Annotated in this window: 42 protein-coding genes and 1 pseudogene; 21 read left to right on the top strand and 22 right to left on the bottom strand. The window is 33.7% G+C overall.

The window, feature by feature from the left end; translation table 11 throughout:
- A partial coding sequence (locus tag FLA105534_RS21360) for a PorP/SprF family type IX secretion system membrane protein (RefSeq protein ID WP_173968104.1) occupies nucleotides 1–867 on the top strand: 867 nt, incomplete at its 5' end.
- 2 nt (nucleotides 868–869) lie between these two features.
- Nucleotides 870–2,795 (top strand): OmpA family protein, encoded by a 1,926-nt coding sequence (locus tag FLA105534_RS21355; RefSeq protein WP_173968103.1) that lies wholly within the window; start codon nucleotides 870–872, stop codon nucleotides 2,793–2,795.
- A 324-nt stretch (nucleotides 2,796–3,119) separates the two neighbouring features.
- Here FLA105534_RS21355 and FLA105534_RS21350 read toward each other — a convergent pair.
- Nucleotides 3,120–3,371: pseudogene (locus tag FLA105534_RS21350) on the bottom strand (ArsR/SmtB family transcription factor); the annotation flags it as partial.
- 388 nt (nucleotides 3,372–3,759) lie between these two features.
- Between FLA105534_RS21350 and FLA105534_RS21345 the strand changes: the two are divergent.
- Both FLA105534_RS21345 and FLA105534_RS21340 read left to right on the top strand, forming a co-directional pair.
- Entirely contained in the window at nucleotides 3,760–5,502 is a 1,743-nt protein-coding gene (locus FLA105534_RS21345) for an amidohydrolase (RefSeq protein WP_173968102.1), read from the top strand.
- A gap of 1,010 nt (nucleotides 5,503–6,512) precedes the next feature.
- A complete protein-coding gene (locus FLA105534_RS21340; RefSeq protein WP_394368057.1) occupies nucleotides 6,513–7,562 on the top strand; it encodes a linear amide C-N hydrolase in 1,050 nt (349 codons plus the stop codon).
- Between the two features lie 146 nt (nucleotides 7,563–7,708).
- Here the strand turns inward: FLA105534_RS21340 and FLA105534_RS23870 are convergent, their stop codons facing one another.
- On the bottom strand, nucleotides 7,709–7,975 hold the full coding sequence (locus FLA105534_RS23870; protein ID WP_246253290.1) for an ATP-binding protein: 267 nt from the start codon (nucleotides 7,973–7,975) through the stop codon (nucleotides 7,709–7,711).
- Between the two features lie 39 nt (nucleotides 7,976–8,014).
- Nucleotides 8,015–9,241 carry a PAS domain-containing sensor histidine kinase gene (locus tag FLA105534_RS21335; protein ID WP_246253289.1) on the bottom strand — a complete coding sequence of 409 codons (1,227 nt, stop codon included), beginning with the start codon at nucleotides 9,239–9,241 and terminating at the stop codon, nucleotides 8,015–8,017.
- Between the two features lie 289 nt (nucleotides 9,242–9,530).
- Between FLA105534_RS21335 and FLA105534_RS21330 the strand changes: the two genes are divergently transcribed.
- From FLA105534_RS21330 to FLA105534_RS21310, 6 genes are all read left to right on the top strand, one after another.
- Nucleotides 9,531–9,836, top strand: coding sequence for a TIGR03643 family protein (locus FLA105534_RS21330; protein WP_173968100.1), 306 nt, complete (start codon nucleotides 9,531–9,533; stop codon nucleotides 9,834–9,836).
- 18 nt (nucleotides 9,837–9,854) lie between these two features.
- On the top strand, nucleotides 9,855–10,271 hold the full coding sequence (locus tag FLA105534_RS21325) for a DUF2452 domain-containing protein (protein WP_173968099.1): 417 nt from the start codon (nucleotides 9,855–9,857) through the stop codon (nucleotides 10,269–10,271).
- A 15-nt stretch (nucleotides 10,272–10,286) separates the two neighbouring features.
- The gene (locus tag FLA105534_RS21320; RefSeq protein ID WP_217427721.1) at nucleotides 10,287–10,931 is read left to right on the top strand and encodes a flavin reductase family protein; all 645 of its coding nucleotides are present in this window, start codon (nucleotides 10,287–10,289) and stop codon (nucleotides 10,929–10,931) included.
- Nucleotides 10,932–11,104: 173 nt separating this feature from the next.
- Nucleotides 11,105–12,022 (top strand): cryptochrome/photolyase family protein, encoded by a 918-nt coding sequence (locus tag FLA105534_RS24000; protein ID WP_317168233.1) that lies wholly within the window; start codon nucleotides 11,105–11,107, stop codon nucleotides 12,020–12,022.
- A 192-nt stretch (nucleotides 12,023–12,214) separates the two neighbouring features.
- Complete coding sequence (locus tag FLA105534_RS23995) at nucleotides 12,215–12,574, top strand: cryptochrome/photolyase family protein (RefSeq protein ID WP_317168232.1); 360 nt, start codon at nucleotides 12,215–12,217, stop codon at nucleotides 12,572–12,574.
- A 373-nt stretch (nucleotides 12,575–12,947) separates the two neighbouring features.
- The gene (locus tag FLA105534_RS21310) at nucleotides 12,948–13,193 is read left to right on the top strand and encodes a hypothetical protein (RefSeq protein ID WP_173968098.1); all 246 of its coding nucleotides are present in this window, start codon (nucleotides 12,948–12,950) and stop codon (nucleotides 13,191–13,193) included.
- Between the two features lie 865 nt (nucleotides 13,194–14,058).
- Here the strand turns inward: FLA105534_RS21310 and FLA105534_RS21305 are convergent.
- The 15 genes from FLA105534_RS21305 to FLA105534_RS21235 form a co-directional block, all read right to left on the bottom strand.
- Nucleotides 14,059–14,862: a PRTRC system ThiF family protein gene (locus FLA105534_RS21305; RefSeq protein WP_173968097.1), complete on the bottom strand. Its 804-nt coding sequence runs from the start codon at nucleotides 14,860–14,862 to the stop codon at nucleotides 14,059–14,061.
- A gap of 103 nt (nucleotides 14,863–14,965) precedes the next feature.
- Nucleotides 14,966–15,574 carry a PRTRC system protein B gene (locus FLA105534_RS21300; RefSeq protein ID WP_317168231.1) on the bottom strand — a complete coding sequence of 203 codons (609 nt, stop codon included), beginning with the start codon at nucleotides 15,572–15,574 and terminating at the stop codon, nucleotides 14,966–14,968.
- Nucleotides 15,571–16,482 carry a hypothetical protein gene (locus tag FLA105534_RS21295; RefSeq protein WP_173968096.1) on the bottom strand — a complete coding sequence of 304 codons (912 nt, stop codon included), beginning with the start codon at nucleotides 16,480–16,482 and terminating at the stop codon, nucleotides 15,571–15,573. Before FLA105534_RS21295 ends, FLA105534_RS21300 begins: the two co-directional genes overlap by 4 nt.
- A gap of 237 nt (nucleotides 16,483–16,719) precedes the next feature.
- A complete protein-coding gene (locus FLA105534_RS21290) occupies nucleotides 16,720–16,938 on the bottom strand; it encodes a PRTRC system protein C (RefSeq protein WP_173968095.1) in 219 nt (72 codons plus the stop codon).
- A complete protein-coding gene (locus tag FLA105534_RS21285) occupies nucleotides 16,932–17,471 on the bottom strand; it encodes a prtrc system protein e (protein ID WP_173968094.1) in 540 nt (179 codons plus the stop codon). The genes FLA105534_RS21290 and FLA105534_RS21285 overlap by 7 nt, the downstream gene beginning before the upstream one ends.
- 4 nt (nucleotides 17,472–17,475) lie before the next feature.
- Complete coding sequence (locus FLA105534_RS21280) at nucleotides 17,476–17,682, bottom strand: hypothetical protein (RefSeq protein ID WP_173968093.1); 207 nt, start codon at nucleotides 17,680–17,682, stop codon at nucleotides 17,476–17,478.
- 47 nt (nucleotides 17,683–17,729) lie between these two features.
- The gene (locus tag FLA105534_RS21275) at nucleotides 17,730–18,791 is read right to left on the bottom strand and encodes a DUF932 domain-containing protein (protein ID WP_173968092.1); all 1,062 of its coding nucleotides are present in this window, start codon (nucleotides 18,789–18,791) and stop codon (nucleotides 17,730–17,732) included.
- A gap of 31 nt (nucleotides 18,792–18,822) precedes the next feature.
- Nucleotides 18,823–19,209 carry a single-stranded DNA-binding protein gene (locus FLA105534_RS21270; protein WP_173968091.1) on the bottom strand — a complete coding sequence of 129 codons (387 nt, stop codon included), beginning with the start codon at nucleotides 19,207–19,209 and terminating at the stop codon, nucleotides 18,823–18,825.
- Between the two features lie 490 nt (nucleotides 19,210–19,699).
- Entirely contained in the window at nucleotides 19,700–21,400 is a 1,701-nt protein-coding gene (locus FLA105534_RS21265; protein WP_173968090.1) for a UvrD-helicase domain-containing protein, read from the bottom strand.
- Entirely contained in the window at nucleotides 21,391–23,460 is a 2,070-nt protein-coding gene (locus FLA105534_RS21260) for an ATP-dependent nuclease (protein ID WP_173968089.1), read from the bottom strand. The genes FLA105534_RS21265 and FLA105534_RS21260 overlap by 10 nt, the downstream gene beginning before the upstream one ends.
- A gap of 197 nt (nucleotides 23,461–23,657) precedes the next feature.
- Nucleotides 23,658–25,682: an ATP-binding protein gene (locus FLA105534_RS21255; RefSeq protein ID WP_173968088.1), complete on the bottom strand. Its 2,025-nt coding sequence runs from the start codon at nucleotides 25,680–25,682 to the stop codon at nucleotides 23,658–23,660.
- A gap of 224 nt (nucleotides 25,683–25,906) precedes the next feature.
- Nucleotides 25,907–26,875 (bottom strand): PDDEXK nuclease domain-containing protein, encoded by a 969-nt coding sequence (locus FLA105534_RS21250; protein ID WP_246253288.1) that lies wholly within the window; start codon nucleotides 26,873–26,875, stop codon nucleotides 25,907–25,909.
- A gap of 22 nt (nucleotides 26,876–26,897) precedes the next feature.
- Nucleotides 26,898–28,880, bottom strand: a complete 1,983-nt coding sequence (gene mobC, locus FLA105534_RS21245) for a conjugal transfer protein MobC (RefSeq protein ID WP_173968108.1) — start codon at nucleotides 28,878–28,880, stop codon at nucleotides 26,898–26,900.
- Between the two features lie 17 nt (nucleotides 28,881–28,897).
- Entirely contained in the window at nucleotides 28,898–30,202 is a 1,305-nt protein-coding gene (locus FLA105534_RS21240) for a relaxase/mobilization nuclease domain-containing protein (protein WP_173968087.1), read from the bottom strand.
- On the bottom strand, nucleotides 30,187–30,582 hold the full coding sequence (locus tag FLA105534_RS21235; protein WP_217427720.1) for a plasmid mobilization protein: 396 nt from the start codon (nucleotides 30,580–30,582) through the stop codon (nucleotides 30,187–30,189). Before FLA105534_RS21235 ends, FLA105534_RS21240 begins: the two co-directional genes overlap by 16 nt.
- A gap of 614 nt (nucleotides 30,583–31,196) precedes the next feature.
- Here FLA105534_RS21235 and FLA105534_RS21230 point away from each other — a divergent pair.
- The 5 genes from FLA105534_RS21230 (at nucleotide 31,197) to FLA105534_RS21210 (ending at nucleotide 35,849) form a co-directional block, all read left to right on the top strand.
- A complete protein-coding gene (locus FLA105534_RS21230; protein WP_173968086.1) occupies nucleotides 31,197–32,195 on the top strand; it encodes an IS110 family RNA-guided transposase in 999 nt (332 codons plus the stop codon).
- A gap of 662 nt (nucleotides 32,196–32,857) precedes the next feature.
- A complete protein-coding gene (locus tag FLA105534_RS21225) occupies nucleotides 32,858–33,148 on the top strand; it encodes a hypothetical protein (RefSeq protein WP_317168230.1) in 291 nt (96 codons plus the stop codon).
- A gap of 355 nt (nucleotides 33,149–33,503) precedes the next feature.
- Nucleotides 33,504–35,021 carry a MauE/DoxX family redox-associated membrane protein gene (locus FLA105534_RS21220; RefSeq protein ID WP_173968085.1) on the top strand — a complete coding sequence of 506 codons (1,518 nt, stop codon included), beginning with the start codon at nucleotides 33,504–33,506 and terminating at the stop codon, nucleotides 35,019–35,021.
- A gap of 101 nt (nucleotides 35,022–35,122) precedes the next feature.
- The gene (locus FLA105534_RS21215) at nucleotides 35,123–35,398 is read left to right on the top strand and encodes a DUF6520 family protein (protein ID WP_173968084.1); all 276 of its coding nucleotides are present in this window, start codon (nucleotides 35,123–35,125) and stop codon (nucleotides 35,396–35,398) included.
- A 178-nt stretch (nucleotides 35,399–35,576) separates the two neighbouring features.
- Nucleotides 35,577–35,849, top strand: a complete 273-nt coding sequence (locus FLA105534_RS21210; RefSeq protein ID WP_173968083.1) for a hypothetical protein — start codon at nucleotides 35,577–35,579, stop codon at nucleotides 35,847–35,849.
- 84 nt (nucleotides 35,850–35,933) lie between these two features.
- Here the strand turns inward: FLA105534_RS21210 and FLA105534_RS21205 are convergent, their stop codons facing one another.
- The 3 genes from FLA105534_RS21205 to FLA105534_RS21195 are packed head-to-tail and all read right to left on the bottom strand — an operon-like array spanning nucleotide 35,934 to nucleotide 43,037.
- A complete protein-coding gene (locus tag FLA105534_RS21205; protein ID WP_173968082.1) occupies nucleotides 35,934–38,600 on the bottom strand; it encodes an alpha/beta hydrolase family protein in 2,667 nt (888 codons plus the stop codon).
- 11 nt (nucleotides 38,601–38,611) lie between these two features.
- Nucleotides 38,612–40,006 (bottom strand): RagB/SusD family nutrient uptake outer membrane protein, encoded by a 1,395-nt coding sequence (locus tag FLA105534_RS21200; RefSeq protein ID WP_173968081.1) that lies wholly within the window; start codon nucleotides 40,004–40,006, stop codon nucleotides 38,612–38,614.
- A 10-nt stretch (nucleotides 40,007–40,016) separates the two neighbouring features.
- Nucleotides 40,017–43,037, bottom strand: a complete 3,021-nt coding sequence (locus FLA105534_RS21195) for a SusC/RagA family TonB-linked outer membrane protein (protein ID WP_173968080.1) — start codon at nucleotides 43,035–43,037, stop codon at nucleotides 40,017–40,019.
- A 505-nt stretch (nucleotides 43,038–43,542) separates the two neighbouring features.
- On the opposite strand from FLA105534_RS21195, the gene FLA105534_RS21190 reads away from it, so the two are divergent.
- Together FLA105534_RS21190 and FLA105534_RS21185 are read left to right on the top strand one after the other, a co-directional pair.
- Complete coding sequence (locus FLA105534_RS21190; protein WP_246253287.1) at nucleotides 43,543–43,857, top strand: helix-turn-helix domain-containing protein; 315 nt, start codon at nucleotides 43,543–43,545, stop codon at nucleotides 43,855–43,857.
- 162 nt (nucleotides 43,858–44,019) lie between these two features.
- A complete protein-coding gene (locus FLA105534_RS21185) occupies nucleotides 44,020–44,280 on the top strand; it encodes a hypothetical protein (RefSeq protein WP_173968079.1) in 261 nt (86 codons plus the stop codon).
- 331 nt (nucleotides 44,281–44,611) lie between these two features.
- Here FLA105534_RS21185 and FLA105534_RS21180 read toward each other — a convergent pair whose 3' ends face one another.
- Entirely contained in the window at nucleotides 44,612–46,294 is a 1,683-nt protein-coding gene (locus FLA105534_RS21180; RefSeq protein ID WP_173968078.1) for an AraC family transcriptional regulator, read from the bottom strand.
- A gap of 350 nt (nucleotides 46,295–46,644) precedes the next feature.
- Here FLA105534_RS21180 and FLA105534_RS21175 point away from each other — a divergent pair, with 350 nt between their 5' ends.
- From FLA105534_RS21175 to FLA105534_RS21160, 4 genes are all read left to right on the top strand, one after another.
- Nucleotides 46,645–47,382, top strand: a complete 738-nt coding sequence (locus FLA105534_RS21175; RefSeq protein ID WP_173968077.1) for a hypothetical protein — start codon at nucleotides 46,645–46,647, stop codon at nucleotides 47,380–47,382.
- Nucleotides 47,383–47,711: 329 nt separating this feature from the next.
- A complete protein-coding gene (locus FLA105534_RS21170) occupies nucleotides 47,712–48,572 on the top strand; it encodes a helix-turn-helix domain-containing protein (protein WP_173968076.1) in 861 nt (286 codons plus the stop codon).
- Nucleotides 48,573–48,682: 110 nt separating this feature from the next.
- Nucleotides 48,683–49,363: a hypothetical protein gene (locus tag FLA105534_RS21165; RefSeq protein WP_173968075.1), complete on the top strand. Its 681-nt coding sequence runs from the start codon at nucleotides 48,683–48,685 to the stop codon at nucleotides 49,361–49,363.
- 29 nt (nucleotides 49,364–49,392) lie between these two features.
- Complete coding sequence (locus FLA105534_RS21160; RefSeq protein ID WP_173968074.1) at nucleotides 49,393–49,941, top strand: hypothetical protein; 549 nt, start codon at nucleotides 49,393–49,395, stop codon at nucleotides 49,939–49,941.
- Nucleotides 49,942–50,517 lie beyond the last annotated feature (576 nt).

Genomic DNA, 50,517 nt, shown 5'->3' with positions numbered 1-50,517 from the left:
GGTTTTGCCCAGCAAGATGCACAGTTTACACAATACATGTATAATACCATAAATATAAATCCTGCTTATGCCGGTTCTCGCGGAGTTATGAGTATTTTCGGATTGTATCGCACCCAGTGGGTTGGATTGGATGGAGCACCCGAAACCAGCAGTTTTTCGTTAAATACACCAATAAACAATAATGTAGGTTTAGGAGTATCGTTAGTCAATGATAAAATCGGACCAACAAATGAAAACAATATATCAGCTGATTTCTCTTACTCAATACAAACATCAGCAACCGCGAAACTTTCTTTTGGTATTAAAGGTTCTGCCAATATATTTAAGCTGGATCCTACAAAGTTAAACCCGGAACATCAGGGAGATATCCAGTTTCAGGATTTTAAGAATAAATTTGCTCCAAATATCGGAGCCGGAGTTTACTGGCATACTGATAAAGCTTATGTGGGATTATCCGTTCCTAATTTTATTCAGACCAATCGTTATGATGACAATGAGACTGCTATTTACAAAGATCGTATCAACTATTATTTAATAGCAGGTTATGTGTTTAATCTGGATCGTTATGAAAACATAAAATTCAAGCCGGCTTTAATGACTAAAATGGTAGAAGGTTCACCATTACAAGTAGATGCATCGGCTAATTTTATGTTCAACGGTAAATTTGTGATCGGAGTAGCTTACAGATGGAGCGCCTCTTTTAGTGCTTTGGCAGGATTTCAGATAACCGATAGTATGTATTTAGGATATTCTTATGATCGCGAAACAACCCGATTAGTAAACTACAACTCAGGGTCGCATGAGATATTTCTGCGTTTTGAATTCTTAAAAAATTACAGCCGAATAACTTCACCAAGATTCTTCTAATTATGAAAATAAAAAAAATAGTATATACTGTCTTTATGTCTTCCGTTTTCTTTAATGGAATGGCACAAAAGTCAGGTTTAAAAAAAGCTGAGAAAGATTATAATCAATATGCTTACATAGATGCAATCGCTGTTTATGAAAAAGTTGCCAAGAAAGGATACAAAGATGAGAAAATGTTTCAATTATTGGGTAATGCCTACTATTTTAATGCAGAGTTAACCAAAGCTTTAAAGTGGTATGATGCTTTATTTGAATTAAATACAGAGCAGGAAACTGAATATTATTACAGGTATGCACATACTCTGAAATCTGTTGGCGATTATAAAAAATCAGATCAGATTCTGGAACTATTCAATCAGAAAATTATAACAGACAATAGAGGATTGTTATTTGAAAAGAATAAAAATTATTTGGAGCAGATAAAAAAGAATTCAGGTCGATTTGAAATATTCGATGCCGGAATTAATTCAAAGTACTCAGATTATGGAAGTTCTTTTTTAGATAATAAATTGGTATTTGCGTCTGCCAGAGATACGGGAGGAGTTGCCAAAGTAAAATTCAAATGGACCAATAAATCGTTTACAAATCTTTATTCGGCAGAATTAAATGCGGATGGTAGTATTGGAATTCCAAAGCGATTTGAAAGAAAGATCAATTCAAAATTTAATGAGTCAACTCCTGTTTTTACAAAAGACGGATTAACGATGTATTTTACCAGAAACAATTTCCTGAACGGTACAAAAGGAATAGACGACAAGAAAGTCACTTTGTTGAAATTGTATAAAGCAAGTTATATAGAGGGTAAATGGACGAATATCGTTGAATTACCTTTTAATAGCGATCAATACAGTGTGGCACATCCGACATTAAGTGTAGATGAAAAAAAGTTATACTTTGCTTCAGACATGCCGGGTACTTTTGGACAATCAGATTTGTATAGTGTGACTATTAATACTGATGGCAGTTTTGGTAAACCTGAAAATCTCGGAGCTGCAATTAATACAGAAGGAAGAGAAACTTTTCCTTTTATATCAGGAGATAATGAATTGTATTTTGCCAGCGACGGACGACCGGGACTAGGAGGACTTGATGTATTTGTTTCGACTATTAAAAAGGATTTGACGTTTAGCGAAGTTCAGAATGTTGGAGCTCCTATTAATACAAAACTGGATGATTTTGGTTTTATATTAGACACTAAAAACAGAACCGGTTTTTTCTCATCAAATAGAGATGGTGGACATGGTTACGATGACGTCTACCGTTTTTCGGAAACCAGAAAATTGGTTTGTGAGCAAGTTTTATCCGGAATTATTGTAGATGTTGAAACAAATGCAGCACTTGATAATGCTAAAGTAAATTTATTGGATTATCAATTTCAGATAATAGGTGAAATGGTAACAGGTGCAGATGGAGAGTATAACTTCAAAGTATATTGCGATAAAAAATACTATGTTAGAGCTATAAAGCGAGATTATGAAACTAAGGAAATATCTGTAATTATCGATAAAACTTATTTGACATTGTCCATGACAAAAGCAATATGTAAAGTCACTGTCGGAGATGATTTAGCGAAATGTTTTGGTATAAAAATGATTTATTTTGATCTGGATAAATCAGACATTCGTCCGGAAGCAGCTTTAGTCTTAGAAAAAATACTGAGTGTATTAAACCAATATCCGAATATGAAATTAGATATTCGTTCTCATACAGATAGTCGGGCAACATTTAAATACAATGAAGCTTTATCCGACAGAAGAGTAAATGCAGTTATTACTTGGTTAATTAAAAATGGAATAGCTGTTAATCGATTAAAAGGTAAAGGTTACGGTGAAACACAATTAGTGAATCAATGTGATGATGACATAAGATGTACTGAAGAGGAACATCAAGCTAATAGGAGAAGCGAGTTTATTATTACTTCAATGTAAAGGATATAAATAATGGAACTTTATTTTCTGCTTGGAGAGCCTGGTTTGATTTTTGCAATAAGTTATGTTTGAACGTGCTAATCAAATATCAAAAAAAATATGGATAAATTAATAATTTTGATTTATAAAATAAGTTTGTAAATTTTATCAGAGAGTTCTTAAAGTAAAGGATACTAATTTACTCAGTGATTTTAGATTATGCATGTTTTAAACCCAAGTAATTATATAAAATTTATGTTTTAATGACAACAGCATCACTTTATCGTGCTTCTTTTACTTTAAGCAACAAAAATATATCTGAACTATTCAATAAGGTAAAAGCACATTTATGCAGTAGCATAAAGAATTTCCTTCGCTGCTTCCTTTAATTAACCCCGTATTTTTTAATTCTTTTAGATGCTGTAATACCGTCGGCTATGAAAGTGGCAGTTCATTAACTATATCTCAATAAATACAGGGTTCTACTTTTAATAAATATTCCATAATAGCTATTCGGGCAGTATGCCCTAATGCTTTAGCCAAAACTGCAAGTTCGTTTTGACTGTTAGTAAAATGATCTGTTTTTGTTGCTCCCATCGTTATATGTTTATATTGAAATATATTTAATGTAAAAAATATTTTCTGCTAGTATCTGGAGCACTGTTTAGAGTTGATAAAATAAAGACTTGATTAGAATTTGTAAGTCCAATAAATAATTATAATCTAATTTATCGTAATATTTATACATCTATCATTTTAATTTGTACTTTAGTATAGGTTCAAGTGATTGATATAAAATGTTTTATTATCAAATACTAATAATGCAAGGTAATATCTTGCGCATAATTAATTATATGTTTTAATGTGAAATATCCATTTTTAATAATAATACTTTGATATACTTCTTACCTGCAAATATGGGAGTTATCAGATAATGATGTTGAATATAAATACATTGTTGGCACTTTAAATAAAAACACTTAACATGATAAAAACAATCACATTTGGTTTAGCAATTTTCTTAATGAGTTTTATGGGGTGTAATCAAACTTCAAAACAAAATGATTCGTTGAATTCGGCTGATGCTATATACTATGGTGGAGATATTCTAACAATGGAAGGAGATACTGCCAATTATGCAGAAGCCGTAGGGATCAAACAAGGAAAAATTATTTTCGTGGGTTCAAAATCCGATGCCAAGAAATTTCAGAGTGATTCGACCAAAATGAGAGACCTAAAAGGGAAAACTATGATGCCAGGATTTATAGATCCCCATTTACATCCTATTCTGGGTTCGGTAATTTTAAATACCAGTTTTGCATCTCCATTTGATTGGAATTTTCCTTGGGGAAAAGTAAAAGCCATTCGTGGACATAAATCTTTTATTAATAAAGTGGTTCAATACGATAAAGCTTTAAAAGATCATTTGGAACAATTAATTGTATGGGGTTATATGGAACCTTTTCATGGCCGTATTTCTCGCACGGAATTAGATTCAATTTCAGCTACTCGACCTATTGTAATTTGGCAGTATTCGGCTCACGAAATGTTTTTCAATACGGCAGCTCTTAAGAAATTTAAAATTACAGAAGCTGAAACCAAAGGCAATAGCCAAATTGATTATAAGTTAGGGAGATTTGTCGAGGCAGGTTTCTTCACCGTGGCATTACCCAAATTAGCTCCTTACTTAATGGGAGAAAAAGTAATGAAAGAAGCCATGAAGAAATTTAGTGCAGTGGTTCATCTTGGAGGAGTCACTACTGTTGGAGATATGGCACTAGGCGCATCAGGAAATATGGAAACCGATTTGAAAATGATGGGAACAATTTTAAATGATCCTGCTACACCTTTTAGAATCCAGTATACACTAGACCTTAATGCATTAGGTGTTATTAATGGAGACGGAGAAGAATCATTAGCAATTGTAAAAGAATTAGAGAAGAGAAAATCACCTCACATGCTCATTGGACACAGCATAAAATTATTTTCTGATGGTGCCTTTTTTGGTCAGGCCTTTCAAGTCGAACCACCAGGATATAATGATGGTCATCACGGAGAATGGATCATGCAGCCAGAACGTTTACATAAAACAATGCGTTTTTGGTGGGATGCCGGTTATACCATTCATATTCATTGTAATGGTAGCGGTGGGTTAACGGCAATTTTAGACGAATTGGAAATCCTGCAGAAAGAAAATCCCAGGAAAGACCACCGTCTGACTATTGAACATTTTGGGGAATCATCAGCAGATCAAGTAAAACGAATTGTTTATTTAGGAGCTGTGGTGTCGGCTAATCCGTATTATTTATTTTCTATGGGCGATAAATTCTCGGGCGATAAAATTCTCGGTAAAAAAAGAGGCTCAGAGTTGGTGAGATTAGGTTCGCTGCTTAAAAATAAAGTGCCTTTTGCATTGCATACCGATTTCACAATGGCACCTATTGAGCCATTACTTTTAGCGTGGGTTGCATCCAATAGAATAACTGCCGATGGTAATTTGCTTGCACCGGAAGAAAGAGTTCCAGTATATAATGCTTTGCAAGGGATTACCTTAAATGCTGCATTTGTTCTGCGTATGGAGAATGTTACAGGAAGTATTAAGGTAGGTAAAAACGCAGATTTTGTTATTTTACAAGAAAATCCAATGAAAGTTAATTCAATAAAATTGAAAGATATAAAAGTTTTAGAAACTGTTTATGAAGGACGAAATTATCCAATAGAAAGGTAAAGTCACAAACATAAATTTTAATATTATAAAACTCTATCTAACCAAAAAAGCCTGTAAAACAGTAATTTTACAGGCTTTTAAATTTTGTTTACTGCAGATAATTATACCTAATTGTGAAGTTATGAATATTCTTAATACATTTTTAAAGTTGTAATAAAAATCAATATAGTACCAAAAGTTACAATGTCTATTTAACGTAATTAGGAGAAACACAATTTTGCCAGTATTCCACGATATTCTTTATCATATCTTTCATTTTGTTAAAATCAGATGGCTTAATAAAAAAGCCCTGAACTGATTTTGAATAGGCTTCAACAACATACTGCTGTTCGGCAACGGTAGAAAAAAAACAAATAAGGTATGGATTTCATTTTTAAATCTTCATTTTCATGAACTTTTGCCCGCAGCTCTATTCCGTTCAACCTTGGCATATTTATGTCAGAGAATATAATAAAAGGCTCAATGGTGGTAGCTGTCAGGTATTCAAGCGCCTGCTCTCCATCGCTAAAAAAAAATGAGTTCATTTGGAGATTGAAGTTCTTTGAACATCTGTGCCAAAAACTCCTGATGGTCCTGATCATCTTCTATAATTATTATCGGCCCACTTTTATTCATAGTCTTATTTTACTTTATTTCGTGCAAGGTAGCAAATAAAAGTATGCTTTTTAGTACTGTTAGAAAAGGAAACGATTGTGCGTAAATTTGCCAATGATAAATTATCGTTTTTTAGTATGGGGCTTAACACAAAAATAATATGTCTTATTTTAATAGTAGCCGGACGAGGTAAGTATTTGAAAAACAAACTATTTTGATTTTAAGCCTAATAAATGATAATTATCGTAATTTAAATTTAATATGAGTATTTGTAGAGCTATCATTTTAATTTGTATTTTTAATAAAAATATAAATACTTGTATTTTAGTTGTTTAATTCTAAAAATATGAAGATGATAAAACAACTTAATAGTCTTAAGGAATCCAAATTTAATTCAAAATAAAGCATCAATGAAAATGAAAAACAAAATTATTATATATTTAGGTTTACTAAATATGTCGATGGTAAGTCAAGATACAGTTGCCTGTACAAGGGTTGTCTATAATGGACTAAATGGAATGATTATTACGGCACGCTCTATGGATTGGAAGACCGATATCCCTGCTAATCTATGGATATTTCCTCGCGGAATAGAAAGGAATGGTGAAGCGGGTAACAATTCTGTAAAATGGAAATCCAAATATGGAAGTGTGATAACCAGCTCATGGGATATAGCCTCCTCTGACGGAATGAATGAAAAAGGTTTGGTCAGTAATCTTTTATGGCTGGCTGAGTCAGATTTTCCTAAATTTGAAAAAAACGGAACAAAGAAAGGTCTTGCTGTTTCTCTTTGGGCACAATATACACTTGACAATTTTGCTACAGTAGCCCAGGCAGTAGCTTCATTTGAAAAGAATGATTTTTCAGTTGTTTCTTCTCATATTCCCGGTACGAATATTTTTGCTACAGTCCATCTGTCCATTTCTGATTCGACAGGCGACAATGCGATCTTAGAATATATTAATGGAAAGTTAGTGATTCATCATGATAAAAAATTTGTTGTAATGACAAACTCACCTATTTTTGAAGAGCAATTAGCAATTAACAGCTACTGGAAAGGAATTCCAGGAACAATTATGCTTCCTGGCACAAACAGGGCTGCTGACAGATTCACAAGAGCATCCTATTATATCGATGCTATACCAAAAACGGATAACACAAGAGTTGCAACAGCCAGTGTATTTGGAGTTATTCGAAACTGTTCTGTTCCACTTGGAATTTCCTCACCAACCGAACCTAATATTTCTTCTACAAGATGGAGAACTGTTGCGGATCAAAAAAACCTTATTTATTACTTTGATAATGTATTAAATCCTAATGTGATATGGGTAGAATTTAGTAAGATTGACTTTAGTGAAAAAGCTAAAATAAGAAAGCTGAGTTTGGAAAATAATGAAAACTACTCAGGAGAATCTTTAATTAACTTTAAAGCAGCTCAGTCTTTTAATTTTGCAGGTCTGGATTAAAATAAAATTTTAATAAGAGTAAACTAAAGGCAAAGCTCCAAAGTATTTTCTATTTTGGAGCTTTATTTATTAATCTCTTGAAGCTTGTGTTGTTCCTATTTCAAGATTGTATAAATGATACAATTAATTTCAAAAATATTTAAGTTTTAAATGGCTGCTTTTAACTGTTTTAAAGGGATTGACACAATAAATTCGGCTCCATTGTCCAGCTCTGATATTACCTTAATATTGCCATTGTGTCTTTTTACTATTTTTTTGCAAAGAGCAAGCCCAAGTCCGTTTCTTTCGAACTGATCTTTGGAATGTAGTCTTTCAAAGGCTGTAAAAATCTTTTCATAATTAGCTGAATCCAAACCAATACCATTATCTTTGATACTTATTTCCAGCAAGTCCTGACCATTGCGGTTCGACATTATTGAGGATATTATCACTCTTGGAGGTAAATCTGCTTTTTAAAACTTTAATTCATTACTAATTAGATTATAAAAAAGCTGCTGTATTAGTATAGGAGCTCCTTCAATTTTTGGAAGCTTACTTATGACTAATATTGCGCCTTTTTCTTTTATGATCAATTCTAAATCTATTTTAATATTTTCTATTACCTCATCTAGATTTATTAGTTCTACAACCTGCGTTTTTTTATCCAGAGTAGAATAAGCAAGAATCCCTTCTATGGTAGTTTGCATTCTTTCTGCTGATTGGTCTATTTTATTAAGATATTTTTTTGAATTTTCATTAAAATCAGTTTGTGGTTCATTTCTTAGCAGACTATTAAAAATTTTGATTTTTCGAACAGGTTCATTTAAGTCATGGCTAACCACGTTGGCAAAATGCAGGAGATCATCATTGTATCTTTGCAATTCCTGCGTACTTTCAGCAACTTGTTTTTTCAATTCTTCTTCAAATCTTTTATGTTCCTGAATATCCTGAATGATTCCAATAATGGCGGCTGGAGTACCATTTTCATCTTTTATGATTCTGCCGTTAATTTTAACCCATTTATGAGATTTGTCATCATTAACAATTCTTGCTTCGTAACACATTTTTCCAGTAATTTCAGCTTCTTTATATGCTTTTTCGCGCACAGCTAAATCTTCAGGATGTAATTTTTCTATTAATTGTTTCTCACAGTTATACGAGTCAATAGACCAGATAGAATTGAAATTCCCACAGGTTTTTATTTCTTTTGTTTCAAGGTCTATTTCATAGGTTCCCATACCGGATGACTCAATAGCGATCCTCAACCTTTCTTCTGCAATTTGCACCTGCAGCTTAGCTAATTGAAGATCAGTAACATCAACCCCTGTATCCATTATGCCATATACTTTCGCTTCTTTGTCAAAAAGGGGAATGAAACTATAGTTAAAATAATGGCTTTTCATTGAACCATTTATAACCAAATCTACTTTTTTATCCTTCGCATGAAAAGAGATTCCTGTTTTAAGAACTGCAAATGCCTCTTCAGATATATTCTGATTTTGAATTTCCGGTAAAATATCCAGATATTTTTTTCCAGTTACCTGATCCCCTTTACCCCAGGTTTTAATCATGGAAGGATTTGCTAATTCTACTGTAAGTTCTTCTCCTACATAAACGGCGATAGGTATAGGGGCATTATCCACTATGTCTTTCAAAAGCATTACATTATCGTACATCGGTGGTATCATTAGATTTTTCACGAAGCTACTTTGTTTATCAACTATTTAGTTATATAAAAATTTAAAACTATTTCATAATTTCAATATCCTAAGTAATTCTCTGTCAAAGCAGAAGCTTGTTTGAGTTTTTATAAACATAGTGTGTAATTAATGTCAATTTTTTGTTTACAATTGGCTAAAAAAGCATCTTCTATTTTGTAAATACTAATTTGAATTCAAAATTCACTGTATTTCAATTTTAATATTCATTTAAATATAAAAATACGTATTTTTGTTTAACTATATTTAAAAAACATTAAACAGAATAAATATGATAAAATCAATTATTGTAAATATCGACAATAGTAAATTAGATTTAGTCCAGATTGACCGAATTATAGAAATGGCATGGGAAGACAGAACCACTTTTGATGCCATAAAGTTTCAATTTAATTTATCAGAAGCTGACGTAAAGGCTTTAATGAAAAAAGAACTGAAATTTAGCAGTTATAAATTATGGCGCAAACGTGTTGAGAATTGCAAAACGAAACATTCAGCAAAACGTCCCGCCGAAATTGATCGTTTTAAATGCAGCAGACAAAGAGCCATTTCAAATAATAAAACCTCTAAACGATAAGAAAAATAGATGCATCTAATGAAAAAAGATAAACCAGACAATATAGTATTTTCTGACGAGTATGGTTATAATGCACACCTCTTGCCGTATGCTACAAGTGTTGGTGCGCCAGTAATAAAAGCGGATGATTTGGCAGGCTGGAAAACCATGGGTATCCATAAGGTAAACAAAGAATTCGAAAGTAAATTCAATGAATTAAAAGTTCAATATCAAAATTTAATCGAAGAATTTCAGTGGAATAAACTGGTGTACAATGCCAGATTTTCTTTTGAACCCATTGTTGGGGAAATTTATCATTTATATAAAGATGCAGATGGTTTTAATTTTCTCTCGCTAATTGCACCGGAAGAATGGACTAATGAATATGTGGGTACTTTTAGACTTAACAGTGATAAAAAATGGATCCTGATAACGCATAGAACGAGTGTTTTTTAATACAATTTGAAACAGATGAAAAATAAGTTAAATTTTAAAACCAGTGATCTTGAAAAAATGGAAAAACAGATTGTTGTACATCTCATAAACAGCCTTGGTGGTTTTAAAAGTGTGGCCTTGGTTGGAACTTCAGATATGCAGGGAAACACCAACTTGTCTATTTTTAGTTCATTTTTTCATATTGGTGCCAATCCACCACTCTTAGGAATGATTTTTCGTCCGAGTCCGCCCGAGCGTGATTCTATGAGAAATATTCTCGATACCGGTTTTTATACGATAAATCATATCAACGAAAGCATTTACAGACAAGCGCATCAGACATCGGCGAGATACGATAGAGACGTTTCAGAATTTGAAGCTACAGGATTGAGTAAAGAATATAAAAATGATTTTTTCGCTCCTTTTGTGCAGGAAAGTAACATACAATTAGGCATTGAATTTAAAGAGAAAATAGACCTTGCAATTAATAATACGAGTTTGATTATTGGCGAAATCGTTGAAATTTTTATTGCTGAGGACTGCCTAAGCAATGATGGTTTTGTAAATTTAGAAAAAGCCAATACTATAACCTGCTCAGGTCTTGACAGCTATCATAAAACGATACAGATGGACCGGTTGAGATATGCAAAACCCAATAAGGAAATCAACTCACTGCTGTAAAATTAAACATAAAAAAAAGTAAATATCACATCGTTTAAACGGGATCTGAGTTTTACAGATGACGAACAAAATCGGTATAGTCTGCCAAAGAATATCTGCATGGCGAAAAAAGAAGGAAAAAGTTTGAAATGAAGTAAAATACTGCAGTAATAAATGCAGAAGTAGTAAATAAAATGAATAAAACTTTAAGACTTATTCTTGGCGATCAGCTCAATAGTAATCATTCCTGGTTTAATACTGTTGATGATTCTGTATTCTATGTCATGATGGAAATTCGTTCTGAAACGGATTATGCAACGCATCATATTCAAAAAGTAGTTGGAATCTTTGCTGCTATGCGTGCTTTTTGCTCAGAATTAAAATCGAATAATCATCAGGTTATTTATATTAAATTGAATGATAAAGACAATTTGCAATCCTTCGATAAAAATTGTGAAAGTCTAATTTCTAATTATAATTTCACTGATTTTGAATATCAATTACCTGACGAATATAGGGTTGATTTGGTTTTGAAAAAAATTGCCAAATCAATTTCGGGCAAGTCATTTGATTCGGAACATTTTTACACTTCCCGTAATGAATTGGGAGCCTTTTTTGAGGGAAAGAAAACATATATGATGGAAAGTTTTTACAGAGCCATGCGAACCAAACATAATATTCTTATGGAAGGAGGCAAGCCGCTTACAGGTCAATGGAATTATGACAGTGATAACCGAAAAAAAATACCCAAAAACCACAAGCCAATTACACCATTTGTTTTTAATACTGATCTTTCGGATATTTTTGAAGAAATTAATAAAACTAGTATAAAGACAATAGGAACAATTGATTCAAAAGACTTTTTCTGGCCCATAAACAGAAAGGAATCCTTGCAATTGTTAGATTTTTTTCTCGCAGAGTGCCTTCATTTATTTGGAAGTTACCAGGATGCCATGATGCCAAACGAATGGTCTTTATATCACTCTAGAATTTCATTTTCTATGAATGTAAAAATGATTTCGCCTAAAGAAGTTGTTCAGAGAGCTATTGAAGAATGGAAAAAGCGTCCTGATGAAATTCAGTATAACCAAATAGAGGGTTTCGTGCGTTAGATCATTGGTTGGCGTGAGTACATGCGGGGTATTTACTGGCTCAAAATGCCTGAATTTGCTTCTCTGAATTTTTTCAATCATCATCAAAAATTACCCAAATGGTTCTGGACAGGAAAAACAAAGATGAATTGTCTTAAAGATGCCATTAATCAATCCTTAGACTATGCCTAAGCACATCATATTCAACGCCTCATGATTACCGGAAATTTTGCCCTTTTGGTAGGAATTGATCCAGACGCAGTTGATGCCTGGTATCTTGGTATTTATATAGATGCTTTTGATTGGGTTGAAATTACCAATACGCGAGGGATGAGTCAGTTTGCAGATGGCGGCATTGTTGGTACAAAACCGTATACAAGTTCAGCCGCCTATATTGATAAAATGAGTCATTACTGCGGTACCTGCTTTTATAATAAAGCAAAAAAAACGGTGGACAAAGCATGCCCTTTCAATAGTTTGTATTGGAACTTTTATGATAGACATGAAGATAAGCTTGGTAATAATCCAAGGATTGGAATGATGTATAAAGTATGGCATAAAATGAAGCCATAAGATAAATCAGGATTATTGAAACAGGCAGATTATTACTTGAAAAATATTGATGAGTTGTAAATGAAAGAATTATTTTGGATTCAATAAATATTTTAAATCAACTAGTTAAAATTAAACGGCAAAATTTATTTTAAAACAGGTTCAATTACTTTAAATAATAAAATATTTGGTTTGCCAATTTTAGTACAAAATTATTTTGCCAGATGATTTAATGTCTTTTTAATTTTTATAATTAATTATGTAAATTATAAGTAAATTCATTTTTTGATATTGTTTTTCACGGGAAGATTTTCCTTGGGATAAGTTCTCTAAATGAAATTATTTTATTTTCCTTAAATTAAAAGCTATTTTATGTATAAGCCGTTTAATATTTTTGAAAAAAATCTTAATGTACTGGCACAAAACCCTAAAAAAAAGCTACTTCTTAGAAGATTTGGCTGAGTTAGTTATTCCTTTATCTGGTGTACTGGAAGGGAGTATATTGATACAGCGAACCAATCAGGCATTAGTTTTAGAAGCATTAATAGTATTGGATAGTCAAGGCTTTATAATTTTAGATGCAGCTACAGATAAATGTTTTATAACTATTAAAAGGCTTATAAATATAAATAGCAGCTAATTTCTTAATTGATTCGTATACTTTTGATTTACTATCTTAAAATTTATATAAATAGCTTTAATTTTTAGTTACTTTTTATAGTTGCCTAATAATTTGTCCCTCAGTATATAATTTTAATTTATATTAAAATAATCTTCAGTTACGAAAATCAGTAAAATATAATTTAAGCTATTTAATATATTTGAAATAATGAAAGATAAATGTAAAAATATCGTTGATGAAGAAAAACTTAATTTAAATTTGAAGTTTGCTCAAATTGACAATAAATACAAACGAATTAAATGTAATTTGTATGTAAGTTTTTTTTATAATTATGATATTAGCTATAATTGGTTTTTCTTTTTTAGTGTAAAATCATTTTGGTTTTGAAATTCTAAAAATTATTGATTTAATTTAAAACGATGTTTTCTTACCCTAATGCAAAGCACATTAAAAATCGTCTGCACCATCAAGACCATTCTTGTACAACTGTCTAGTGGCAACATCTTAAATTCTGCAAGCTTCGTTAGATTTCTAAGTACTATTTTGGGAGATAAATTAATAGCATAGAAAGCTCCAAATATTGAGTCTAATTCTTCTGAGGGTTGCACATTATATGAATCTCCAATTCACGTAAGAATAATTTTATCCTAGTTTAAATTCCTTGCCTGTAGTATCGTGATAATTGACAGTTTGCGAAGATTCTCAATTGTGTATCCGCTTTTGGTTTGCATAACAATTATCGAAAGTGTCCAAAATAGTAAAACACAAACATCGTTAATTATATTGCGATTGGGTAATGAGCAATATAATTAACGATGTTGTTCCATTTTAAAGCGCTCCGCAATTGCCAGACCAAAGGAAGCCAATTGCGGGGCGGCGGGCATCAGCCCACCATTATGGGTTCTGATTTAAAACTTCCTAAATTCAGAAAAAATCCCCTTTGGGAGATCATCCCTTCACGAAAGAGCTTCCATAAAAGCGATGCCCCCATACTAGCAAGTGTACTGTTAATAAACAAATCCTGTTTTTCAAGTGCCTCGGCAAGGGAACAGCTCGGCTCATTTTTATCGCTCTGTACTTCGAGTAATTCCTTAAATTCATCTGTTACCATTGGAAGACTCGGCACAGTCCTATATAGTTTGGAATCAGGCTGTTGGATTTCGCTGATGGTAGAAAGTATCGCCTGTCCAGTATTTTGGGCATTGCCGAGGTCTATCCAATAGAGTGATTTGGTACGCTCAAAATCGCTGTTTCCATTACAATTCAGCAGAAAATCTGCAATATCAAAACGTGCTGATATGGTATCCACACAACTGATGTACAGATTTGCCCTGCCACGATTGGGAAGTGATTTCAGATTCGCTACTGCGAACTGCTCGGTTACTGCTTTCCAGTTCGTGCCGAAAAAACGGTTGGTGCGGTTGATGAGTGCCACGGCTTTGGGCAGTCCAACCTCAGCATCTGCAAAAAGCTGTCGCCCCTGATTGGCCTGAGTAACCACATCATCATCAAATAAATGAACCTGCAATCCTGCATGACCCAAAGCGATAAGGCTGTGGTTCATTCTTGCGAGTTCGGTCAGCATCCTGCTTCCTGTTCCTCCTGCGCCAATGAGATTTACCGTTATGGGATTAGTCGGGTTTATCAGGTAATTGTGTGTGTAATGCATTGTTTTTTGAGTGTTCATGATAGTGTATTTTTAATGGTTAAATCATTTTTGAGTAAGGATTTTATTTGAAACGGTTTGGCACTACCCACAAGTTTCTGCCAAAGCTGAATAATGTTCCCTTTTACAGGACTTTTACTTCCAATGAGATGACTGAAATAGCTGTTAAAAAATACTGTTCCCACAGCGCAATAAACTCTTCCAAGTGGCAGTTGGATTTTATGTTTATAGATACCGTACCCATACAGACCCTGCCATCGGTGTATACATTAAAAAAGGGTGCATGATATAACTTAGTCTGTTCGTTTATCTGCGTTTCGTTATCTATTGCATAAATATAAAGGGTACTTTTAGAGGCTTTCCAAAGCAAAGGCGGTACGAATGCATCGCCGTTTGTAATCCCTAAACTTTCCACAAAAAATAAAATGACTTTTTGAGCAGGGGTGTACCAAATAGCAGAACCATCGTGCTCGGGATTGAGGTGCAGTACATTTTTAGGTAACAGTCCTGATGGCTTTAGAAATTTACGTGTGAGTTCGTCTGAGGTATCAAGGGCACTGGCAAGCTGTGTACTTTCTTTAAGGCTTAAGGGATGGGCATTTATGGGACAGCCATTTTTATCCATGTTATAGGCTTCCACATAAATGGATTTTTCAGCGGTATCTTTCTGATAGACTACAAAGGCTTTTACGGGATTGTATAGGCTTCCGAATTTTTGGGTTATATCTTTCATGGCATATTGTTTAAAAGGGTGCATACATCATTTAAAAGCGGAAACAATCTGTGTTCAAAATCTAGCGCTTTTTGCGTTAATTCGTTTTGGGCATCATAAATTTGCAGGAGTGTCGGTTCTTCTATTTCGGAGCATTCATTAAATTCATCATTGATTACCCGTGCAATATTTTCATAAAGTGCTCCATCGGTATCTGCGATAAAAGAAATGTACTGTTCTGCCCTTATAATTCCTTCCTCGCTTTCAAATTCCCGATTTGATGTACTTTGAAAAATAGTGCCCGCAGGATATTCGATCATTAGTGCCAATGCCTGCTTAGCAACACTCAGACAGTCTTTTTCAAAATCAGTATTGGATTTATAACTGTCGATACGTTTTTGAAAGACGTTTAAATGATACGGATTGTACATTTTACGGTGCATCACATCTCCATAATAAGAAGCCGTGTTTAATTCTGAAATCATACTATTTCCGCCTTGGCACTCTTCATCCTCCAATTCATCAATGAGCCATTCTTCCATACATTCATAATGGAAATACAGACAACTGCTGTCTTCCCTGTAATAGGGAATCCCTGCAATATGGTAGAGATAGGCAAAAACAGAGAGCAGTAATTCTGCGGTTTGTTTTTGTTTCCTGTTTTGCAACAGCCTGTACAGGGGCAGTACAGGAATATAGTACAGGGTATTGCATGTATTATAACTATGTTTGGTTGCTAATTTTACACTTCCATCATCATCCTGCATAATGGACAATTCAATATCGCAACCCAAACTATTTAGCTGTTTCTGAGCATCTGAATGTGCCAAGAGTATGTTATAGGGATAGGATTTGCCTGTGGTGTCCAAAACTTCAAAACCATACAGTCTTGTCAGCAGGGCAAGCGAACTGAAAAAATTTTTTTCCATCTGATTTTGGTTTGGTATTTTTTTACCCATTTCGAATAAAGGCAGAAAGGAATGCCTTAAAAAACCATCGGCAAAAGGTCGAGCGGAGCCGAACTGTTTGGACTGTTTTTTACTTCCTGCGCATCTGCAAGCCGGTCTGCGTTTTCTGCCCATGTCCCTAAATGTCTGTATAGTCTGCATAACCTTTTTATTTTTTGGCAGTCTGATACTGCCTGTTATCGTTTTCGTTTTCATGGTTTATCCTTTTGTTCCGATCTTTGATACAAATTTGTACTGCACAGCATCATCATTTATAACGGGTCCCTCTATGGATGCAGTGGTCAGGATGGGATAGGTCTGTGCATAAAAGTTCAATACCGCTTCGGGACTGAATGACGGGGATGGATCAGCGAGTTTAATATCTGTTTCTTTATCCCTGAAAATAAATATGCGCTCTAAGGTGGTTGCTGTTAACATGGTTCATCTGTATTAGGGTCATTGAAAAGGTCTATTGGAAATTTATCGGAAAGCTCTGCTTTGCGGGCGTGAATAATATCCTTGTATTCAGGATAGAGTTCAGCATTTGGTACTTTCATCCATGCTTCTTTAAATTTCCCTGCCGTTTCGAGTTCTTCTGCTTTTTTCATGGCTGATTCATACTGCTTCTGCAATTCGGATTTTTCCTTATCCTTTTTGAGAATGTTGTCTTTTTCCATCTGCGAACTCACTTTTGCCTGCTCTTTTTCTTTAAGGAACTGCTCCATATTGGCAAAAAGCTGTGCGGTATTTTGTACAGGGGCTTCAATCGCCTGAAAAAATCCTTTGTCGAGTTCCTCAGCCGTACCTTTGAGCAAAATTGGCGGTACTTTTTTTCGGGCATCATCGCCAACGGTATCGTTAAAAAATAATACCGATACAATGAATTTGTCGGTATCTTCCCTGGCTATGTTTATTTTCCAATTCCCTGCGACCTGCAAGGAAAGGACTGCTTTAAAAAAATTGGTTTCCATGGCTTTACTGTTTGTTTTCTTTTACTTCTAAATCACTAATTTTCATTAGCTTTTCATAGATATCCTGCCAATAGGCTTGTCGTTTCTTGTCAAACTTTTCAAAGATTTTGTCCGTATGGGAAAAATTTCTAAAATAGTCTGCCTGCTTTATCGCTTCGGCTAAATTGGTAACCTCTACATTTTCTCCGTTTTTATCTTCTATCTGTATCATGCAGTCAGGGTTTAAAAGGACAGGCATAACCTGCCTGTCCTAATTGGTTAATTAAGAATTAAAGCATCTGAACCTTTACTTGCAAAATCCACACAAAGGTTAAAAGCGGATTGTGTGCGAATCTGCGCTGTGCCTCCCATCAAAAGGGAAGTTAATTTTGCTTCCTCATCTTTGTAATTTCTCATATTCTGGAAATAACCCGTTACGGCATTGTACGCCCCAAAGACAGTTCCTTTTGTGGTGTCCATCAATTGTGTGGGGTTGCTCATAGCGTACTCGAAAGCACTATCGACCATATTGGTAAAACAAGTTGAAAGTTCATCCTCTTTACCATCTTGTATGGTTTTCAGTACCTCTTTGCTCGGAACAAGGGCAGACTGTATCAGCTTTTTAACTTCATTGTCCCTGATTCTGATTTTTGTCCAATGGTTAAAAATGGATTCCATCTGCGCTGAGAGCCTATCGGATATACCCATTACTTTGTGCGCCTGTTCCAAACGCTGTTTAGCATTAGAAGTATGACGAATACGAATGGTGTTGGTCTTGTTGTTCATAGCGGCATTAAGGGTATTGTTGCATACGATACGGATAGGCGTGAATGCTGCAGTTATGCTTCCGCTTCCATCATGGGAAGTGGTCAGGAAAAGATATTTTTCAATCAAATCATCGTTACCAACTCTGATATAATCAGGCAGTTTAGCTGTTATAAAAATGCGTTCTCCTTTTCCAAGTGCTCCTGCGGTTTCATATAAAATTCCGTCACCGCCTACGATGCTGTCAAAAAAAGAAAAGGCATCCCTGTTTTGTACAATCTGGTAATCTTTGCCTACCACACCGAGTACGGCATCATTATCGGTGCGCACCGTAGTGAAATAATTCGGGACTTCTATTTTATTGTGAATGCTTTCATTATCCAAAATAATTTCGGCTGAAGTGGGTGTAAATAGCTTTCGTTTTTCTACTTCATAATCCAAACCTGCGTGTAAAATAGCTTCGGCGCTTGTTGGATAATCGGTAATGATCTGTCCTAAATTGTGCCATGCTGTTTGTTTAGTGCTGAAAAAACTATGTTTTCCTGACTGCTCGTTGTAATTTATATGGTGTGCCATGATGTTAAATTTTAAGTGATTGTTATGTTTGTTAAAAAGGTACGTCCTGTGCTTTTTTTGCTTTCTTTTCCTTTACTGCTGAACTGGCTTTAGCTGTTTCTTCTTTTTTAGGAAAAACCAAAATTTTAATATTATTGGTGTGAAAGGTCAAAGTGCCCATTGCTACACCTTCGTTGTTATTGTACACGTTCAAACCAATGCGCCCAAAGAGCTGTACGAGAGTTCCTTTTTTAAGCCACTGTGCTGTATTGGCATTCAACCAATACGAACAATTGATATAGGTTGTTACTTCTTTTACTTCGGTACTGCCTTTAGGCTTGTAGTTGTCATTGATGGCAATACTGAAATTGACCACTTGTTTTTCACTGTTCACTTTTTGAACTGATGCATCTGCTGTTACTCGTCCTGTGATTTCCATAATTTTAATATTTAAAGATTACTACTGTTTAATTTTTCTCTAATTCTGCCCTAACAAAAATTGTTTTCAAAAGAAAAACGGAAAAAAAGAAAGCAAGATGCCAGTGGATTAAGGATGCGCAAGTGCTATAAGTCCCGAAGGGTGGCAAGGGAAGCGCCGCCATTATGCGCACGCAGCATGCTTGAGCCACTATCTTAGCTGCCCTTTTAGTCCGTTTCGAGTAGAAAGCTTTAAAAAAAATCTTAATGGACTTTAATTGGAATTTAGTTAGACTATATTTATTAGGAGAGTTCTAAAATTAGCATAGCCTTAAGAAGATTTTGCGACGTTTTTTGAACAAAAAAAAAAATCTGATACTTTTTGTATCAGATTTTTTTAGGCTTTGGAACTAGCATGTAACGCATTTGAAATCACAGGCAGATAAATGAGTCATGAATATTTTAATTTTGAATATCCGGCAACTAGATGCTGAGAGCATTTGTTATAATAACTAAAGGATTTCTATTTGAAATTTCGATTGCAACGCTATTTTATTGGCATCACTCAGTTCAGGGACTGATATAAAGAGCTTATTTTTTGCCCTGCTTACTCCCACATAATTTATCCTGTGTTCTTCATTGTTTTCTATATCGGGATTTAATATAAATAGTAGGTCTTTCTCTTCAGAAAGGATCAATAAAACGTTGTCAAATTCATCACCCTTTGCTTTGTGTATTGTTTTATCATGGCTTAAGTCTTCTGGTATTTTGACACATAGAGACATCTGTTCATACGAATGAGCATCATAAAATGTCTTGGCACCACCACTTCTTAAATCTGAAATTTCGGGCTTTATGTCGCGCTTGAGAATAGTAAAGAAATTAAATAGGCTCCCATTTTTATAATTATCATACTCTGAAAGAAGGAAAACGATATGATCTAAACAAACCCGTCTACCAATAGATGGATCAGTTCTAGTTTTAAACTCTTTTTCCATCTCCTTAATTGCGTCTTTGAATTTTCCTTCCTTTGCATATTCAATTGCTTTGATACATATTGCGACAATTTTACTTCGGTATTTATTGCTACTACTGGCTTTATCTACATCAGCTAATTCCTCGAACAGCTTTGAATTATGAATGCCGGAAACTTCTTTTTTCATTACATTTGCCGTAATATTATCCCTTGACAATGAATATATAGGTTCATTAGTACACAATAGTTTAACCTTTTGTGAAGCGGAAATAATTTCACCAACAATTATCATTGGTTTCATATTGGATTCGTTCCTATATTTTTCCTGCTTTATATCAGCTCGAATTAGATTAAGAGCATCAATAATCTCATTAGTACTTCTTCTGTTTTCTTTCATCACATAGTTAACCATGTCTGGTAGTTGAAAGAGTTGAAATTGAGTTGGATCTGCTCCCTGAAATTTATATATTGACTGCGCTTTGTCACCGATAATTCCTATTATGCTTTCATGCATTCCGATTTCTCTAAAAATTGCTACTTGTATAGGGCTACTATCTTGAAATTCATCAATAAAGATATAAGGGAATTTTGCTCGTAGAACTTCAAGAACGAAAGGGAATTTCTTTATTATCTGATAACTAAAAAATAACACATCATCATGGTGTATCATACCTTTTTCCCATGTCATTTTCTTGTACTCAAAATAAGAAGCGGTTTTAATTGAATATGATCCTACCTTATGGGGATAATCTGTCATAGCTACTAAATTCCCACTCGTATCAAATTTCCATTTGATTGCTTTAAAAGCTTTTACTATTAAATTGTCTTCCCTAATACGCTGTTGTCCAGTTTTAGTTTTCCACTCATTAAGAAATCCGTAATTAGATAAAATAACATCGTCATGTCCATCCATTTCCGAGATGTTTAGACCATATTCCGAAGCGATAAGCGGTGCATAAGGTTTTAGAATTTGTTTATATAAAAAACTGTGAATTGTTGAAATTTCAGCACGTTCTGCGGATGTTCCTAATCTGGTAAGTATTGTTTCTACAGCTATATTAGTATAGGTAATACAGGCTATTTTTCTGGTTTTTTCCAGTCGAGCAGATCTGTGTAAAATATTTTTTATATGCTCACTGAGCCAATGGGTTTTACCAGCTCCAGGGCCTGCAGAAACACGAAAGTGCTGTTCAATATTTTCTAGTTTACTTTCCGAAGTTATTTCTATTACTGACATATCCAATTGATTGCTTCTTTAATATAGCCGGGTACAACAAAATCTTTGTATGCTGGATCTTTTTTTATTTCTATATTTTCTAGTAAAGCATACGCTAAATCTAATGCATTTTCACCTTTACCCACAGAATTTAAATAACGTGATGCAATAATTGCCTTCTTTTTATTTTCATCATCCCAAAGGGCTGTGTCAGCAGCCGTAATACTTTCAATTATTCTTTTATTTTCATCGCTAGATCTTAAAATCGCAATTAAATCACCAGAAGGTTTTCCATCAGAGTATAATTTCATTAGTTCTAATATTTCTTTGTGGTTACTAATTGATTCTGTTAATAATAAATCGGATGCCGGATTAGTGATTAATAAATCATACTCTAGAGTTTTTCCTTTAGATTCATCCTGAGTAAAAAATGTAATGTTTGCATGTGATCCTGCAGGATATTTTAAAGAAGCGGTATTGAATGTATAGTCATATACAGTTACATCCTGGTTGTATTCATATGGATAGCATTTTTTAAATTTTCCTTTGATTTTAACTTTGCTTTCAGGGTCTCTATCAGTGATACAGGCAACTTTTTTATGGATTGTATGTGGTTTCGTACTGTCGAAAAGATGCAGAAAATGATCAAAAAAACGTCCACCAACATTAATTATGGCAGTATGATTATCTTCTAGTGATTTATTTTCATATTGGGCAAATACAGACATCAGTAACTGTTCGGCAAGACCTTCAACCAATATTACATTTTTAGCGAAAAGCATATCTGATTTTGTTGCATCTAAGAAGCGTTGTACATATTTTTTACTTTTCTCGTCAGGAAAAACTTTTCCCGGATACCCAATTGTCGTAATACCATTTTCATTATGTAGGCAAATAATTTCATCTAATGAAACTGCCGATGTAATATTTGTAGAGTGCGAGGTAACAAATATCTGCCTTACTTTGTTTTCTTTTTTGTTTTGTTTAAGGAATTTTAAAAATTTATACTGCATTGCTGGATGAAGATGAGCCTCAGGTTCTTCTATTGCTAAAGTTGCGAAAACTTTAGAGTTACTTCCCATATAAGCGCCGTTTGAATTGACCTGCATTTTTGCAAGTAAAAGAGACATATAGATCAAATTATTGTAACCTAATCCATTATGTGTAGCTGGAATTTTGATTCCGCTTTCGTATTCCACAATTAGTTTGAGGACTGAAAACATTTCAACATCGCTCATACTGCCTTCAAAATTTGGTTTTGCTTTGTTGAATGATGCTCCCGTTTCGTTTGCGTAAGATAATATCTGCTTTTTCCCTTGATCCATTCGCGCCTGTAACATACCTATCAACTCTTCAGCTTTATCAGAAAAAGCAAGTTTACGAAGCTTAATTTCTGCCAGTTTAGCAGTTTTTGATTTGGTTGCTTCGGGCTCATTTTTTATTTCATAATCCATAAAAAAATCAAAAACATCTCTAAGGAGTGTATTCCTGCCCGTTAGCATATCTCTTTCAACATCTCTGATAGCATCTAAAAACTGGAAATCAAACTTTTGCAAGGATTCGCTATCAGCTGCCGCTTGATTTGAAATTTCGCCACCCCAAATTTTGTGGGTATAGAGTCTTATAAAATCATGTTTAATGATTTTCCATGCCTTTTCTCTGGCTTTGATAGCATCTGTTTCGACTATTGCGTTTATTGCCACAAGGTAGCCTGGAATTTCTTTTTCAGGCAAGAAAAACTCATATGTTAGTAATGCCTCATATGATCTTTCTAATTTGGTGAGCCAATTGCCAATCGTTACAAGGTCATCAGGTTCGACGTGAGTTCCTTTGTTTATTTTAACCGAGATGCTAATTTTTGGAGGATTTAATTTTAGTTCATCGATTGTAATGGATTTATTAAAATCATCTGTTTCAAGACGTTTAATTCCTTTGTAATCAATTACTAATGAAAGTGCTTTTAATAAGTTCGTCTTTCCTGCATTATTATGACCTATGATAACATTTACACCTTCATTAAACTGAATTTCACTTTCTTTGAAATTTCTGAAGTTTTTAATATCTATTTTGGATATATACATTTTACTGATTATTGATTAGTCCCTTTTTTATAGTTTAAATGGACTAACAAATATAATCGATTTGAAATGCAGTTTTGTACGGAAAACCGTAATGTATTAGCATCATTAATTGTAATTTACTCTTCCAAGTTTATATTTAAAAATAGAAGGTATAAAAATATCTTTCATAGCTTATATTTTAGGTTTTTTAGATGATATTAATTTTTTGATATATCTATAATTTCTTTTGTTATAGCATCGGAATGGCTCAAGTCAAAACTTATCCCTTTTAATTTCAACTCCTCATTTATTGCAGTTTTATCAAATTGTAATTTTTCCAAAAGATATTTATGTTTGATTTCAAAGGTTCTGAAGAGATCATCCCATGTCAAAGCAAATATTTCATATTTTCCAGATTGATGTACTAGAAATTTTTTCCCTTTGTCTTTAAAAGCTTCATATTGCTTGTCAATATAAGAATCTACTTTATTACTGATTACATAGAATTTCCATTTACGCGTCTGACTATTGAATTGATCCTGTTTCATTATAAAATCGAGGTAATCATCAATCTGCCTAAACTGTTCTTTGCCAATAGTAACTGATGGCCTCTTTAATTCGACCATTATATTTTCTTCCATGTGATATTCTGAATCGCGCGAATCAGGGATGTTGTTTTTGCGGCACATAAAAATATCGGGCCTTCTTTTCCAATCATAATCAGTTAGTTGTTTCGGTTCTTTTTCTTCATCAATAATGTATAAATATTGACTTAAAAGATGCTGAAAATGCTCATCGGCCGAGGCAAGATGGTATTGTTCACCGAAAAGCCAATAACTTTCTTCAATAGCTATTTGGATATGATTTCTTTCGGTCGTGAATTTTTTTAGATCGAAAACTAGTTTACCTAGAAGCTCGACAGTTTTGAATCTGTTTTCTATCAATTTGATGGTATGGAGTATTTTTGAAAAACTACTCTTTTTTAATACAGTTACCAACTCACTTCGTTCTTGGGCTGAAAGATTTACAATACCTTCAATTATTGTCAATATGTTTTCACGTTCATCTGTATCGAGTAAAAGGTTAAGGAAACCCAAAAAAGTTTTTTCCTGCTCAGATTTTAACCCTTTAAAAACTTTCGGCTGTACACAGTATAATTCTTTAACTACAGTAATCAGATCACGTTTTCTTTCCAGATCATATTTATTATTTGAAAATTTTGGAAATACACCTTTTGTTTCCAGCCTTGATACCAACTCTTCTGCTGCATTTCCCCTAATGAAATCTTTTTGCTTTCTGAATAACAATTCATTTAAATCAGCCATCAATACTTTAAACGTTTTATTGTTCTCAAGCGGGCTAAACAAATTATTATTTTCATTATCATCAACGTTTGAATCGAAAGAATCAAAAAAGACGGACTCAATGAAAACGCTATGATGGAAGGCAATTGCATTATTATTGTAAGTCGTTAATTTTTTAAGGATTTCACGTTTTTCTGAATTCAAGAAGTAATAGAAATACTTGTCACCAATACTATCAGACCATCGAAGATAGGTAACAAGAAACTTATGTTCTTTTTTGTTCTCGTCTATAATGATTAATTCTTTCTTATCACTATCCGGTATAAATTGTTCATATAGTATAGGTTCTCCATTGATTTCTAAAGTATATCCTGAGTCTTTATTTAAAAATAGAAACCAGCCAAATTCTTTAGAAAGGAAATTTTTAAATTCTTCGCTGGAGAATGAGTATACAGTTACATTGAACAAATCTTCTAAAAGTACGTTAGTTCCGGTTTGTGAAGCCTTAGAAACTTTTTTATTGGTATCATCATACTCATCTTTTCTGGCTTTATTGATGATAATATCGTATTCAAACAGTTTTCCTTCATGCTTATAAATGGTATGCCAAGTTGCTTTAGTAGCAAATGTAGAAAAGGAAAAACGTCCTTTACCCTTTTTACCTCTGTTGTAAGAAGAGCGTTGATATGAATTTCTTTTAAGAGAATCCAGGAAACTTCCAAAGGTAGAACTTAAGTTTTGTAAATCGATTCCTTCTCCATTATCTGAAACAATAATCTTTTCAATAGAATCAATCTCATTAGGTTCGAAAATTATATTAACTTTTGTAGCCTTTGCATCGAAACCGTTCCAAATTAATTCTGATATAGCCTGCTTGTAGTCCTTTGGAATACCTGCCGAATCAATACTGCTATTACTTATGTTTGCTTTATTTTTCATTTTCTGTAATCAAAATTAAAATGCACTATGGATACGAAGATAGTAATTAATTTATCTTTATATATTGTAAATTGATTAACTGCACCTATGTATAGGTGTATGCCATATATTAAAATATTCCGTTTTTTAATTACATGATCTAAAATCTTCTGACACTCGTTTAAGAATATTGGAATTTGAAAAGAGAGAATTAACAGTCTGAAAGATTGACATTGATAGATATTCTACTTTAGTAATTCTTTTAATTTTTTCTGTAAAAATTGTTTGTCCGGAAGTTGAATTCTATATTCAGCAACCATAGTTGAGGACAAACTTCTATTAAGGGCATACTCAACAACCTTACTGTCTTTATCTGTACATAATAGTATTCCAATACTTGGGTTTTCATGCGATTTCTTAACATCCTGGTCAAGTGCCTCCAGATAAAAATTTAACTGACCCAAATGTTCGGGTTTGAATTTATCACCCTTAAGCTCAAAAGCAACTAAACATTGCAATCCTCTGTGATAAAATAAAAGATCAATATAAAAATCGCTATTGCCAACCTGCAATTTATATTCCTGATCAATGAAGATAAAATCTTTCCCTAATTCCAAAATAAAATTTTTCATTTGTTTAATGAGTCCTTGTTGTAATTCATTCTCGCTATAAGATTCTGGAAGGTTTAAAAAATCAAAAATATAACTGTCTTTGAAAGTATTGTTAACTTCAGGATGTATTTCTCGCACCACTAGTGCGAGTTTTGAATTTCCAATCATTGTTCTTTCGAAAAGACTGGATGAAATTTGGCGTTCAAGCTCTCTTTTGCTATAGTTTTCCCTTTTAGAAAAGCTGAGATAAAACTCCCGTTCTTCAACTGTTTTGCACCTTGAAAAGATTACTAGATTATTAGACCAGTTAATTTCTCGCACCAGTGGTGCGAGTTTTGGTGTAGCTCTATAAATTTCATAAAACTGTCTCATGCGCCAAAGATTAGCATCTGAAAATCCTTTTAAATCAGGTTCGCTTTTCTGTAAAAAATCAGCCAGTTCTTTTACGACTGATTTTCCCCATTCTGCTGTTTCGATACGATTGTGAATATACTGCCCAATATTCCAGTACAGATTAATCATTTCAGTATTAACAGCTGTAATAGCTTTATATCTGGATTGTTTTATTAATTGGATAATATCCGTAAATTGTTCGTGTATCATTACTTCTGATTTTAATTTATTATTACTTCTTAATTACTAAATGGCTTAGTTCAATATCATTTAACAATCTTTCCTTTTCAGCATAAATGATATCCTTGATATCCTTTTTTATTTGCAAGTAATTGCGTTGTACCATTGCATTATCAACTTTGCGAATTACAGGTATATCAACATAATTATCCTGTTCTTTTTTCAGTGCTTCATGGTCATTTATTATTTCAGAATGAAATGTTTTGAGTTCGATTTTACAATCAGGATCATCCGCTACCATACCCACGAATTCACCGGAACTAAGTCCGGAAATTTTGGATGGTGGCACTGCCGATTCCAATTGTTTGGAACGACTTATAGACGTATCTCCGCTATTAATCGAAAGGCTTTCCCTGTCCTGCATAATTTTTCCAAAACGCTCTGATAATTGCTTGGCTGTATCTCCGGTAACCTGTCCGCTGACTATGTTCCCAACAATATTCATAATCACATCCGCCTGTTCCCGTCCATAATCTTTACGCAGCTGGCTAAAATCCTGAATTCCCAAACAGGTTGCTACTTTATTACTTCTTGCAGTTGCAATTAGACTGTCCATATTGTTGAGATAAATCGTTGGAAATTCATCGAATATCAAACTGCTTTTCTGTTTGTTTTTTTGGTTTACCTGCTTTACCAATCGGTTTACATAAAGTGATAATACAGCTCCATAAATCTGAATTTTCTGTGGATTATTACCCATACATACGATCTTAGGATCTTCCGGATTATTGATGTCCAATGTGAAATCGCTGCCCGATAAAACATAATACAATTGCGGTGAGGAAAGCCTTGCCATGGCAATTTTTGCCGAAGCAATCTGCCCCTCCAATTGGTCCATTACATTATTTAGGTAGGCATTGACAAAAGGATTAATAAGTACCTCTATTTCTTTTTCCGTCCGGAGCAGTGTAAAAAGATCATCGTAATCAACCTGCATGAGCTCAATTACATGGGGAAGCGTACAGAATTCACCGTCTTTATATTTCCGCAGATACCATATTATTGCTGAGAGAAAATTAATCGGAGATTCCACAAAAAAATCACCCTGTCTTTTGATCCATTCCCTGTTGAGTCCGAGCAGAATAGTACGTGCTGATTCAGAGGCATCGGTAATATCACTCATACCTGAAGGTTCTAATGGATTACAGCGGTTGGTTCGGGTCAGATCATCAAAATTAATAACATAAAACTGAGGTAATTTCGGATAGAGGTGTTTGTAATTAAGCCATGTATTGTATACAATTCTGGTCAGGTCATCAAACTTGAAATCATAGACAAACATCGTGAATTTTTTACGTATGTGCTGGGTAATAACGTGACGTATGACAAAATAAGATTTTCCGGATCCGGGAGTACCTGAAACCAGTAATCCCCTAAAGGGATTAATAATATTTATCCAACTGTCCCTTATCTTATCTTTTAAATGATATTTGGCAGGGAGATTAATAGAATATTCATTCTCTAGTAATCTTTCTTCCTGAGGAAAAGTTTCATTTTCTTTATTAAAAATGTCTTTACTGTTGAGCCTGTTTTTTATAATACGCGATAATAACGTACCGCCGGAAAGCATCAGAAGAAATCCGCCAGACGTTAGAGTCATGTAGGTAATTGCTGCCAGCATCAGTTCTATTTTAAGGTATAGTGAAAGGCCGCTAATAAAATAAATTAGAATACCAGTAATGATGTAGGCGAAAGCTGTTTTGTAATTCAGTTTTTCATCTTTTCGCCCTTTGGAACCAATTAAGGAAATAATCAAAAATCCCAGCGCATAAAGTTTAGATTTATGAAAATTACTGAACAATCCTGTCTGGTAAATATTTCCCATAATTTTATCACTAAACCCGCTGACCAGATTCCACTGCTTAAAGGCAGCGTAGCAGTAATAATAAAAATGGATTACTAATATAATAATACTGATGAGTCTTGTCATATCCAAGATCTTTCTAAGTGCCTGTTCGTTTTCTCCTGTCTGCATAGCCATAATTTCAAATTTTATCGATTATTAGACTGTCCTCTTCTTTTTTTCTTTTTGTTTCTGAGCTCGTATGGAAGGTAAGCAACGGTCTGCTCAGATTGCGTAAGTGCATCCCAAAGCTGTCCCAGTATAGTATCGAATCCAACGTATTTGTTATCTCTAAAATCATCACCAAAAAGGCCTGCTATTATTTCCGCCTTCGGTGTTTCAAATGTGATTACTTGTGATTTTTTACTAACCAAATTGGTCTTTTTTTGCTCGGCTGGATTAATCGATACACAGCGTTCCTCTATCGCTTTCGCACTGTATTGTTTGCCCAAAGTACTTCCGTTAAAAATACATTTTGTGGTATGGTCGACATAGGTAATCCCGTAAAGCAGTCCTTCTGCATTTTTTCTAAAAACGATATTGATTCCCTCTTTTTCCAGTATTTTGACCAGTTCTGAAAGTGATATTTTCGTTCTTAAAAAAGCCATATCGATAGCATTTTTGACCCTTCTGATATCTGAAATTTGATTGGTAGTATTGGATTTAAATTTTTCTTCTAAAAACTTTAGAGTTGGTTTGTAATAAAAGTCACTAGCCTTTATAGGTACTCCGATAGGCTTACTATTTTCATCAAGTATGCGATACACTAATCCTTTAGCTTTAAATATTCTTGAATTTTCATTGCCCCGGTCAGCCAAAACATTATATTGTCTGAGTATGGCATTGAGCTCCGCAAGGCTGGCAAATTTATAAGACGAAAGAACCTGAGACAGTACATTTGAAATTGCTTTTTTGGACTGGATTTTTCCGTATCTGACTTTGCTTTTTGAAATAGGCTGAAGTTCGATATTCTGATTTTTTGTACGTCCCTCAGCTGCGACGAGTCCAAAGGATTTTTCGATTTCTTTTCGTGCCGTTTCAGATTGATTGCGGCCTATATTATGCATATCGATTCTACTTCCGTCCGCTCTTACTTTTATGGAGGTGATGTGAATGTGCGGATGTCCGGAATCGTGATGCTGATATACCAAATAGGGCTGCTGTCCAAAACCAATTTTTTCCATATATGAATCAGCGATCTCCATTAGTTTATCTTTAGAATAGTTTTCAGAAGGATCAAAGTTGAGCGATATGTGTGCGCTGTTTCGCTTTACATTGTCATTCAAAGCCACTTGTTTTAGAAACCGGTTTAGTTTCATAGTATCACTCATTTTATCCACATCCAGAGGATAATTTCCTTCGCCGATACATTCTGCTACTCCTTGTTTTACTTTGTTTTCGTTGTAGTTAAAAATACTGTGTATCGAATGTCCAGTTTTTATGATCGCAACCATCTTACTGAAATTTGCTGGATGTATTGCTTGATTTCTTCAACCTTCTCCAAGAGGTTTTTTTTATCCAGTTCAGCGCTAATAATCCATACTTTAAATTCCGAAATCTGATTCAATGTATGCAGCTTTTTTACTGCCTGATTAAAGTTGTTCCCAATAGCATTTAGTTCCCCTCGAAGCCGTATAATTTCCAGCATAAATTCGTCAAGGGATTCGTTACGAAATTTAGTTGTAATAGGTTTGTCAAATAAGTGTCTGCGAATGTAGTCACTTAGCTTTCGGGAAGTACTGGCTTTCCATTTACGCTCAATTTTTACATATTCTTCGGGTGTAAATCGTAACCCGACTATGCGTGTTCTGTTTGAATTTTCTCTTTCCATCATCTCTCTTTTTACTCATTAATTCAAATTATTTTTATTGGTATTCGTGAATTTGCTACGCTGCATTTCATTGTTATCAAATTCTTTTTTGATGCTTTCAGTATCACTGCTCACGAGTTCCGAGTGTAGAGCAGCCAGATCGGTTGTTTAACAACCGGACATCTGGCCGTTAGCTTTGACGCTAACTTAAACCTTCCCCAGAGTCTTTTATTTTCTCTAGATTCTTGAAGTTTTGTCAGGGGGTGAACAAAACATCTGGCTTGTACTTATTGAGGTACGTGAATCGGTATTTGTCCCCTTATTTTTAAAATATAAGATTTGAAAGAGGTGAACTAGTCATCTTGCTTGTGTTATAAAGGCACATGAATCGGTATGCGTCCTCTTTCATTTCTTTTTGGTATTGTCATTTTGATTAAATAAATACTTGAATTTTGTATTAGGCTTATAAGAGGTGAACTTTTCATCTGGCTTGTACTTTAGGTACCCAATCGGTATTAGTCCTCTTTGTTAGTCTTTATAATCGTTGCAGTAACCAGTTAGAATAGTAGACTTTAAGGTCTTTTAACGGCATTAGTTCATAGCAACAAATTAATTTATTAACCATTAAAATCAATGTTATGCAATTCAAACATTTTGTCGGGATTGATATTTCAAAACTGACTTTGGATGTTTACATCCATCACAAATCATTACATCATAAATTTACTAATGATCAGCAGGGCTTTGATTCATTGTTAAAATGGATCTACCATCGTACTTTGGAAACAACTCCTTTAGAGATTGTCTTCTGTTTTGAGCATTCAGGATTTTATTCCTTGTTATTAGCTATTTATATGCAAAAACATGAGTGCAACTTTTCAATGATATCTCCTTTACAGATAAAGCGTTCATTGGGCATTGTACGAGGTAAAAACGATAAGATTGACTCTCGTCGTATTGCTGAATATGCCTATGAAAAAAGAGATAAATACTTACCTACTAAAGTACCTTCGGAAGCGATATTAAAACTACATCCGCTAATGACTTTAAGGGACAGGCTGGCCAGAGATCGTGGAGTTTTTGTCGGCACGATGAAAGAACAGTCCAAGTTTTTACCTATTGATCAGATTCCTGTTTTAATGGAAAGCTATACTCATATTATAAAATCATTAGATACTGAAATTAAAGCCATTGAAAAGGCAATTAAAGCTATTGTAAATGATGATTCAGAACTTAAAAGAACATTTGAATTGATAACCGGTATTAAAGGCATTGGACTTCTGGTTGGTGTTTATTTAATTATATACACTCATAACTTTTCAAGATTTGAAACTTGGCGCAAATGCGCTTGTTTTGCAGGAATTGTTCCTTTTCAAAACAGCTCAGGAACCAGCCTGCAGAGCCGAAGTCATGTTCATCCCATCGCAAATAAACAGATTAAAAAAATGCTCCATATTGCGGCTTTAAGCGCAGCTCATACCGATAAAGAGATAAGCATCTTTTATAAGCGTAAAGTTCAAGATGGAAAGAGCAAAATGTGTGTGCTTAATATCATCCGTAATAAACTCTTAGCACGTGCTTTTGCTGTGGCTAAAAGAGGTACCGAGTATGTTGATGTTATGAAGTATGTAGCTTGATAAACATCTGATTTTCTATTGTCTGTAGCTGAATTTTTTCTCGGCCAGGATTTGTTATGCTCTTTCATTATTTTATCATTTAAAAATCATTTTTAAAATAAACATCAAAAAAAACTTGTATATGTCTTAGAATACCGATTGCAGGAACGTTGCAATCTTCCTGATACTTTAAATGTCTCTAAGATATTCCAGTATTTCCGAAATATTCAAAATTCCATTTTTTAATTTATTCCATTTTTTTAAATGATATGATATACTAACAGTACTATTCCGGAAAGTAAATACTCCATTTATACAGTCATTAAAAATTTAATGTTTTTTATAAAATCTATTTCACTTTTATTTTTCGAACTCAAGGAAAGTGCACACTGCATATAACCAGAAGTTACTATAATGGGGCAGCGGTAATGCCAATTCATCCTCTCGATTTTAGATTTAAAAACGTGCTCTTTCAAAGCAATAAATCCATTTTAAAACAACAAAATCCTGACTGTTTTAAGGAAGGTTTTTCGTTGGTTTTTTAACCTTATGCGTTTATTTCTGAGACAAAATTAAGTAAGAGAAATGGATTTTACCTATGATGGACATATTATGTCCATGAGATTTTAAGAGTAGCTTAATACCTTTGTATCAGTAAATTATTAATTATAAACGTGAAGATTATGACAACAAATGATGTGGTTCAGGTAATTGATACTGTGCTTAGTATCCCTGGAATGAATGATGTGGTGAAAATTGATTTAAGAATTTCGCGAAAAAATGTATTGTTACTAAACCATGTTATTGAACGTGGATTATCAGCCAAAGATGATGTCAAACCATCGATTCTTATGACCAGTATTCCGGAAGAAAATCTTCAGGAATTAAAACTCTTTGGGGATGAATGTTTGCAAAAAGCCGGACTTATAGAACTCAGTGAAAAATTAAAGACATTGACCCAAACCGGGAAGTAAAATATACTATGAATTTAGAATAAAAAAAAAGCCAATAAATGTTAAACGTTTATTGGCTTTTTGGTATCTATTACTTTTTAAGTAAGAAAAATATTTCTTTTTTTATTGTCTGCAATGAAAATGGCAGGAAAAGGGAAACCTTTAGCAGGATTTTGATAACACTTTATAAAACAGGCTGTAGTAGTTTTGTTTGCTCCAAGTCAACTAATTTAAAATGACAGTTTTTTTGAGTTTAATGGAATTGAATTATGGTAGTACAATTTACTATTTGAAAAACATAAAATTTGAAAACCATTCTAAGAAAAAATCATAGAAATGACATTTCATAATTGTATCAACTTAAAGATCAAAAGACATGAAACTAGATGTAAAAATTAAGAATGTAATTCTGGACATAATAGGTCTACTGTATATACTTCTATTTGTCTACGCGGCTGTAAGCAAACTATTAGATTTTGAGAACTTTGAAGTACAGCTTGGAAAATCACCTTTATTAAGTGCTTTTGCTTCTTGGGTATCATGGTTAGTCCCAGCAGTTGAGCTGATAATAGTCTTACTTCTTATTATTCCAAAATTTAAAAGTGCTGGTCTTTTAGCAGCATTTAGTTTGATGACAATGTTCACAGCTTATATTTTTATTGTATTGCATTACAGTTCATTTGTTCCATGTTCCTGTGGAGGTATATTAGAAAAAATGAGTTGGAACGCCCATCTCGTTTTTAATGTCTTATTTATGCTATTGGCGGCTTTAGCAATAGTCATAAAAAACAGTTTTGCCAGCACTAATAAATCTCTAAAAAAGCATTTTTTAAGTATAAAACAAATTAGCATTTCCATAGTAGGCAGTATAGCTGTCGTGGTGCTTTTATTTCTGTCTTCTGAGGACATTATGCACAATGAAAATCCATTTATCAGGCGTTATCCACAGCATCCCATAGTATTTTCTAATGCAATAGATTTAAAATTAAATTCCTATTATTTTGTGGGTTACAGGAATAACCGAATTTACCTTGGAAATTATACCAACCCACTGCATATAATAACAATGGATACTAATTTAGGCAATCAACAAGTAGTGAAAATATCTTTTGATCCCAAGAACATACCTTTTAAAATGGCTACCGTTGTTATAAGAGATTCTAATTTTTACCTGATAGATGGAAGCGTACCAACTATTTTTAGAGGAAGTACTTCGGACTGGAAAATAACAAAAGAACTTAAAGGTATTCCATATTTTACGCTAGCGGTACCTATTGATAGTACTACTATAGCTTTTAGATCTAATAATGCTAAAAAATTAGCAAATGTGTTAGGTGTTTTTACTTCAAATCCTACTGCTAAAACAACATACAACAGGGATCTTTTGCAACAACAGATTGATGGTATTTTTGATACTGACGGAACATTATTGTATAGCGAAGAACTAAATAGAATGGTCTACCAGTATTACTATCGCAACGAGTTTATAGTAGCAAATAAAAATGGTATACTCGATTATAGAGGGCACACAATAGATACTATAAAACATGCGAAAATTAAAGTTTCGTATCTCAAAAATGGAACTCAGGCTGAAATGTCATCTCCTCCATTTGTAGTGAATGCTCATGCTGCTATTTGTCAAAAGTTATTGTTTGTTCACTCTAAAGTAAAAGGCAAATATGAAAATGATAAGCTCTGGCAAAAATCATTTATTATTGATGTATATGACCTAAACAAAAATGCCTATTTACTGAGTTTTCCTATTTATAAAACAGGCGATAATGAGCTTAATTCCTTATTTGTTACAACAACCCATTTGTATGCTATAATAGGCAATGACCTTGTTGTTCATGAATTAAAAACGATACTAACAAAAGAATTAAAAACCAACTAAAATAGATGTGCAAGACATAAACATATACTGATCAGTATCAGGAATTAGATCGAATACCTGTATAAAAAAGTAGATCAAAGTGTAATTTAAAATTTAATATTATGAAAAATTTATTTTTAAAAAAAATTACGCCTTTCGCTGTTGTAGTGATGGGAATTTCAGGAGCTTTTGTAACTACTTCTATGCAAAGCGCATCGAAAGACGTAGCTCCAACGGTAGGATATATTGCTAATTCACAAAATGAATGTCTCGATATCCCGGTGGCTTGTGATGATACGCCTAAAGCTTTTCTTTGTCGTCTAAATGGTACAACAGGACCAATAGCCTATGAGAAAGACGATGACGATAATTGTGTACAACCTTTGTATCGTCCTTGATTGAATCGTATTAAAGTGTTTATCAAAATGGCAATGCAGTTCCGTAACCGGAACTGCATTGTTTTTAATTTCATTGATGAATAATTATTTTAAATCCTTAGAGGTCTATCTGTTAGGAAATGTTCAATTAATAATTGTAGAAAAATGTAAATCAAAGTGTAATTTAAAATTTAATAGTATGAAAAAAATATTTTTAAAAAACAGCATGTCATTTGTTGTTATAGTTTTGGGAATTACGGGAGCTTTTGCAACCACTTCTATGCAAAGACTACCTAAGGATAAACCTCCAGTAATAGGATATTTAGTAGACGCACAGGGCCTATGTAGAGATGTATCTATAAATTGTGGTACACTATCACCATTTCTTTGCCGTCTATATGGTACAACAGGACCAATAGCCTATGAGAAAGATGATAATGGTACTTGTGTAATCCCCTTATATCGTCCTTGAACAACTTAATTAAAATACTTGTCAAAACAGTAATGCAGTTCCATAAACGGAACTGCAATGTTTTTTAAATTGATTTATCAATAATTACTTCAATCCTTCTTTAATCCACGGGGTCGGTGGCTCATCTTTTAAAAAATATCCAAACCATTCCTGCATGCGAATTGCAAGATCTTTTTGGTTTGTCGTATTCGTCAGAACATGACCTTCATTGGGGTAAAATAACGTTATGTTTTTTTTGCCCAATCGACGAAGTGCCAAATAGAATTCTATAGTCTGATGCGGATCAACTTGTTTGTCTTGTTTTCCAGTCCATAGCAAAAGAGGTGTTTTGATCTTCTGAACATGAGCTAGGGGAGAATTAGCCTCATAGGCTAAAGGAGCTTCAAAAGGTGTTTTCCCCATTCGCCATTGTTCACTTTGAAAGCGCCACATATCCGGTTTTCCGGATTTTTGGTTAATGGTCAGATAAAAGCTGTTTAAATCCGTAATTGCCCCACTTGCAATGACAGTTGCAAATATGTCGGTTTGAGTTATGATAAATGTGGCCTCAAATCCTCCGAACGAATGTCCGATAAGTCCAATTTTATCAGGGTTTATAATCCCTATATCAATAATCTTTTTTGTTCCAGTGATAACACAATCCGTTGCCGAAATACCCGGATTCCCATCTTCATGAATTATATCCGGCAAAAAAACAAAATAGCCCTGAGAGGCAAAAACAGTTGGATTAATGCCGGCTTCATTATAGTACGAAGGATTAATGTAATGATGAAGTAAATCAGACTGAATTTCATAAATAGGAACAATCATGGGATATTTTTGCTTTGGATCATAATTGGCAGGATACAACAAAACCCCTTTTAGATTTTGGTTTTTAGAATTCTGATATTTAATGAGTGCTGATTTGCCCCAAAAGTATTTTTCTTGCTGGGGATTACTTTTAAAAAATGAAATAGGTTTTAAAAAATCCTTCGTTACCATCAATTGAGGAGCACTATCAAATTTTTGCTCTCTGTAGAACATACTTTTCTTTTGGGAGGCATAATTTAATTGATCGATATAACTGTCTCCATAGACAATGGGCTTTGTACCTGCATTAATGCTCCATTTAAAATAACCCGTTTTTCCATGTTCGCCTTCCGCTCTGAGGAGTAATCCATAAGACAAATCAAAGCTCTTTATTTTCATCCCATCATAAATAAAATTCAGGGTCCTTTCATTTGGAACTTCGGCTATACGATACTTGATTTTTGCTTCCCGTCCATGAGTGAGTCTCCTTGAGGTACTGCCATCAGAAGTAAAAGCCCATAAATCATACTGGTCATAAATCAAAATCTCTTTGTCGTCAGTACTCCATCCAGGATTGCCACAAGCAGATTCTGTAATGAGTGTATGCACTTTAGCTTTAAATTTACCTCCAGCATTAATCGTGATATTTTTATGAGTTTTATTAGCAATATCGTATACCCACCAATTATCTTCTTTGAAGTAAGCTACATATTTTCCAACTGAAGAAGGAATAACAAGCGTATAATTACTGTCTTGTTTGTTTAAAAAAAGGCTTTTTTCAAATGTATTAAGATCCATAATGTAATAATCTCTCGGACTTTCTGTTTCGAATTGCGGCTCATAATCTTTTGGATTGGATAAAATGGCATATTGCTGATTTCCAGAGAGCATAACCTTGGGAAGCTCATTTGAGGTAATAGCAGTAAAACGGTTCTCCAATGGCAACCATAAAGCTAATTTTTCTGTCTTTTCAAAATTTCCGCTTCTCTGATTCTGTGGATAAATCCATTTGTCATTTGCATTCCAAACCTCCACATTTGAATCCGGTTTAATTTCCGGAATATTGATTTTATTTTTGATTGCAAAAAAAACTTTTTGCATATCATCCGAGATTGATATCTTATAGAAAGAATCATCCGTTATAGTTGCATTATTTGGAAAATTAGGTTGTGTTGTTGGATCTAATTGATATAGTTTATCCTTTTCTAAAATATAATAGCAAAGCGAATTATTAGACAGATCATTGGATTGTGTAAGAAAAGCCAGTGTATATCCTTCTTTTTGCCATGAAAAATTATTAAAATGAGTTGCGCTATCAATAAAGAGCCTCTTTGCATTATTTATGTTTTTAAGATCAAGCAGTACAAGCGAATTTTTATGGTTTGAAAAAGTGGAATATACCAATTGCTGTCCCTTTGGACTTAAGGAAAATTGGGTTACGTCAGTAATTTTCTTTATAATCTTGCCTATTGGTGATCGAATAATTAAAGTACTCATACTATCCTCTGATCTAACAAGAAGGATTAACTGATTTGTTTCGGGGCAATAAGTGTACTTTTTAACGTTATGTATTGTTTCTTTTTTTGCCGTTTTTGTATCTAGGATTTGTAGCTCTTCTGCCTTTTGACATATATAAACGTTATCCTTTGTAAAGAGTGAAGTGTTACCACCAGCGAAGTGGTATGTTTTGCGGCTCAGGATATTTCGAACAAATAAAGTATCAATACCCGTATCATATGTCATTCTATAGCTTGCCCATTTTTCGTCAGGTGAAACTTTATCTAAATCTACTGTTCCCCATAAATGATAATCGGAAGCCGTTAATTGTTTTTTTTGCACCACCTGCCCCCAAGAAGGACAGGTTACTAATGGCAAAATAAAAAATAAAACTAAAATTAATTTAGGGCACAAATAATAAAATGTACTGGTTTTGTCCCTATCTTGGATATGGTTTGTGAACATGGCTCTTATATTTAGTATCCCGGATTTTGAGGTCTCAGATTAGGATTTGTGCTTAATTCACTTTCCGGAATAGGAAATAAAATGTCGGTGGTGTTCCAACCTAATTTCAATCCGGTTAAAGTACTGTCAAGTTTCCCAGTCCGCTTCAAATCAAAAAAACGATGCCCTCGTTCGGTAAAAAACTCCCATCTTCTTTCCAGTAGAATACCATCAAGAATTTCCTGCTGGGTTTGCGCCGTAGTACCAGAGAGCCCAGCCCGTAGCCTAATTTTGTTTAAATCTTCCTTGGCTCCAATAAGATCACCTTGCTGAGCGCGAGCTTCTGCTCTGATGAGGTATTGCTCTGCCAAGCGAAAGACAATAGAATATTCCTTTGAAACCGAGGTTGATTTGTTTTCTTTATATTTATAAGGATGATACCATGTTGCCGTTCCTTTTGTTATTGTTTTTATCCAATTGGATTTACGCAAATCATTTGGTTTAAAAGAATTTACAAGATTATCACTCAAAGAAACTAAAGGAGGAGGCCCTGAAGTAAAAGTAAAGAAAGAGGCTTCGGCTGTATTTAGTCCTGCATTTCCGGATTGCAATTGCCAAATTGTTTCTTTGGAACCAATTAAAAAAACTTTAGCAATGTTTTGCTCTAACACATATAAGCCTTCGTGATTTAGAACAGCCGAAGCCATATTGGCTGCTTCGGGATAGGATTTGTTATAAAGATAAATCCTTGCTAATAACCCTTGTGCTGTGGATTTATTGGGACGCACTCTTTCTACATCACTCGTAGTTGCAGTGTCAGGCAAAACAGCAATTGCATTTTCTAAATCAGCAATATAATTTTGATATACTTCGCCAGTAGGTGTTCTGCTCACCGTGCTGTTTTTTTTATAATCCGTTTGGGTTATATAAGGCACATCGCCAAAAACATTCACCAGATAAAAATGCAACAAAGCGCGAATAAAAAGGGCTTCTCCTGTCAGTTGTTTTTTCTGATCTACAGAGAGGTTTTTACTCGCTGCAACACCTTCAATTACAGCATTGGCGGCATATATTTGGTTATAGGTAATATTCCAGTATCCCGATACCGAGGTATTAGAAGCCAGAAGACTATTGTTGTAGAAATTCAAACTGGGATTGTTTGGATTTTGAGTACTGATTATTTCATCGGCAAAATTTCCTAGCTGATTGGAAATACCCAAACCTGCTCCGGTTAACATCCCTTTGTCTCGAATGTTAGCATATATGTCGATAATAGCAGCATTTGCCGTAGGGTAATCCTCGAATACCGTAGTATTGATGAGCTGTGATTTTGGTAATTCAACATCGACAAATGAATCGCAGGAGTTTAGCATAAATAAAATGCTTACCCATAGAAACTGTTTTATGGTAAGATAGAATGTTTTCATTTTCGTTGGATTAAAATGTTAATTGCACCCCAGCAGAGATAACCTTAAGAGGTGGTAAAAAACCATAACTGGTAAATTCAGGATCTCCGTCTTTGTAAGACGTAAAAGTCAAAAGGTTCTGACCTTGCAGCATAATTTTAAACTGAGTTTCCTTTAAACTTAAAGGAACATCATAAGTAAGAGCGATGTTTTTCAAGCGAATAAAGGAAGCGTCGCTAATAGCAGCGTCACTTTCAGCATATAAATTATCTCCGGTTATAGCATCATTATTATAACCTGTCGTATAGATTTGATAGGGAGCAATGTCTCCAGTTTGTTGCCAACTGTTTGTCATTCTTTCCTGCTGATTGGACATCATACCTGCGGGACCCATCGGGTAGTTGCGATTTTTTTGCTTTACAAATTGAAATAAGAAATCCAATGACAATCGTTTATAACTGATTTGATTCTGAATGCCTCCATAGTACTCGGGATTTAGATCAACCAAGGTTTGCTGGTCTTCCGGAAAAGAGATCCTGCCATCCTTATTGGTGTCTTCAAATTCATAAATTCCGGTTTGGGGATTAACGCTTTTGTATTTATAAAGTAATTCAATATTTAAGGGCTGACCAATGCGATACTGCTGGCTGTAAGGTGAACTTTCCAGTCCAGGAAAGCTAATTAATTTATTACGGGCAAAAGTGAGGTTGAAATTAGTGCTCCAGTTAAAGGCATCACTGCTGAAATTAATAGTACGCAAGATGAGTTCTATTCCTGCATTTTCTACAGTAGCATCCAGATTGGACTGTAAAAGAGTAAAGCCTGTTGTTCCGGGAAGAGGAACCCCTACTAACTGATTGGAAGATCGGTTTTGGTACCACGCAACAGTGGTAAAAATACGATCTTGCAGAAACCCAAGTTCCAATGCCAATTCCAATTTTTTATTGGTTTCCCATCCAAAATTAGCATTGTAAAGCCTTGAGGGGCGTAGACCTACGATTCCATTGTAAATTACTCCTGTGGTATAGGTATTTAAAAATTGATAATCCCCAATTTGGTCATTGCCTGTCGTGCCGTAACTAGAGCGGATTTTTCCAAAACTGAGCCACGAGCTGTGCTTTAGAAATTTTTCATTAGAAAATAACCAAGCTGCACCGACTGCTCCAAAATTGGCAAATTGATTTCCTGGTCCAAAACGGCTCGAACCATCACGTCTTGCTGTTAAGTTCACAATATAACGTTGTTGCCAGTTGTAATTTAATCTGCCAAAAAAAGCTTGGTATTTATATTGGATTTCTTCATTCAGCAATACACGTGTTGTTTTTGCTGCAGCCAAATTATAAATCAGACTATTGGAGCTGAATCCAGTTCCTGATTGATGCAGCCGCCCAGTAATCTGGTTTTGAAAGGTAGCACCTAAAAGCAGTTCCAATTTTCCGGCTCCCAATTCTTTTCTCCAATTGATTTGAGGTTCAACTATCCACGAAGAACGATCGGTATTATTTAGAAATATCGCTGAAGTAGAACTGTCGGCCCCAAGAGCAGGATTGGCTGTAGTGGAAGGGACTATTCGGGTTTCATTGGTACTTAAATCGGTAAAACCTAAACTGCTTTTAAGTAATAATCCCGGCAGTACTTCATAAGACAGTACGGTATTGGCAATCAGATCATTTGTTTTTGCTACAAATTGGGTATTGAGATTTCTCAGAGGATTTTCCCAAGTACTATTTTCCCAATTTAAGTTTCCATTTGCATCATACAATGCTGGAGCATTAGGTGGTAAGGAGCGCGCATCGTAACTGAAATCATACGAAGGCTGGTTGTTATTTTGACTCGTATAACCTGCTGAGAATGTTAACCTAAATTTTTTGTCCTCTGAGCGATGATTAAGATTCATTTGAACTCCTCCTTTTTTATATAGAAAATCACCGGGGAATACGGTTGATTCGGTATAATAACTACCGCTCACCAAAAATTGAGTATTCTCAGAGCCTCCCGATACGGTTCCTTGAAGGTTCGTGATCTGAGCTGTACCGCCCAAGAGTTCCTTTTGCCAATCGGTATACCTGTTTTGATCCCAAGTACCATTGATGTCATAGTCCAAAGGACCATACTGGGTAAGACCATCGTTTATAAATGCCTGTTTGCGCATGGCTAAATACTCTTGGGTATTCATGAGTTTTAGAAAGCGAGTGACGGTACCTACAGCTGTTGAAGCAGTAACATTAAAAGTTGTTTTTCCTGCTTTTCCTTTTTTGATGGAGATAAGCACAACACCATTAGCACCTCTAGAACCGTATATGGCTGTAGCATCTGCATCTTTTAGAATTTCAATGCTTTCAATCATGTCGGGATTAATACTGTTTAATGGACTTGTAGCAGTTGGAAATGTGGTAGCAGTTCGACTCGATCCAATTGGGTCAGAGGCATAAGGTACTCCGTCTATGATGTATAATGGTGCATTCCCGTCACTTCGAATACTATTTTGTCCACGGATTTTGATTTCAAAACCTCCGCCGGGAACACCCGTGCTTTGTATGACATTCACCCCAGCCATACGTCCTTGCATAGTGGCAAGTACATTCGAGACAGGTTGAGTTTCGATGTCTTTGGAAGTAATGCGGGCAATACTCCCTGTGCGTTCGCTGGATTTGACCGAATAGTACCCTGCATTGACTCTAACTTCTTGAAGATTTGTTGTATCGTACTGTAATTGGATGTCGACAGTTTTACGTCCTTTTATTGGGATTAGTGCTGTTTTGTAACCAATAAAAGACACTATTAGCGTATCGGAGCTACTCGCTGTAATAGTATATTGTCCATTATAATCGGAAATTGTACCGGAATTGGATTTGCTCTTTACCGCTATGGTAACTCCAGGTAGTACATTAGCACCATCTGTGATGATACCGTGGATTATATTCTGTTGGAAACTGGACTGTTGTTGCCGTAGCAAGTTGGATGATAAAACAGGAGTGAAAGACAGGAAACACCCGAAAAAAAACAGGCAATAAAGAGTCTTACCATCCTTGTAAAATGAAAAATTATTCATAATATTGGATTGGTTAATTTAACGATAGTTTTATTAGCTATGGTCCTCTATACTAGTTTTCCAGACGAAGTAGAGGATCATTTTTATGTATTAAGTTGAGTTGTTTATGGTATCGACTACCATTTTTGTTAAATCATGGGCGCTAAATTTTGATTAGTCAAACTAATTAAAGTTTTTACGAGTCTAAAAAAATGAAGATTGGTGCTATGAATGAAAGCTGAGGAATTTGCTTAAAAATAAAAAAGGCGCGGGTACTCAGCTTAAACGCTATCAAGGTACTGGTATACCCACGCACGAATAAGTGAGCCCACGCCGTAAAGCGTGAGCATCTTACTTATCATCTCGTGCGTAAAAATTACCAGTTTTTGATAACGAGATTCAAAGCGAATGCTTCAAATATTTTATATGAAGAATCGCAAAAATACATTTAATATGTAAATATGTTACAAACATAACAAAAAAAAGATAACGGTATGATATATCATACCGTTATTTTAATAAATAAGTGGGAATTTTAACAAAAGCTAATAAGAACGATGTGACTGAAAAAGGAAAATTAGGAGAGGAACTGAGAAAACTCCGTGAAAAAATACCAAGCTCAGACTATAATAATAAAGAAAACATTTCTCAACAAGAACTTGCGGATAAAAATCTTGGTTTAACAAAACACTTAATTGGTACAACTGAAAGAGGTACTGCTAATCCCACGTTAGAAAAATTAGTTTTTTTAGCAAAAGCATTAAATTTTAAAACTATTAATATCCTAAGTGTAGAAATTAATGTAGATAAATTTATCAAAGAAAATACTGAACGAAAATAAATTAAGTCGAGTAATATTGACAATATAAAAATAGAAACTAAAAAAGATGCTCAGGCATCTTTTTTGCTCTAGCAGATGTTTTAGCATTAGTAAGATTTATTAATAATAAGTCAATACAAAATAGAAATATAAACCCTGCTTAAGTAATTTAGGTTAAAAAAAATGAACAAAACAATTAAGCTAAGAGTAAAAAAGGAAATTGACCACAGCGGAGAGCTAAAAGTAATGAAGTTAAAAGGCTCTCTTATCACTAAAGGCTACACTGAAATCATTCATATAGCTGATGAGAATGAATATTTTTATCTAAATTCATTTTCTACTTTACCAGATAATAAAAAAGAAGTAGAGCATTTTGTTTTGGATTTTATCTCAAATCATAATCTTGCTGATACCATTACGTTAATTAATGCATCTAGTAAATAACTTTTATAAAGCCCAAAATATTTTTCAAAAAGTAGTATTAGAAAAAAAATATTTAACTAATTGATAGTTATTTCTTCGTTCAAAAAAACAGTAAAATCATTATAAAGCTCGCCAATACAAACCACAATAACTTAGTGGTTCTCTTATTTCTTAGGTCATTTTTTCTTTGTAAATTTACTTGTACTAATCTTTCTACGTTTGTAAAATCAATATGATTCGTTGCCATATGTTTGCTTTTTCCAAACTTATATAAAAATAAATAATAAAGAAATAACTTACAGTTTAATTTGTGACAGAATAAGACAATGTTCAAGTTGCAAAGAGTAAAAATCTAAGATTGCTTTTTTCGCAGTTCTTCCATAAAAAATGTTGCTGGCATTCCAGTTCTGGAAGAAAAAGCTTTTACGAAACGTTCGGTACTACTAAAACCGGCTTCATCCGAGAGCGCTTTATTGCCATAACGGTGCATTGTTTTATTTTCTTTTAATTGGTTAATCAAGTAGTCTATTTTGAGATCATTGATATACGTTACAAATTTCTTCCCTCTGTAATGTGCTATTATTTTTGATAAATATTTTATATTTGTATCCAATGATATTGCCAGCTTTATTTCCGTTAAATCTTTTTCCAGAAACAGTTTACCTTTTTCAAACTTTTCCAATTTTTTTAATATACCCACTACAGTATCTGGATTTATATCTTCGACTCCATAATTCGTGGTTTTAGATTCAACCTCACTAGAAGCCTGATCTTTTTTCATCAATTCATCAAATCTACGCCGATAAAGTTTTCTGTTTCTAATATGTTGATAAGTAAGGACAGCCACAAATAACAATAAAAAAACTATTATTCCTTTATGAATTAAAGCATCAAGTTCTTTTTTAGCAAGTAACTTTTCAACACTTTTTTTCTGTACCAATAATTCTTTAGTGTCATAGTCCTTGTGAATTTTTTTCGATACATATTTATATTTGCTGGTTAAGGCACTATCTACTTTAAGTAGTTTTTCAATATAGTAAAGCTGCTCTTCAGCATTGCCTTTAGTTTTAAAATAGCTGATTAATAATTCGTAGTTATTGCGAAGATCCAGACGAATGTATCCTTTATCATCAAAAATAGCATCTACTTTTTTGAAATAGAGTATTGCTATTTTAGTATTCTTAAGATCCCAATAGCTCTTTCCAATATAAAAATTCCCCACAGCCTCATTACCAAAATCTTTCTTTTTTTGAATAACGGGCAATGAATAGTTTATTTTGGCAATAGCTGAAGTATAGTTGCCCAGGAAATACTGATTAACTCCTTCCGAGAGAATGAAGTACTCCTTCATTTCATCATTGCCCAATCTTTTGCCTTCGAGTAATCCTTTCTCATTTGTTTGGGTACATAAAGCATAATTTCCAATACGATTATAGCACAAACCCAAAGAATGAAGAGAATTCAAATACCCTCTGTCATTATTCTCTTTATCCTGTTTAAAATAGGTAATACATTCTTTAAACAAAGAAATAGCTTCATCATAGAAACCAAGAAAGTATTTTATGTTAGCGATATTGTATTTGGTCTTATAGATTAAATACTGGTCATTAGTTTTGGAAATATAATTATTTGCAATAAGGTAATTATCCAATGCATAATTAAGTTGCTTTCGGGAATAGTATAAAATCCCCTTTGAGAGATAGGCTGAACCAATCAAAGCATTACTCTTTGATTTTTTTGCAGTGTAAATCATACTATCTGCATAGATCAGTTTCAAATTTTCAGGTGAGTAGTGAAGATAGTTTTTATAGCCATTTACGACCTGTTTCAAATTCGTATCTGTTTTTGATTTTATTAGAAAGGATTTAAGGTACAGTGATTGTTTAATACTGTCATTTTCGGATTTTTCTATTCTATCTAAAAGATATTCGTAATCCTTATTTCGGAGTGTATCAGGAATTTTAAAATGGATTTCCTGCGCGCAAATTTGATCTCCCAAACAAAGAGAGAGTAAAAAAAGGTACTTTCTAATCATAATTCGAATTAAAATGAGACATTATTTCCTCTGTAAAATCATTTTCGGAGTCAAGTAATCGGCTTTTAAAGAGTTATGTGTATATTTTGCAGGGAATTGGCTCAAATATAGTATAAACAATTGGTAATGAGTGTTTTTGTGCGAAAAAAGGCATACGGATTTCTCGGAAATCCATACTGTTTTTCTCGGAAATCCGTATACAAAGTTTTGCGTGATAAAAAAAAGCCATTTAGATTTGTCTCGAATTCAAAAGCAAAAATATTTAGCATCGTGCTAAATTAAAGTTCTGCTTACCCGGGTGAAATGAATTGATTATCAAAATAGTTGACCACATTTTACACATTTTAATCATGAAAAACATTTCATTCTCATTAGTGATTTTACCATTACTAATCGTTTCCTGCACCACAGATACTATTGACAACAGTGATAGTGCTTATAATAAAGTCAGCAGCAAGAAATCGCAAAATTCAACACGTTTGGTACAAAACCTTACTCCTGAAAATCCAGCAAATATTTATGATTTTGCAGGTAAGCTGCACAATGATATTCTCGATGTTTATTTAGCAGGAAACTATCAACATACTACAATTGCACAAATCAGCCAACAAATCGAAGCGATCGCAGCTTCGAACGATGATTTAATGCTTTTATGCACGGGCACAATTCTACCCACTAATCTAAATGTAGTACATGAAATTATAAATAATCCTCAGGCTAAGCTAGATCAGGTTATTGTAAATTCTGTTATGACAAGTACCGCAAAAAATAGCCTTTCGAGTTTTATGAACGAAGTGCTTTTATGGGAAAATCATCCCTATGATGAAATTTATGAGTCCATAACATCTTATGAAGCAACCGTAATTAGCAATCCGATATTTAATGATGAGGATAAAAGAATCATCCTTACCACTTCCTCTATAGTCAGATATTCAATCTACTATGATATAGTAGAAAAGGATAAAGATTGGGACAATTCTGTTGGTCATCGTGTTGGAGGACTTAGTGGGGCAATTGATAATTCATCTGCTGCAATAATACGCTCACTTGTAACTGGAATTATGATACACAATCTAATAACAGAGTGATGATGTACTTTATTTATTGCCATGAAAAAGAAATAGTATACATCTTCACTGTGTTTCTGATTCTATTCAATCTTGTTAGTCTTTATTTCATTGTAGATCTATTCTCCTACGATGAAATAATTGGCTACCTCGCCAATGGCGAGATAAAAAGTGACAGCCCACGTAGTCTGGCTTATTTACTTTTTGTAACTGGCATGTCAAATTTACTTTTTATTACTGTTTCACTGATGTCCAAGTTTCTTTCTGAGTAATCTGCTATCAGCCCGAATCTCTATGAAGTAAAATTTATTTAGCTGATTTTAATCCTAATTTCATAAAAGAACATTGTTGTGGTAAGCAAAAAAACAAAATATCGTCCCATTGGTATGCAAGTCTTCATTTATAAGACCTTTACATCTAAAACAGCTTTTAGTAAACTATTTAAGGTTGACCATTACTCTATACTGATTGTGAATTCGGGTTCCTTACAGATACAGATAGATGACAAAGCAGTTACTGTCTTTGAAAATGAATTATTAGTGGTTCCGATACAAAGTTCATGTGAAGTTTTGATGATGAGTGAGCAACTGCAAATTTGCTTAGTGTCATTTACATCAGAGTTTGTTTTTGAAAATAGTATCCGAATACAACGTATAGGATATCTTGATTTTTACATTAGAAAACTTCCTTCTAAAATTTGTATCAAAAATAAAGATCTGCCAGATTTAATAGTATTGTTCGAACAGTTGCACCGTAAAACACGAAAATCGAATAAACAAATCTTTAAAGAAGAAGGATTACGGCTCAGTTTCAATCTATTTCTTTATGTATTAGCTGAAAAATATAGCCGCTATTTTCAACAACTAAATGACAAACATACTATAAAAGAAAAATTGGTACTTCAGTTTTTTGAAATTTTAGAAATGAATTGCAAAAAACACCATGATGTAAAATATTATGCAGAAACGTTATCTATGACACCTGATAACCTTACAAAAATTATTAAAGAATTTACGAAGAAAACAGCTAAGCAATTTATTGTTGAGGCTATTGTTCTTGAGGCAAAAAACCTACTTCGAAATGAAGATTTATATATATCCAATATTAGAGAAGAACTGCAATTTGTAAATTATTCTTCTTTTAGTAAATTTTTTAAAAGGCATACTTCTCAGTCTCCTTCCCAGTACCGTTCACGATTAAATTTTTATTAAACAACTTACAATTCATGTTTTGACCGGGTTAAGTATGTTCTACAAGCATTGATTTAGAGTACTGTCGATTACAAGTCGATAGAAATATTTACTAAGTAAAAGTAAAAAAAATGACTCAAACCTATCTTTTAGAATGGATGGATGTAACGGTGACTTCAACCCTTAATCCGAGTAAAACAGATCTTACGATGATAACTCCAATTCAATCCAAAGCGATTATAAAAAAAGCAAATGAGCAGACATTTTTTATCCAGTCACAGTTTACCATGCAGGTTTTTTCGCTTACCAAGGAAAAACAGATTAAAATTTTAGTTGGTAATTATTACTCGTCACTGCTGTTTCTATTAGATAAAATCAAAGAAATAAATAACGGCAATGATTTTGACAGATATAATATAAAAGTAGTTACAACAACTTTAATTTCTTGTTTGGATGAATTAATAACATTTATAGAATCAAGATTTGCAAACTATTTAGAGATTCCTTTACAAAGTATTGAAAAAAAGACAAATAGTACTTCGGTATTAAATAACCCTTCTGATAAAGTTTTATGTAAACTTTCAACAGATCAGACAGCCCTAATTTTAAGAGCCTCTGATGAATTAAAAATTCTTATTTCTAAATCAATGAACCATTTATTTAAAACAATCGTTCCTTTTTTATCCACTGAAAACAAGACAGATCTTTCTTTTAATGCTATGAGAAGCAAAGCATACGCTGTCGAAGAAAGAGATAAGGAAATAGCAATTGAAACATTAGAACGCATGATTAAGCAGATTAAAGAATATTAACTAAATACTAATCATCTAAAATTTAAAACATGAAAAATCTACTCTGCATTTTGACAGTGATGATTCTGATCATCACCAGTTGCCAGCCCGAAAAACTGGATGAAAAATTGGCTACGGCACTTATTCAGGAAAAAAAACATTATCCTACTATTATAGACCATGATATTTTCTGCGGTGATCCCACGCATGCTTATTTCATTTTAAAATCCGGACTCGTAGAAAAAGGATTTGTAAAAGTGCTTCAAACTAAGAAATTTGGTGATACAACTTCTTTTGTGAGTTTTACCGCGGCAGCAAAACCGTACTTATTGTCTACGCCGGCAGATGATAAAATAAGCAAGATCCAGCGTGTAAAAGTAGCAGATGAAGAGTTTGGAATAATTAAACAAATCAGGATTATGAGCTCTGGCAATAAAGCAGTAGTGGAGTTCACAACAATTCGAAGAAAGAATGTTTTTGCTGCTGCAATTAAAAATGGTTTGAAAGACACACTCAATCATGAAGTCTATTTTATACGAGCCGATGATGGCTGGCAGCTCATGGATAAAAAGTCGGAAATTGAGTTTTTATCTTTTTAGGATATAAAAAGTTACTTATCAACCAAAAAGTTGTATTGATGCCATTTTATGGCTGGTATTAACGAGTTGTAGAAAACCCTTGAGCTAAACTGAACTTTGAAAAAAAACTTTAGAAATCATAATAATTTATTTTCAATAAAGAATAAAGTTATACTTTTGCTGTATGGTTTTTAATTTCAAAATATTATTCTTCACACTAATTTCTTGCTGTTATCTCAACACAGTATTTGAATTTTCAGATAATGAAGAAAGGCTAAATTTTGAAAAGGAAACACATTCTTATATTTCTCAAAACACTTTAAAGTTAGATATACCCGAAACTACAACTCAAAAAAAAGTTGTCGTTGTTGATTCTTATTTTTTTTCTGAAATTACTTTTTACCCTGTAGTTCTTTCTAAAACAACTACAAATAATTACCAAAATAATTTTTCTCCACCTCCACAAAGGCGTTATATTCTTTACGCCTCATTATTGATTTGATATAATTATTTAAGTACTCTTTTGTTGCATAATGTTATGCGACTAAACGCTCTGTTTATATAATTTAAAAATCAAATAATAATGCTAGATATAAC

It is taken from the genome of Flavobacterium collinsii (assembly GCF_902804485.1).
GTDB lineage: Bacteria > Bacteroidota > Bacteroidia > Flavobacteriales > Flavobacteriaceae > Flavobacterium > Flavobacterium collinsii.
The sequence above is the reverse complement of the archived record's forward strand: the minus strand, read 5'-3'. Positions and strand labels throughout refer to the sequence as shown.

What these genes read in the sequence shown, in the direction of transcription:
- FLA105534_RS21270 (WP_173968091.1), bottom strand. Translation starts at nt 19,209, where the DNA reads ATGGAAATCACAGGACGAGTAACAGCAGATGCATCAGTTCAAAAAGTG.
- FLA105534_RS21240 (WP_173968087.1), bottom strand. Translation starts at nt 30,202, where the DNA reads ATGGTTGCGATCATAAAAACTGGACATTCGATACACAGTATTTTTAAC.
- FLA105534_RS21215 (WP_173968084.1), top strand. Translation starts at nt 35,123, where the DNA reads ATGAAAAATTTATTTTTAAAAAAAATTACGCCTTTCGCTGTTGTAGTG.
- FLA105534_RS21250 (WP_246253288.1), bottom strand. Translation starts at nt 26,875, where the DNA reads ATGATACACGAACAATTTACGGATATTATCCAATTAATAAAACAATCC.
- FLA105534_RS21230 (WP_173968086.1), top strand. Translation starts at nt 31,197, where the DNA reads ATGCAATTCAAACATTTTGTCGGGATTGATATTTCAAAACTGACTTTG.
- FLA105534_RS21280 (WP_173968093.1), bottom strand. Translation starts at nt 17,682, where the DNA reads ATGATACAGATAGAAGATAAAAACGGAGAAAATGTAGAGGTTACCAAT.
- FLA105534_RS21330 (WP_173968100.1), top strand. Translation starts at nt 9,531, where the DNA reads ATGATAAAATCAATTATTGTAAATATCGACAATAGTAAATTAGATTTA.
- FLA105534_RS24000 (WP_317168233.1), top strand. Translation starts at nt 11,105, where the DNA reads ATGAATAAAACTTTAAGACTTATTCTTGGCGATCAGCTCAATAGTAAT.
- FLA105534_RS23870 (WP_246253290.1), bottom strand. Translation starts at nt 7,975, where the DNA reads ATGTCGAACCGCAATGGTCAGGACTTGCTGGAAATAAGTATCAAAGAT.
- FLA105534_RS21325 (WP_173968099.1), top strand. Translation starts at nt 9,855, where the DNA reads ATGAAAAAAGATAAACCAGACAATATAGTATTTTCTGACGAGTATGGT.
- FLA105534_RS21290 (WP_173968095.1), bottom strand. Translation starts at nt 16,938, where the DNA reads ATGTTAACAGCAACCACCTTAGAGCGCATATTTATTTTCAGGGATAAA.
- FLA105534_RS21200 (WP_173968081.1), bottom strand. Translation starts at nt 40,006, where the DNA reads ATGAAAACATTCTATCTTACCATAAAACAGTTTCTATGGGTAAGCATT.
- FLA105534_RS21300 (WP_317168231.1), bottom strand. Translation starts at nt 15,574, where the DNA reads ATGAAAGATATAACCCAAAAATTCGGAAGCCTATACAATCCCGTAAAA.
- FLA105534_RS21165 (WP_173968075.1), top strand. Translation starts at nt 48,683, where the DNA reads ATGACTCAAACCTATCTTTTAGAATGGATGGATGTAACGGTGACTTCA.
- FLA105534_RS21265 (WP_173968090.1), bottom strand. Translation starts at nt 21,400, where the DNA reads ATGTCAGTAATAGAAATAACTTCGGAAAGTAAACTAGAAAATATTGAA.
- FLA105534_RS21275 (WP_173968092.1), bottom strand. Translation starts at nt 18,791, where the DNA reads ATGGCACACCATATAAATTACAACGAGCAGTCAGGAAAACATAGTTTT.
- FLA105534_RS21195 (WP_173968080.1), bottom strand. Translation starts at nt 43,037, where the DNA reads ATGAATAATTTTTCATTTTACAAGGATGGTAAGACTCTTTATTGCCTG.
- FLA105534_RS21160 (WP_173968074.1), top strand. Translation starts at nt 49,393, where the DNA reads ATGAAAAATCTACTCTGCATTTTGACAGTGATGATTCTGATCATCACC.
- FLA105534_RS21255 (WP_173968088.1), bottom strand. Translation starts at nt 25,682, where the DNA reads ATGAAAAATAAAGCAAACATAAGTAATAGCAGTATTGATTCGGCAGGT.
- FLA105534_RS21260 (WP_173968089.1), bottom strand. Translation starts at nt 23,460, where the DNA reads ATGTATATATCCAAAATAGATATTAAAAACTTCAGAAATTTCAAAGAA.
- FLA105534_RS21320 (WP_217427721.1), top strand. Translation starts at nt 10,287, where the DNA reads ATGAAAAATAAGTTAAATTTTAAAACCAGTGATCTTGAAAAAATGGAA.
- FLA105534_RS21340 (WP_394368057.1), top strand. Translation starts at nt 6,513, where the DNA reads ATGAAAAACAAAATTATTATATATTTAGGTTTACTAAATATGTCGATG.
- FLA105534_RS21235 (WP_217427720.1), bottom strand. Translation starts at nt 30,582, where the DNA reads ATGATGGAAAGAGAAAATTCAAACAGAACACGCATAGTCGGGTTACGA.
- FLA105534_RS23995 (WP_317168232.1), top strand. Translation starts at nt 12,215, where the DNA reads ATGATTACCGGAAATTTTGCCCTTTTGGTAGGAATTGATCCAGACGCA.
- FLA105534_RS21225 (WP_317168230.1), top strand. Translation starts at nt 32,858, where the DNA reads ATGACAACAAATGATGTGGTTCAGGTAATTGATACTGTGCTTAGTATC.
- FLA105534_RS21185 (WP_173968079.1), top strand. Translation starts at nt 44,020, where the DNA reads ATGAACAAAACAATTAAGCTAAGAGTAAAAAAGGAAATTGACCACAGC.
- FLA105534_RS21205 (WP_173968082.1), bottom strand. Translation starts at nt 38,600, where the DNA reads ATGTTCACAAACCATATCCAAGATAGGGACAAAACCAGTACATTTTAT.
- FLA105534_RS21175 (WP_173968077.1), top strand. Translation starts at nt 46,645, where the DNA reads ATGAAAAACATTTCATTCTCATTAGTGATTTTACCATTACTAATCGTT.
- FLA105534_RS21305 (WP_173968097.1), bottom strand. Translation starts at nt 14,862, where the DNA reads ATGAACACTCAAAAAACAATGCATTACACACACAATTACCTGATAAAC.
- FLA105534_RS21295 (WP_173968096.1), bottom strand. Translation starts at nt 16,482, where the DNA reads ATGGAAAAAAATTTTTTCAGTTCGCTTGCCCTGCTGACAAGACTGTAT.
- FLA105534_RS21220 (WP_173968085.1), top strand. Translation starts at nt 33,504, where the DNA reads ATGAAACTAGATGTAAAAATTAAGAATGTAATTCTGGACATAATAGGT.
- FLA105534_RS21210 (WP_173968083.1), top strand. Translation starts at nt 35,577, where the DNA reads ATGAAAAAAATATTTTTAAAAAACAGCATGTCATTTGTTGTTATAGTT.
- mobC (WP_173968108.1), bottom strand. Translation starts at nt 28,880, where the DNA reads ATGCAGACAGGAGAAAACGAACAGGCACTTAGAAAGATCTTGGATATG.
- FLA105534_RS21355 (WP_173968103.1), top strand. Translation starts at nt 870, where the DNA reads ATGAAAATAAAAAAAATAGTATATACTGTCTTTATGTCTTCCGTTTTC.
- FLA105534_RS21180 (WP_173968078.1), bottom strand. Translation starts at nt 46,294, where the DNA reads ATGATTAGAAAGTACCTTTTTTTACTCTCTCTTTGTTTGGGAGATCAA.
- FLA105534_RS21345 (WP_173968102.1), top strand. Translation starts at nt 3,760, where the DNA reads ATGATAAAAACAATCACATTTGGTTTAGCAATTTTCTTAATGAGTTTT.
- FLA105534_RS21285 (WP_173968094.1), bottom strand. Translation starts at nt 17,471, where the DNA reads ATGGAAACCAATTTTTTTAAAGCAGTCCTTTCCTTGCAGGTCGCAGGG.